The sequence below is a fragment of the Bacteroides sp. genome (genome assembly GCF_052357945.1).
Taxonomy (GTDB): Bacteria; Bacteroidota; Bacteroidia; order Bacteroidales; family Bacteroidaceae; genus Bacteroides.
The window spans coordinates 1-45,824 of the sequence record NZ_DAWCXD010000028.1 but is presented as its reverse complement, the minus strand read 5'-3'; the positions used below and the strand labels follow the sequence as shown (position 1 = coordinate 45,824).

The 45,824-nt window shown below is 40.8% G+C and carries 41 protein-coding genes and 1 pseudogene; 22 read left to right on the top strand and 20 right to left on the bottom strand.

From position 1 onward, the window contains the following. Positions 1-87 precede the first annotated feature (87 nt). The 13 genes and pseudogenes from ACT8YW_RS08170 to ACT8YW_RS08110 all read right to left on the bottom strand — a co-directional run bounded on the left by ACT8YW_RS08170 (position 88) and on the right by ACT8YW_RS08110 (position 13,219). Positions 88-360 carry a hypothetical protein gene (locus ACT8YW_RS08170; protein WP_444104607.1) on the bottom strand — a complete coding sequence of 91 codons (273 nt, stop codon included), beginning with the start codon at positions 358-360 and terminating at the stop codon, positions 88-90. Beyond that, positions 348-824 carry a hypothetical protein gene (locus ACT8YW_RS08165; protein WP_444104606.1) on the bottom strand — a complete coding sequence of 159 codons (477 nt, stop codon included), beginning with the start codon at positions 822-824 and terminating at the stop codon, positions 348-350. Before ACT8YW_RS08165 ends, ACT8YW_RS08170 begins: the two co-directional genes overlap by 13 nt. A 132-nt stretch (positions 825-956) precedes the next feature. Then, positions 957-1,076 (bottom strand): annotated as a pseudogene (locus tag ACT8YW_RS08160) (glycosyltransferase family 32 protein); the annotation flags it as partial. A gap of 107 nt (positions 1,077-1,183) precedes the next feature. After that, entirely contained in the window at positions 1,184-2,026 is an 843-nt protein-coding gene (locus tag ACT8YW_RS08155) for a glycosyltransferase family 92 protein (protein WP_217290670.1), read from the bottom strand. A 217-nt stretch (positions 2,027-2,243) separates the two neighbouring features. Next, positions 2,244-3,332: a polysaccharide pyruvyl transferase family protein gene (locus ACT8YW_RS08150; protein ID WP_217290669.1), complete on the bottom strand. Its 1,089-nt coding sequence runs from the start codon at positions 3,330-3,332 to the stop codon at positions 2,244-2,246. A 2-nt stretch (positions 3,333-3,334) separates the two neighbouring features. Then, the gene (locus ACT8YW_RS08145) at positions 3,335-4,513 is read right to left on the bottom strand and encodes a Coenzyme F420 hydrogenase/dehydrogenase, beta subunit C-terminal domain (protein ID WP_444104605.1); all 1,179 of its coding nucleotides are present in this window, start codon (positions 4,511-4,513) and stop codon (positions 3,335-3,337) included. Positions 4,514-4,515: 2 nt separating this feature from the next. Next, complete coding sequence (locus ACT8YW_RS08140; protein WP_217742829.1) at positions 4,516-5,586, bottom strand: glycosyltransferase family 2 protein; 1,071 nt, start codon at positions 5,584-5,586, stop codon at positions 4,516-4,518. Continuing rightward, positions 5,567-6,562, bottom strand: coding sequence for an acyltransferase family protein (locus ACT8YW_RS08135; RefSeq protein ID WP_217290666.1), 996 nt, complete (start codon positions 6,560-6,562; stop codon positions 5,567-5,569). The genes ACT8YW_RS08140 and ACT8YW_RS08135 overlap by 20 nt, the downstream gene beginning before the upstream one ends. Further along, complete coding sequence (locus ACT8YW_RS08130) at positions 6,559-8,085, bottom strand: oligosaccharide flippase family protein (protein ID WP_217290665.1); 1,527 nt, start codon at positions 8,083-8,085, stop codon at positions 6,559-6,561. The genes ACT8YW_RS08135 and ACT8YW_RS08130 overlap by 4 nt, the downstream gene beginning before the upstream one ends. Positions 8,086-8,209: 124 nt before the next feature. Continuing rightward, on the bottom strand, positions 8,210-10,633 hold the full coding sequence (locus ACT8YW_RS08125) for a GumC family protein (protein ID WP_217290664.1): 2,424 nt from the start codon (positions 10,631-10,633) through the stop codon (positions 8,210-8,212). A 9-nt stretch (positions 10,634-10,642) separates the two neighbouring features. Further along, a complete protein-coding gene (locus ACT8YW_RS08120) occupies positions 10,643-11,455 on the bottom strand; it encodes a polysaccharide biosynthesis/export family protein (protein ID WP_444104604.1) in 813 nt (270 codons plus the stop codon). 57 nt (positions 11,456-11,512) lie between these two features. Beyond that, complete coding sequence (locus tag ACT8YW_RS08115; RefSeq protein WP_444104603.1) at positions 11,513-12,919, bottom strand: undecaprenyl-phosphate glucose phosphotransferase; 1,407 nt, start codon at positions 12,917-12,919, stop codon at positions 11,513-11,515. 150 nt (positions 12,920-13,069) lie between these two features. Beyond that, positions 13,070-13,219, bottom strand: a complete 150-nt coding sequence (locus ACT8YW_RS08110) for a hypothetical protein (RefSeq protein WP_008021935.1) — start codon at positions 13,217-13,219, stop codon at positions 13,070-13,072. A gap of 153 nt (positions 13,220-13,372) precedes the next feature. Between ACT8YW_RS08110 and ACT8YW_RS08105 the strand changes: the two genes are divergently transcribed. Beyond that, on the top strand, positions 13,373-14,005 hold the full coding sequence (locus tag ACT8YW_RS08105) for a BT4734/BF3469 family protein (protein WP_444104602.1): 633 nt from the start codon (positions 13,373-13,375) through the stop codon (positions 14,003-14,005). Positions 14,006-14,034: 29 nt separating this feature from the next. Continuing rightward, a complete protein-coding gene (locus ACT8YW_RS08100) occupies positions 14,035-15,867 on the top strand; it encodes a DUF3987 domain-containing protein (protein ID WP_444104601.1) in 1,833 nt (610 codons plus the stop codon). A gap of 181 nt (positions 15,868-16,048) precedes the next feature. On the opposite strand, the gene ACT8YW_RS08095 is transcribed toward ACT8YW_RS08100, so the two are convergent. Next, on the bottom strand, positions 16,049-16,267 hold the full coding sequence (locus tag ACT8YW_RS08095) for a DUF4248 domain-containing protein (RefSeq protein ID WP_004313208.1): 219 nt from the start codon (positions 16,265-16,267) through the stop codon (positions 16,049-16,051). Between the two features lie 219 nt (positions 16,268-16,486). On the opposite strand from ACT8YW_RS08095, the gene ACT8YW_RS08090 reads away from it, so the two are divergent. From ACT8YW_RS08090 to ACT8YW_RS08080, 3 genes are all read left to right on the top strand, one after another. Beyond that, entirely contained in the window at positions 16,487-16,975 is a 489-nt protein-coding gene (locus ACT8YW_RS08090) for an HU family DNA-binding protein (RefSeq protein ID WP_444104600.1), read from the top strand. A gap of 122 nt (positions 16,976-17,097) precedes the next feature. Further along, the gene (locus tag ACT8YW_RS08085; protein ID WP_004297473.1) at positions 17,098-17,205 is read left to right on the top strand and encodes a smalltalk protein; all 108 of its coding nucleotides are present in this window, start codon (positions 17,098-17,100) and stop codon (positions 17,203-17,205) included. A gap of 4 nt (positions 17,206-17,209) precedes the next feature. Next, positions 17,210-17,623: an N-acetylmuramoyl-L-alanine amidase gene (locus ACT8YW_RS08080; RefSeq protein ID WP_004313206.1), complete on the top strand. Its 414-nt coding sequence runs from the start codon at positions 17,210-17,212 to the stop codon at positions 17,621-17,623. Positions 17,624-17,626: 3 nt separating this feature from the next. On the opposite strand, the gene ACT8YW_RS08075 is transcribed toward ACT8YW_RS08080, so the two are convergent. The 4 genes from ACT8YW_RS08075 to ACT8YW_RS08060 form a co-directional block, all read right to left on the bottom strand. Further along, entirely contained in the window at positions 17,627-18,376 is a 750-nt protein-coding gene (locus ACT8YW_RS08075) for a polysaccharide biosynthesis/export family protein (protein WP_444104599.1), read from the bottom strand. 28 nt (positions 18,377-18,404) lie between these two features. Then, entirely contained in the window at positions 18,405-18,983 is a 579-nt protein-coding gene (locus ACT8YW_RS08070) for a UpxY family transcription antiterminator (RefSeq protein ID WP_008018120.1), read from the bottom strand. Between the two features lie 334 nt (positions 18,984-19,317). Beyond that, a complete protein-coding gene (locus tag ACT8YW_RS08065; RefSeq protein WP_444104598.1) occupies positions 19,318-20,283 on the bottom strand; it encodes a tyrosine-type DNA invertase cluster 3b in 966 nt (321 codons plus the stop codon). Between the two features lie 208 nt (positions 20,284-20,491). Next, the gene (locus ACT8YW_RS08060; protein ID WP_004313588.1) at positions 20,492-21,463 is read right to left on the bottom strand and encodes a type I phosphomannose isomerase catalytic subunit; all 972 of its coding nucleotides are present in this window, start codon (positions 21,461-21,463) and stop codon (positions 20,492-20,494) included. 259 nt (positions 21,464-21,722) lie between these two features. Between ACT8YW_RS08060 and ACT8YW_RS08055 the strand changes: the two genes are divergently transcribed. From ACT8YW_RS08055 to ACT8YW_RS08035, 5 genes are all read left to right on the top strand, one after another. Continuing rightward, positions 21,723-22,820: an aldose epimerase family protein gene (locus tag ACT8YW_RS08055; protein WP_270552405.1), complete on the top strand. Its 1,098-nt coding sequence runs from the start codon at positions 21,723-21,725 to the stop codon at positions 22,818-22,820. A 51-nt stretch (positions 22,821-22,871) separates the two neighbouring features. Continuing rightward, complete coding sequence (locus ACT8YW_RS08050; RefSeq protein WP_004309167.1) at positions 22,872-24,212, top strand: MFS transporter; 1,341 nt, start codon at positions 22,872-22,874, stop codon at positions 24,210-24,212. Positions 24,213-24,259: 47 nt separating this feature from the next. Beyond that, on the top strand, positions 24,260-25,414 hold the full coding sequence (gene galK / locus ACT8YW_RS08045; protein WP_004297463.1) for a galactokinase: 1,155 nt from the start codon (positions 24,260-24,262) through the stop codon (positions 25,412-25,414). Positions 25,415-25,612: 198 nt separating this feature from the next. Continuing rightward, positions 25,613-26,824 carry an AAA family ATPase gene (locus tag ACT8YW_RS08040; protein ID WP_444104597.1) on the top strand — a complete coding sequence of 404 codons (1,212 nt, stop codon included), beginning with the start codon at positions 25,613-25,615 and terminating at the stop codon, positions 26,822-26,824. 6 nt (positions 26,825-26,830) lie between these two features. Further along, on the top strand, positions 26,831-27,511 hold the full coding sequence (locus ACT8YW_RS08035) for an RloB family protein (protein ID WP_118418621.1): 681 nt from the start codon (positions 26,831-26,833) through the stop codon (positions 27,509-27,511). A 115-nt stretch (positions 27,512-27,626) separates the two neighbouring features. Here ACT8YW_RS08035 and ACT8YW_RS08030 read toward each other — a convergent pair whose 3' ends face one another. After that, on the bottom strand, positions 27,627-29,609 hold the full coding sequence (locus ACT8YW_RS08030) for an alpha-L-arabinofuranosidase C-terminal domain-containing protein (protein ID WP_444104596.1): 1,983 nt from the start codon (positions 29,607-29,609) through the stop codon (positions 27,627-27,629). A gap of 378 nt (positions 29,610-29,987) precedes the next feature. On the opposite strand from ACT8YW_RS08030, the gene ACT8YW_RS08025 reads away from it, so the two are divergent. The 10 genes from ACT8YW_RS08025 (at position 29,988) to rpiB (ending at position 44,257) form a co-directional block, all read left to right on the top strand. Continuing rightward, positions 29,988-31,127, top strand: a complete 1,140-nt coding sequence (locus ACT8YW_RS08025) for an aldose epimerase family protein (protein ID WP_175353553.1) — start codon at positions 29,988-29,990, stop codon at positions 31,125-31,127. Positions 31,128-31,158: 31 nt separating this feature from the next. Further along, positions 31,159-32,904 (top strand): sodium:solute symporter, encoded by a 1,746-nt coding sequence (locus ACT8YW_RS08020; RefSeq protein WP_008999165.1) that lies wholly within the window; start codon positions 31,159-31,161, stop codon positions 32,902-32,904. A gap of 9 nt (positions 32,905-32,913) precedes the next feature. Then, on the top strand, positions 32,914-33,591 hold the full coding sequence (locus ACT8YW_RS08015; RefSeq protein WP_175353555.1) for an NUDIX hydrolase: 678 nt from the start codon (positions 32,914-32,916) through the stop codon (positions 33,589-33,591). Positions 33,592-33,596: 5 nt separating this feature from the next. Next, a complete protein-coding gene (locus ACT8YW_RS08010; RefSeq protein ID WP_004297457.1) occupies positions 33,597-34,280 on the top strand; it encodes an L-ribulose-5-phosphate 4-epimerase in 684 nt (227 codons plus the stop codon). Between the two features lie 41 nt (positions 34,281-34,321). After that, complete coding sequence (gene araA, locus ACT8YW_RS08005; protein WP_004297456.1) at positions 34,322-35,848, top strand: L-arabinose isomerase; 1,527 nt, start codon at positions 34,322-34,324, stop codon at positions 35,846-35,848. 101 nt (positions 35,849-35,949) lie between these two features. Continuing rightward, positions 35,950-37,545: a xylulokinase gene (locus ACT8YW_RS08000; RefSeq protein WP_444104595.1), complete on the top strand. Its 1,596-nt coding sequence runs from the start codon at positions 35,950-35,952 to the stop codon at positions 37,543-37,545. 113 nt (positions 37,546-37,658) lie between these two features. Next, a complete protein-coding gene (locus tag ACT8YW_RS07995; protein ID WP_444104594.1) occupies positions 37,659-40,061 on the top strand; it encodes a beta-L-arabinofuranosidase in 2,403 nt (800 codons plus the stop codon). Positions 40,062-40,126: 65 nt separating this feature from the next. Next, the gene (locus ACT8YW_RS07990) at positions 40,127-41,671 is read left to right on the top strand and encodes an alpha-N-arabinofuranosidase (protein WP_444104593.1); all 1,545 of its coding nucleotides are present in this window, start codon (positions 40,127-40,129) and stop codon (positions 41,669-41,671) included. A 142-nt stretch (positions 41,672-41,813) separates the two neighbouring features. Further along, the gene (locus tag ACT8YW_RS07985; RefSeq protein WP_444104592.1) at positions 41,814-43,823 is read left to right on the top strand and encodes a transketolase family protein; all 2,010 of its coding nucleotides are present in this window, start codon (positions 41,814-41,816) and stop codon (positions 43,821-43,823) included. Then, positions 43,823-44,257: a ribose 5-phosphate isomerase B gene (gene rpiB, locus ACT8YW_RS07980; RefSeq protein ID WP_004309178.1), complete on the top strand. Its 435-nt coding sequence runs from the start codon at positions 43,823-43,825 to the stop codon at positions 44,255-44,257. The genes ACT8YW_RS07985 and rpiB overlap by 1 nt, the downstream gene beginning before the upstream one ends. A gap of 109 nt (positions 44,258-44,366) precedes the next feature. Here rpiB and ACT8YW_RS07975 read toward each other — a convergent pair whose 3' ends face one another. Then, positions 44,367-44,849, bottom strand: coding sequence for a DUF456 domain-containing protein (locus ACT8YW_RS07975; protein WP_444104591.1), 483 nt, complete (start codon positions 44,847-44,849; stop codon positions 44,367-44,369). A gap of 369 nt (positions 44,850-45,218) precedes the next feature. Between ACT8YW_RS07975 and ACT8YW_RS07970 the strand changes: the two genes are divergently transcribed. Then, the gene (locus tag ACT8YW_RS07970) at positions 45,219-45,500 is read left to right on the top strand and encodes a tetratricopeptide repeat protein (RefSeq protein WP_444104590.1); all 282 of its coding nucleotides are present in this window, start codon (positions 45,219-45,221) and stop codon (positions 45,498-45,500) included. 53 nt (positions 45,501-45,553) lie between these two features. Next, positions 45,554-45,781, top strand: coding sequence for a 4Fe-4S dicluster domain-containing protein (locus ACT8YW_RS07965; protein ID WP_004297419.1), 228 nt, complete (start codon positions 45,554-45,556; stop codon positions 45,779-45,781). Positions 45,782-45,824: the final 43 nt, after the last annotated feature.

Below are 45,824 nucleotides of genomic sequence, written 5' to 3'. Positions count from 1 at the left end.
CAAACCAGCAAGCAGGTAGATAAAAAGTCTTTTTCTATATGCATATATTGAACGTTTATTTATTACAGGACAGCATACAATCATCACCTAAATTAGCATTACAATTCTTTGTCCCGGTTTAAAAACAGCCTCTGTTTCACTTAAATTCACCAATGTACTAATAATGGCAATAAGAATAAAAAGAGCAGCAAATATATTATAAGTATATCCCTTAATTCTAAAAACTTTCGACAACGAATACAACACCAATAAAGCATAACAGATCGGGCCTCCTAAATAAGATGCAACTGAACACATACAAAGAAGTAGGAAAAATCCATTTTTAAAAGTAAACACCTCTTTTGCCACTACTTCAGCCATATATTTTTCTTTATAAGAGCAATCATATTACGAGTACATTTACTATTCTCAAGCCAGTCAAATATTCTCTTCAGAAATTTTATTTGAGCCAATGATTGATATATCTTCTGTGATAGCGTAGGATTATACCAACTATGAGCAACCAGATGCAATGCATAGGTACGATGATTCATAAATTCTGGCTCACAAAAAACCTCATCTTTAAAAATTACCATATTATTATCCAGATACTGATCTTCATTTTTATATCTAAAGCCATATTTTTCAGCATTCACGGCATAAATGTTGGGAGCAACAATAGCCATGTTATCATAACCCTTATTCATTGAAAAATGAAGATTTCTATAATAAGCCAGGCAATCACTCATATATTCGTTTCCTTTTTCTGCACCCATAATGGCCGCTTGAATTCCTATTCCCTGTACATAGTCTACATTAGGCAAACGATTTAAATTTGTATCCAAGCATTTATTCACTACATCAAAACATTTCACATTATCAGGAATATATTCCACTGAAGAGAAAAAATGAAAATGAAGCAAATCATTAAACGATTTAAGCACCTGTACATCAGAGTCTAAATAGATGCCACCCTCTGTAAATAAAGCATAAGCACGTATATAGTCTGCACAAAAAGCCCACTTCTTTTGTTCGAAAGCTTCCCTTACATACTCTATGGAATTGATATCAAAATTTTGAGTAGTCCAGCATTTTATCTCATAATCAGGAAGACATATTTTCCAAGAATCAATACAGTTTTTAATTTAGTCAGGCACAGGCGCTCCACTTAGCCAGCACCAATCAATAATATTGGGTATCATACTTATCTTATATTAGGATATTTCACAATTCTATTCCGCAGTTCACTTATAAACGGCTTCATTGAGTAATCCTCTATATCATATTTATTATATTTCTTAAAATGATCATCGTCATAAATACCTATACGGTCGCCTAACCCTCTCGCTCGTTTAGCGATATATTCTTCTTCTGATTTTGTATAATAATGGTTAATACGCAAATTTCTGAAAACAATATCACTAGCTCCCCAGCCAAAAATACGATTACCCCATGCTTCTCGAATAGAATATCCACCTTTTACATAAAGAGGATAGTGAGGTGAGATGTAATCTATCACCAATCGAGGATTACAAATTGTTTTAATATGGATATTTAAATAATAGTTATTTTCAGCTCTTTTCGTATAATTTTCCGTTATAAGTCCTTCCGGTTTATGTTTTAAGCCACAGGTTCCGAATATAGCCCAATTCACTCCTACACCACAAGCCCCCAATTTAGCTTTATAAACAAGTTCATTCATTACTTCACCCAAACCTTTAGAACTATCCACAGGCATCAAATACTCATCCATATCAAGAAAAGCCATCCACCTGCATTCCCTTTTATGTTTTTTGATAGCATCATTATAAGCTACTAGCTGCTGTGCTTTACCTCTTTGTAAGGTATAATCCACAATACCTGCTTCTATATAAGGTTTTAGTAAATCTAAAGTATCATCATTACTTTCATTATCATAAAAATAAAATTTTGTAACCCCTACCATTCTGTGAAATTCAATCCACTCTATCAGATAAGGACCTTCATTTTTACTGATGGACACAATTGCGACTTCATGTTTGAATATTTCACTTCTTTCTTTTTCCATAATTTTCTCAACTTTCCTAAATCCCCAAGCTTTCTCATAAAACATAGAAAACCAATAGTTCAAAAGAATATAGGGAAAACAAACCAACAATACCGAATTTGAAAATAAATGACTCTTAATATTACGTTTAACATGTAAGATAAAACTATTGTTATACAAATACAGATGTATCCAATAGCGAAATGTTTTTGTTTTTAAGCTCATCTCTAATAATGAATTATGAAAACCACGATTGCAACATCTTTCTTCCCTCGTTTCTATCGCGATTCAGAGTTTGGGAAATTTTACTATAGTCAAATTCGCAAAAATCAAGTTCTTCCAATCGACGCACTCGTGGTACTGCATATTGTGATATCAAGGTTTCCATTCTGGAATTCATACCTCTAAAAATACCCTTTAATTCAAAAAACATAAATGGTTTCTCAAAATAAATACCAAACATACAACAGTGATATGAATTAGTCAATATATATTTAGCTTTTGATATCAATCCAAGCCATTCTGTTGGTGAGGGGAATATTTTTTCATATTTGTCATTACGAGCCTGACTAGCTATATATTTTATTTTCAAGTGTTTTATTTTAGCATAACTATAAATATCATCTATGTTAACATCTGTATAATTACCTAATAGATAAAGTAATATATAATCTTTTTCCTCTGGTATATCTGCAATATTAAGATAATCCTCTTTTGTGAGTAACCCAGTTGGATCAATAACACGACGAGCATCAATACCCATTTCCTTACAATAAATTAGACCTTTTTCCTCCCTTACTGTAACTGCAGAGAATGAAAAGAGCATTTCTGCCATCTTTTTACGTCCATCTATAGTAAAAGGATTACTACCAAAACTTGCAGCATATGAATATTTGGGTTTATCATGAACAAAGGTCAAAAAATAGACTTTAGACAATGCCCCCCACACCTGATCGCTACCCGTAATATAAGCATCACATAGAGGAGGATTATCTTCCAGCATAGCAATATCATAAATCTTATCTGTTGATACAATAAACTTCGTTCGGAAATAATCAAATCCTCTATCCAAATGACCATATCGTCTCGAAAACTGCTTCAATTTAAATCTAAATATCAATAACGACCAAAAACGATAAGAGAAGATCTTTCCCGGCAACTGAAGAAATCGTGTATTCAAAGACTTCTTCTCTACTGCATCACTGATACTTTTTATCAAAAAAGCATTATGACCTTGTTCCCGAAGATAATGCTGAAGCGCATAACACTGTAATACTTGACCATAATTATCTTTACTATTCCACATCGTAATTATACCAATATTCATCTTTATCGTTTTTTAAGCAGCTTATTTAACTTATAATTCAGGTTAAGCTTAATAAGTATCATTCTAATAATAAATTTAAGTTTATCAAGCAATGATGGTTTTGCAAATTCCTCCAGCAATTTTACAACAGACTCGGATTTCCATCTAGAAAAAAAGGCTATTCGTTTAGGATGAAGAGGTGAGCTATGCATATAGGAGATATTAGTAAAGACTATATCATCAGGTGTTACCGATTTTTTTTCACAGACTAACTTCTCCATTATGCTATCACCTTTTTCAGTATGAACAAAAACTAAGCTTACCCCATTTGGATCATAGAACCTTTTATCAATCTCCTTAATACCCCAAAAATCAGCCATTGAAATATCACTTTGAGAACGCCCCCCCTTCGCAGGACATAACGAACACGATGGACGAATTGTTATATTAGAAAGAAAACCTTTCATAAAAGGATTATGACTATGCATTTCAGAGAACAATATCTGATTTTGATCCATTTTAGAAACCGACATTCCACGAATGATAAAACCAAATTTTTCCCATCCGAATCCTGCTTTCTCTCTGAAATTAATACCTGTAATCTCAAGTCTTTCCTTTAGAGAAGAAGATAAGAATGTATCTTTTTCATTTGCTATGCTTTGCAAGGACAATTTGTTTTTTTGTTCGCTAAGATACTTTTGCCAGACTCCCGGACTAGGTACACCATGACAAATAAAGTCTATAGTTATAAGATTAGTATAGTCTCTGCCTAGAAAGTTCTTTAAAGCTGCAATCTGACAGGGAGTACCTGTATAAAGTACTAGCTTGCCATTCTTTAGAAATTCCCTAGCTTTAGCAAAAGTCTCTTCATTTCTGCACTGCACATATTTGGAACCTCTAAACTTCGATAAATAGTTCCGCTCCTCAACATAATCCATCCGTACTCCCCAGTCTTTATCAAAACGAGCGCCAAAAACTACACCTTTATTCTGTAGTACATATTCGCTTACAAGAGAAAAAAAACCGCCAGATGAACTTTGTCGTTGAATAAATTTAGACGGATTTTTTATCGCATAAGCCTCTCGTACAAGCAAAGCTTCTCTCTTATTAATTACCGGACAAACTTTTTCACATAAACCACAGTCGACACATATAGCATAATCAATTACGGGATAAAAGAATCCTTCATCATCGACTCTCATCTCTATGCATGCCTTAGGGCACGCTTGACTACATGCTTCGCAGCCACAACACATCTTATTGTCTTTAATGTCAAGCATTTTCTTATTATGTAATAATTGAATAAAACGAAAGCATTTATCGGTTTGTCAAATGACAGCCAATAAAATCTAATTAAACGATCTTGAACATATTCAATTCTTAAGTCTTTAATAAAACTTCTAAAATCGCCAGTCAGAGCAGGCTTATAAAAAAATCCCCCCCCTATTTTTCTTTTATTTTGAACCAGAATGCGTTCAAAAACCCGTGTATAATAATAATCAGAAGAATAGTGTAACAACGATTCCCTGCCAGTCTGCTCATATATACTGTAAATAGCCGTCGTATTTTGCTTTATTTGATGCAATGCATCCTTCACCGGCCTTTTCTTACGTCCTAAAGAATTCTGATTTTCATCAATCTGGTCATAGTGATAAGTTGCAATGGAAGTACTTGACAACGTTTTGACATAAAGAAGATAACTAAGAATAAAAATATTATCTTCACCTAGACTAACACTAACGTCAAATCGTAATCCGTATTTATTTATTATTGAGGATTTAAAAGCCTTTATCCACAAGAATTGAGAATGTGCTTTCAATGGTCCCAAAAACAGATCTAAGCTTTCATTCTTATTCTTTGACACAGAATCTAAATAATTGAATGTTCTTACTCCATAATATAAATCTATAATAAAACTATTGATACACAAATCTACATTTTTTTCTACTTGTTTATTAAATGTAGCCAGATGAAACGGCTCTACCCAATCGTCCGAATCCATAAAGGTAATCCATTCACCACACGCAATGTCTAATCCTTTATTACGAGCTGCACTAACTCCCTTATTTTCTTGATATAAATACTTAACTCTAGTATCTAAAGCAGCAAACCTTTGACATATCTCACCTGATCCATCTTTGCTTCCATCATCTATTAATATCAACTCCCAATTTGTTTCTGTCTGCAAAAAGACACTGTTTATACAGCGTTCAATGTACCGCTGCGCATTATAAACTGGAACGATTATTGAATATTTAATTTTTTCTTTTTCCATATTTTAGACGTAAAGAGCTTAATATCTCACACAGCATTATGCTCAAAAGTACAGCCAACAACGGGATAATAAAATAATTTATAAGTGAATAACAAGGCAAAATTAACCCGACTATCTTAAAAGCTACAATTAACGTAAGCGGATAATGACTATAATATATCACTGTTGAATACTTGCCCAAAGAGGCTATTTTTTCGACTTTTCTTATTTTCGAACATAGAAAAAATATAAAGAATGGCATAGTAAAAATATATAATTTTAGGATTATTTCTTGTCCTGTCATTATATAAACAATCAGTCCGATAATGATAATGGGACACATATAATACCACTTATCATAAACCAGATTACGATTATGTATAGCCAGAAAAGCGCCTAAACTAAAAAATAGAATGCCGAGCAAGTTAAAGTACAAAAGATGTAAACCTAAAAAATATGATACAGTTAAAGCCACAATTGTAAACCAGCCAAACTTATCACAGATTTTATATATTATCGGAGAAAACAAACACAACACTATCAAATCACGTATATACCATAGAGGAAGATTTATCGGGTAATAAATACCACTTGAGATATCGGAAACGTTGCCCCAAAAACAATGGACTATAATTTCACCTATCGAAGCATTTCCATAATCAATCCAGGAAGGTCTTCCTGTATAGAACTTTAGCAAATCAATCACTAGAGTTACGGCATTCCAAACGAAATATGGTATAAGTAAAGTAGAGATTCTCGAATTTAACTTCTTAATATAGATCTTTTTCGTAAACCCATTCTCCATCCGCTGAAAAAACAAGAACCCAGATATGATGAAAAAAGCAGGTACAACAAAACTACAAAATGTATGAGAAAAGAAATCACGAAAAGGATAATAAGCAATATTATCTGTTGGTCCTACACTATGTATAAATACTACAAGAACAGCCAATGGAAAACGCACAATACGGATTGCAGTGGAAGTGTATGGCGTCATAACAATTTAGTTCTAATTAGTAACAATATTTTTTCCCGTTCACCCAAAGACAATCCAATAAAGAAAAGGAAAAAGATTTCTATCATGAACACAACTACCATACATAAAAAAGTATCTACAGATAGAGAGTCATATGACGGCAAGAAAAATACCAGAAGAAACAATGATACAGTTAATAATAAAGGACGCATTAAAGCTTTTTTAAAATATTCTTCAAAGGATATTTTTATCAATGGTAATACAATATAAAACCTAATACACTGAACAAGTGCCTCTATAATTCCATATATTATCATTACAGAATCTGGAGATATGTCAAACATTTTAAGACCTATATAGGAAAAGGGCAAGACCAATAACATTGTAGTACCCTCATAAACTTGGAATCTTTTTATGTTACCTGTAGCATGTACTGCATTTATCATAGCCTGTCTTAATGGCGCCAACAAACAAATAAGTAATGTTATTCGGACAAAGCTAATTGTATATTCAGGTACAGTGCCTAGCCATAATTGGAGAACAACAGAGGCAAAAACAAATAAAGGAAAAACAACTAAAACCATAACTAAATAACCATATTTAGAAGACGCTATCACCAATTTATGCATATTCTGCAAATCGTTAGTTGCATACGCTTTAATAATAGGAGGTGACAATGCCATTTGATAGTTTTGCACAAACACTAAAACAGCGGCCTGTACTTGGGTTGTTAAACCGCGAGCTGCATTCACTACAGGTCCAAAAAACATATTTAAAAGAATATTTATACCTTGATTATTTGCCAATAAAGCAAGACTACCATTTGATGCCCAACCAGCATATACAATCAGTTCCTTTGACAATTTTGAATTCCATTGCGGTTTCTCTCTACTCTCTACAAAATTCTTTGAGCAATATATGGTGTATATTGCTCTTAACATTAATTGAACCAACAAGAACAAAATAGAATAACTTATTAATTTATCATACGGAATTATCAATAATAAAAATACAATAGAAAGTTTTAATGTCGACTCCACTATTGATATATAAGCAAAAACATTCATCTTTTCATGAGCTATTACTAAAGCATTAAATGGTACACTAACCACTGAAACGAGCATGGCAATAATAGAACATTGATATACCCATAAAGCTGCATCATATCGTTCTTCTGGTATAATAAGTTTATTTAATACAAACCAAAGACCTACAGTTTCACACAAGACAAATAAAACTAATGCAAGTATTAGATGAACACCTAACACGCTTCTGAAAACTTTTTTCACTTCATCAACATTCCCCTTTCCGATTGAAAATGTCAAATAACGAGAACTTGCTGATTGAAGTGAACCATTAAAGAAAGAAAGCATGACCGTTACGCCACCTACCACATTATATACTCCAAAATCTACGACACCTAATGTGTTTAAGATCACTCTTGATGTATAGAATGATACACCCATCGTGAACAACATTCTTAAATATAAGAATAGTGAATTTTTCGCAATTCTTTGTGTATCAGTCGCTATAATTTCCTTCATTGGGTTATTCCGAATTTTATATTTCACGCAGATTAAAGTTATACTCAGACAAGAGTACTCCTCACTGTTTTAGATACTTTTTAGTATCCAAACAATGAAACGATTTAATGACCTTATTAGCTATTCATTCTTCCTTCACTTTATGTTCTCCATACCCATAACCGTATCCATAACGTTTGCCATAGCCATAATACTTGCCATATTTGCCATAGCCATAATAATAACCATACTTCTTCTTTTGAAGATCAAGACCATTAATTATGGAACAAAGATTAGGCAATTTATTACTATCAGCCAATTCATTAATCAAAGTAAATTCAGCTTTTCGAGTATAATCAGCACGACATACATACACCGACAAGTCAGCTACACGACCTATCAATAAAGTATCCGTCACCATACCAACTGGAGCTGTATCTAGAATCACATAATCAAAGTTCTTTCTCAATGTTTCAACCGCCTTATCCAAACCATCTCGAGCTAATAATTCTGTAGGATTAGGCGGCACAGTTCCACCTGGAAGAATATACAGACTCTTACTTATATCCGAAGGCTGAACAAAATCCATCAGATTCTTTTCTGGATTTGCTAAGTATTGAGTAATACCCAATTCTTTACGAGGAATATTAAACACTTTATTCAAACCAGGCTTACGAATATCAAGACCAACAATCACAACCTTTTTTCCCAATAAAGAAAGGCTAATCGCAAGGTTTGAAGAAATAAAAGATTTACCTTCACCACTGACAGTAGAAGTGACTAGTATCACTTTTTGATCACTTTTAAGCATAAACTGAAGATTAGTACGGACATTACGAAAAGTCTCACTCATTAAAGTATTCTGATTCTCAAATACAGCAATAGTTCCATTTTTTTCAGTAGTTAATGGTACATCACCCACAATAGGTCGACTCGTTAAATTCTCAACATCACCACGCCCCTCTATTTTGAATTTAGTCAAACCAATCAGGAAAATGATACCAATAGGTAATCCTACACCTACCACCAAAGCAATCATGTAAATCATCTTTGGTTTCGGAGATACCGGAGCACCTTCAGCTGCTGGCTCATCTATAATCTTAGCATTGTTGGCTGTAGCGGCCAAAGTGATGGCGTTCTCTTCACGCTTCTGCAAAAGCATCAAATAAAGTCCTGCCTTGATTTCTTGCTGCCGTGCAATACTTACATATTGACGTTCTTGCCCCGGAGCATCACTGATACGACGAGAAAAACGGCTCGCTTCACGATCTAAATCAGCCTTCACAATAAGTAAACCCTGCAAAGTACCATTAATAGCAGCCTGAACATTCGATTTCATAGCACGAATACTCGTATCCAGATTCACTATCATCGGATTGCTCTCCGTAGAAGTACGAAGCAAACGTTTACGTTCAATAATTAATTCATTATAACGTTCTATCTGAGTAGTCAATCCATCATCAGATAAACCGATATTACCTGGTAAAACTTCATACTCATTTGACGGATTATTGATATATTTAACAAGGTCGCGAACCAAATTAATCTGGGTTCCATTCTCTACACGCTTCTTTTCATATTCAGCATTCCCCGATACAGCCAATTGAGCATCACTGCTAATATCTGTCAAACCCGCATTTCTTTTAAAGGCTTCCAATTTATTCTCCGTACTTCCTAATTCTTCATCAATAATCTTAATACGTTCATTGATAAATTCCCTTGTCTTTTCAGCAATCTCATTCTTGTCATTATTTGTATTCCGATTATACATTTCCATCAACTTATTGATAAAATCCTGTCCTCGCTGTATATTCGTATTCATCAATGAAACAACTGCTACAGAAGTCGTTTTGGAAGTGGGTGCTATTTCCAATGCCCACTGATATCCTTTTGCTACTCTAAACGGCTGACTGACCACAGCACTGATATTTCGCACCACATTCTGTCCTTCTATATTCCCATTCGCCAAGGAATCTTTCAATGCAAACCCAAATGTACCCGCATCTGTAGGTAACACTGCTGGAAGTTGATCAAAATGTTTAGCATATTCATTCAACCCTATTTTCAAATTTACATCCAGACCACCCTCTGGAGTAAGCTTCATATTAATCAAAGCTACATCCAACAATTCGTCTGCTTCCTGAGGTGTCAGGTTTACGACTACCGGAGAAGTCTTATATAATTCTTTTTTAGGGAATTCATCCTCATCATAATAAGTTATATAAAGTTCCAGATTATTGATAACTTCTTTTAAAATCGTTTTTGAGCGTAAAACTTCAATCTCATTATCAATACTTTGTGCAGAAGTAATCACTCCACCCAATCCCAAGCTTTCCAAATCAGCAACATTTCCACCACCGTTTTTTTTATCATCTTTTATCATGATGGAAGCAGAAACCTGATACACGGGAGTTTGAAAATGCAAATACACCCAAGCACCAATTAGGCAAGCTAAAACGGAAGCTACAAACCAAGGCCAATGAATTACATATTTAAAAAAAAGTTCCTGATAATCTACTTTCTCTTCGTCCAATTCATTCATATTATTGTCATACGAATTTTCTTTCATTGTTGATTGTTATTTTAATAAAATTACCAATATGTTTGCAAGTGAAACCAGAATAGAAGTACTAGACAGCCATAATCCCGTATTGGTTCCTATATCCGAATTCTTCGCCTTAGTCTTATTAGGTGTCACATAAATTATATCATTCTGCTGTAACTGATAATAAGGAGACAGTACCGTTTCAGCCTTATTCAAGTCCATAGTAATAATTTCCTGCTTGTTATCTTGCCCTGTCCGGATTAATTTCACATTATCGCGCATACCATAAATAGTCAAATCACCTGCCATAGCGAGCGCTTCCAACAAATTAATCTTCTCGTTAGAGACTACAAAGCTGCCTGGCTTAGTAACCTCTCCCAATACCGAAATCCGGTAATTAACAATACGCACAGTTACAAGCGGTGCTTCTTTTAAATAAACCTTCAACTTATCTATAATCAGATTTTCTATTTCAAGTTTAGTCAATCCACCTACATGAATCTCGCCTAACACAGGAAAGTTGATATTCCCCTGATTATCCACCAGATATTGCTGCAGAGCAGATGATGCGTTTCCTTGTCCTACCGTCTTTCCCTCCGTTCCACTAGCAGTACCCGAATTTACCAGATTGAAAGGTGCAGCCAGTTCCGGAGTAGAACAAGATACGGCAATCGTCAACAAATCCTTGGGCATAACCTTCACACCTGTCTGACGAACACTCTGTTCTGTATCATTCACAAAAGCCGTATCCTGCAAATAAGGCACTTTCTTATATGATTGGCAGGATACCAGCAAAAAAGCAAGTAACGCACCCAAAGTCAATCGTTTCAATTTTCTCATAACCACCTACTCATGTAAATTACAACTATTGATTTAATTTTTATTCAAATTCCAACTCTTCGCCTAATAAGCCTCTTTATCCCCGCGGATTACGTTATACACAGTCTTATACATGATATATAAATCCAAAAGAAACGTCCAATGCTCAATATACCAGATGTCACGTTGCACACGTCCTTCCATCTGCCAAAGCTCCTTCGTTTCTCCACGGAAACCTGTCACTTGTGCCCAACCTGTAATACCAGGCTTTACAAAATGACGGACCATATATTTATTTATTAAATGAGAATATTCTTCTGTGTGCTTCAACATGTGCGGACGGGGACCCACTAAAGACATATCCCCTTTCAGGACATTAATAAATTGAGGAAGTTCATCCACATTCGTCTTACGAATCAGATCACCGATTCGGGTTTTACGAGGATCATGTTCTGTAGCTTGTAATGTATCACATTGAGCATTTACCCGCATTGAACGAAACTTATAGCACCAGAATTCACGACCATCCTCCCCACTTCGTTTCTGCTTGAAAAAAACAGGTCCAGGTGAACTTATCTTTATAGCCAGTCCCACAATGATGTATATAATCGGGAAAAAGGTACAAAGGAATAGTAGCGAGCAAATAATATCAAAGCCACGTTTCATAATACGGTTCTCCAATAACTCAAGTGGCTCACGACGGATAGAAAGTACCGGGACATTACCTAACATTTCAAAATACATTCTCCGTTTCAAATAGTTCCGGACATTGGGAACGCTAAAGAAACGAATCAGATGATTCTCACAATAGTTGATAATCGGCACAATTTCAGCACTACGGGCGGAAGGAAGGCTACAATAAAGCTGATCCACCTTTCCCGCATTACGAGTCAAATAATCAACAGCTTCACACGGCTGTCCCAAATAAGCTATATTCATAGGATAGCGGTCTGACGGAAAATCTTCAAAATATCCCAATACACGATACCCGGATGTCGGATCATCCGTCATGGAATGATAAAGTTCCTGCATATTTTCATGGCTACCCACCAACACTACCTTTCGGACATTTTTCCCACTTTTGCGATAAAGCTCCAGAATAGATCGGAACGTCAGACGATAGGAAATGATAACGATAATGAGAACTATATAAAATACCCCTAACTGACGCAGATTGACACATTCAAAATGGAATATGTATGAAAGCCCAAAGACTATCAACACAAAAGGAATCATATTCCGGGCCACCCGAAGCATAATTTGTTCCGGGCGAACCACCGGACGATGAAGGATCACTCCTGAACGGATGTTGCAAACCAGATAACATAAAGTCATCAGAGCCATGTTCTGGAGAAGAGGCATTGAATACTCAAATGGAGACCGGTTTTCCCAGATCGAAGTAAACATCCATAACAGCAAGTTCAATAAGATGATGTCCCCTAGAAGGACAAAAGATTTTAGGACTTTATTGAAACGTTGGACTTCCTGCATTATTTTATTATCAATTGATTAAATTTCTTTCCCATCACCCGTGTTTCTCACGATAATCAATATAACGGTCGACCCATTCAATTGCTTTGGCTCGAAATTCCTCTTTGGTATGACAGTCATAGAAGTAAGCCAAAAGACGGGTGAAATGGCTTAAACGAACGTCTCCCCTTTTATAACCTTTGCATAGTAGACAGCTTTGCCCAAGCCTATTTCAGCGCACATGGGAGCTATCTTCACACCTGCTTTCTTAAACTGCTCGGCGATGAAAAGGCCGAGTGCTACATGAGAGTACTTTTTCATTTTTGTAATTCTGTTAATTGTTAAAGTTATTAAATAATACATGATTCTACCTATAACTGTTCTGATATGTCAGAACAGTTGATTTAAAAGCTATTCCTACCTTCGCCCCACGTTTTGAAAATTCAAGGCGATAATCAAATAATTAGATACGTTATGACAAACGATTTTAGAATGTCTTATTTCATGCCTCCCATTGCGCCCATTAAAGACGAACACGGACAATTAGTTACTCCTCCTACGCTTATTCCCTGCTGCGAAGTCTCCGTAGAGCAAGTCTTTCAAATGATTACCTGCAACGAGAATCTCAAAGTTCTGACCGAACAAGTACGCAACTCCGAAGATATACGGACGGCAAAAGCATCACTATTACCATACGTGACTCCCTGTGGTACATTCTCGCGTCGCAGCAGCAAATGCCTCATAGTTCCTTCCCTCCTAACAGTAGTAGATATAGACTATCTCACCTCCTATCAGGAAGCAGTGGAGATGCGTAAGACGTTGTTCAATGATCCTCTTCTCCACCCTGTGCTCACGTTTATCAGTCCTAGCGGACGGGGCGTAAAAGCCTTCATACCCTATAATCATTTACCCATGGCCGATGACGCAAACTGTATTACGGAAAAAATGAAGTTAGCAATGTTATACACTGTGATGATCTATGGTACAGGAACACCTCCTCCTTTCGGAGAAAAGAAAAAAGGTGTGGACTTTTCCGGTAAAGACATTGTGAGATCCTGCTTCCTTTGCCATGACCCGGGAGCATTATTTAGAGCCACCAACGAATAATCATAAATTATAAATCATAAATCAAAATAATGACTGATATTGAATCTTTACGCCGCCTCACTGAAGCGGTTGAAACTGCAGGAGCGGATATTGCTCCTACCTATGCTGAATATGTACAACTGGCGTTTGCCATCGCAACGGATTGCGGAGAAGCGGGACGCGAGTTTTTCCACCGTTTGTGCCGGATGTCCGCCAAGTACCAACGTGAACATGCCGAACGGATATTCTCCAATGCTCTCACTACCCGACATGGGGAAGTGCACCTGGGTACGGCTTTCCATCTTGCCGAAATGGCCAATGTGCAACTCTGTAATACGGAAGTTATGAACAACCGTAGAAATACAGAAAATACGGAAAATACACCATCCAAAATTCTCACACACGCACACGTATATAATAAGGTGGAGAATGACGAACCGGACGAATCCGAAGAGCTGCTGAACGGTAGTGACCCGAACCAGCCATTGCCCACTTTCCCCGAAGCGGACTGGCCGAAAATCCTCTTGCTCATCATGAGCTATGCCACCAGCCCTACGCAGCGTGACGTCATGCTGCTCGGAGCATTGACTGCCATAGGTGCCAGCATGGAACGATATGTGAGATGTCCATACGCCGGCAAACTCCAGTCTCCTTGTCTGCAAAGTTTTATCGTGGCTCCTTCTGCCTCGGGTAAGGGAATTCTTTCGCTTATCCGTCTGCTCGTCGAACCTATCCATGACGAGATCCGCCAGCAAGTAGCGGCAGAGGTCAAGGCTTACAAAAAAGAGAAAGCCGCCTACGACGTCATGGGAAAAGAGCGTAGCAAAGTGGAAGCTCCCCAAATGCCCAAAAACAGAATGTTTCTCATCTCGGGCAATAACACCGGAACAGGTATTCTGCAAAATATCATGGATGCCAACGGCACAGGACTTATCTGCGAAACGGAAGCAGATACTATTTCTGCTGCCATCGGCTCGGAATACGGACACTGGAGCGACACGCTCCGCAAAGCGTTCGACCATGACCGTTTGTCGTACAACCGGCGTACCGACCAGGAATACCGGGAAGTAAAGAAAAGCTATCTGTCCGTCCTGCTTTCCGGTACGCCCGCACAAGTGAAACCACTTATTCCCTCGACAGAGAACGGTTTGTTCTCGCGCCAACTGTTTTATTATATGCATGGTATATGGGCATGGATCAATCAGTTTGAAAGTGGTGAAGCCGATCTGGAAGCTATCTTCACAGACATAGGCCTGGAATGGAAAAAGCAACTCGACCTGATGAAAACACATGGAGTCCATACGCTCCGGCTCACCGACGAGCAAAAGCAAGAGTTCAACGCTCTCTTTTCCGATTTGTTCTTCCGTTCGGGACTTGCCAACGACAACGAAATGAGCAGTTCCATCGCCCGACTGGCTGTCAACACGTGCCGTATCATGGCAGAAGTAGCTATGATACGTGCATTGGAATGTAATCAACCTTACCAATTCAAGAATTCTTCTATCCATCTGCTTACTCCTGATAAGGAGATTGCCACTGATAATATCAAAGACGGCATTATCACCCGTTGGGATGTAACGATCACCGCTGAAGATTTTAAAGCGGTTCTGGAGCTTGTAACTCCGCTTTATCGTCATGCCACGCATATCTTGTCTTTTCTTCCCTCCACAGAAGTCAAGCATAGAGCCAATGCCGACCGGGATGCACTTTTCGAAGCAATGGGCAACCAATTCACCCGTGCACAGCTGTCGGAGCAGGCTACAACCATGAAAATCAAACCTAACACCGCTTTCGGCTGGTTGAACCGTCTGATTAAAAAAGGATTGTTTACCAACGCAGACGATAAAGGCATCTATACACGCACGCACGTGTGCGTGTGTTAGGGAGACGGGGGTAAAAGTGTATTTCTTGTATTTTAATAAAGCATCGCTTTAGCGTTCGTAAAGCATAGGTTTAGCAACCATAAAGCACCGCTTTATCCCACACAAACCGCCTCTATTCCTCTCTCCATCTCCCACTTTCATTTTTCAACTCTCAACTCTCAATTCTCAACTCTCAACTTCTTCAAGGTTCTCCCAAAGCGTCCACAATCACTCTCACCTCCAACGGTGTGAATGAGCGACGCTTTGATTCGTACCCCAAGTCGTACAGACGTTGCAGAAGTCCGGGACATAAAGAGATCCATTTCTTCATTTTTCGATAAGCAGCAATGTCGGTAAGTGTCGGAGAATAAAGTTGCGCCAGTTCCATGCGCCCGTAGGCACGTATTTTGAATTCGGTCATAATGGATAAAATTTTGATTTACAGTTACAAAAATAACAAAATAGAACCACATAACCAACGCTTTTCCATTGAATAAACGACCATTACGACATATAATTGACAACAATCGTGTGCAATCGCAAACAATTGATTTATCGATGTTTCAGGGTAGTATCTTTGTATTGTCAGAAGGGAAAAGAATCCCCGGACAATATGTTTAACCCTTTAATTTATTGTTTTATGATTCGTTACAAAATTTATCAAAACCAACAGCAGAAAGGCCTGAATGCAGGCAAGTGGTTCGCCCGTGCGGTAAGCGACGAGACGTTTGATTTAGCCAAGCTTGCCGAACACATGTCGAAACACAACTCACCGTATTCCGGTGGTGTCATCAAAGGTGTACTTTCTGACATGGTAGACTGCATCAAAGAATTGCTGCTCGACGGCAAATGCGTGAAAATCGACGACCTTGCCATCTTTGGGGTAGGCATCCGAAGTAAGGCGGCTGAAACACTGGAAGATTTTTCGTTAGAGAAAAACATCACTGGTATGCGCCTGAAAGCTCGTGCCACCGGTAATTTGTCGACTACCAACCTGAAACTCGACAGTCAACTGAAGCAGCAAACGGAGTATCAGAAACCAACTACCCCTGGTGGAGATTCCGATTCAGGCAATACGCCGAATCCAAATCCGGGCGGAAGCGGTGAAGCACCTGACCCGGCTGCCTAAAGTAGATTCACCACAGAGGACGCAGAGGACACAGAGAAAAGGAATAATCTATGGTGAAAAAATTCTGTGTACTCTGTGGTGAATAAGAAAACTATTATTAATTTATTTAAAACCTCTTATTTATGAGTAATTCATCTTCTCCCCGCTCCGTATGGAGCTTCATTATCAAAGTGATTATCACCGTTGCCACCGCTATCGGAGGCCTGATTGGAGTACAAAGTTGTATGTAGCCCCATGCGCACCATTACGCTGATTATCATTCATTGCAGTGCCACGCCGGAAGGAAAATTCCTTTCGGCGGAGGCTTGCCGACAAGATCATATCCAACACCGTGGGTTCCGTGACATTGGTTACCATTTCTACATCACCCGCGATGGAGAAATTTGCCAGGGCCGTCCTCTGGAAAAGGTCGGGGCACACTGCCGTGACCATAACACCCATTCGATAGGTATTTGTTACGAAGGAGGGCTGGATATTGCCGGACGTCCCCAAGACACACGTACATTGGCGCAACGAGGTTCCTTGCTCGCTTTGCTCCGCGAATTGAGGAAAAGATTCCCCAAAGCATTGATTGTAGGCCATCATGATTTAAATCCGATGAAGGAATGTCCGTGTTTTAACTGTATCAAAGAATATGGAGAGTTGTAAGGATCATCTAAGTATATTGACCAGCAGACTGGCAATAGACACTAAGATGGAAAATCCCGAAATCCACATCGTGGTACTTGTTCCGATGTCCGCGCTCTGTGCTTTGGTTTTATTGGGAGTGACATACAGGATGTCATTCTGTTGCAACTGATAGTAAGGAGATAATAACAAATCCGCGTCGTTCAGATTGAGTGTAACAAACTGTTTATGCCCGTTCTTGTCTTCGCGGATTAGTTTCACATTATCACGAACACCATAAATGGTCAAATCTCCTGCCATGGCAAGGGCTTCAAGTACATTGATCTGCTCATTCACCACCGGATAAACACCCGGAGACGCCACTTCTCCCAAAACCGAAACTTTAAAACCGGACATACGGACTACTACCGTAGGTCTTTCTTTCACGTAAGATTTCAGTCGCTCCGTTATCAGGTTTTCAGCTTCGCGACTCGTTAATCCGTTTAAAGGGAGTTTACCTAAAACCGGATAATTGATATTTCCCTGGTCATCCAACAAAAAGGTACTGCCTTGTGCATTGAATGGCTGCGAAACAACCGGATCGGAAGTAGAAACAAGAATGGAAACCTCATCTCCCGGTATCAACCTGGCGTCCTGAATAGGGGAAACTTGCGTATTCACCTGTTTCAAAACCTCCGCATCCTGCAAATAAGGTACTTTCTTATAGGATTGACAAGCTGAAAAGAAGAAGAAAGAGAATATCAGTGCAAAAGCACAAGAAAACTTTATATTCATGTAATTTGTGGATAAATGATGACGAGTACTAGTTTTTCTCGCAGATAGCTTCGACATAACCAATAGGCATATTCACGCAAGCGCATCCCAGCATATTCAGCCGGACGGCAATCTTGCTTTTGCCATCTACATTAACCAGTTCACCAACCAGCCCGGTCAGAGGTCCTTTCACAACACGAACCTTCTCACCACGTGCCAAAGGAGAGCTGTTCATACAAATAGCTTCCTCTGAATAGTCGAGCATGAAACGAAAACGAGCCATCTGCTCATCTGGAATCACCGCTGGAGAGCTCTCACCACGCATCACCATATAACGACTCACTGTAGAAAAACTTAGAACTTCTTTGCGTTCTTTCGGATTAACGTGTACAAACACCATCATTGGAAGAAGGACAGACTCAACCATCTTGCGCCGGTCACTCCACTGATGAATTTCCTGCTGAACAGGAACAAAATTCTCAATCCCTATTTTATCTAAACGTTCGGCTACTTTCTTCTCATGATGCATACGAACCAGAGCAACATACCAGCGTTTAGAGTGTGCTACGCCTTCCCCTGTCCCATCGCTAGGCCCAGCACTAATTGATTTCGGCTTTGTTAAAATCATGTTTTTTACCTCATCTTCTTCCGTTACTTCTTAGGTAACGGACAATACATACACAGGACACACATCTCAACAAAAAATGGAAATCACATATAGAAATAGGGCATAAAAAGGAAACTGCCTAATACTCAACGGGAAAAATCCAGAGATTAGGCAATAAAAAGTATAGAGCATGAAAATAAAGTTATTTCATGTTCGGATAGTTTTTTTCCTATATTTTAGATAAAACGAAAAAAAATGGAAGAATATTTGCTTACTATCTATGTTTTTGTCTATCTTTGCGTCAAATTTAAGTTCCGTTACCTAAGAAGTAACACACATATATTAGTCCTGATTATTAGAACTTTACACTTTTATTTCTGCCTACACAACAGTTTCTTACGTAAGATAAATTCCCTTTATTTACCTCTGTACGTTCTTTAAGCTCAAAGCCTTTTAAATAGATTTGTGTCGTTTTTATAGATTTATGGCCCAATGATTCACTAATCATTTCAATGGAGACTCCCCGATACTTCGCAGTCGTTGCCCAGGAATGACGAAGCGTATAGGAAGTGACAGGAGATTGCAAATGCAAGGTTCTTGCCAGGTCCTTCAGGCTATTATTAAATCGACGAAGAGCGGACTGATATTCCCGGTAACCTCTTTCATCTTTCCGTTTTTTATCCCCACGAAGAATATCAAACAGATAATCCGGACAATCGGGGTGAGAACTTTCCTTACTACGGAGCTGGTTAATCATTTCCTTTGCTGTATTCAGCACTTCCACGCTCATCGGAGTTTTGGTTTTGATACGGTTGTATCGCAACACATTCTGATTCAAAGCCGACTTCTCCAAATGGGCTAAATCGGCAAATGACATTCCACAAAACTGAAACATCAGAGCAGCGATAGCTTGCGTACGACGTAAACGCTCCGATTTGGGATCTTCATACAGAAGCTTATGCAATTCCGTAGCAGGCAGAGCCTTTTTCTGGCGGACATCCACACCTGTATAGACATCATGAAACAGTCGCGGGATATAAGGCGCACTGCCCGCTTCCACTCCACGGTTATAGATACTACGAAGCATACGCATATACGTAGAAATCGTATTGGGCTTCAAGCCACACTCATAAAGATACTGACCGTAACGCCGTAAACGCTCACGGGTGACCAGTCTGAACGACACGTTAGACGTGCCGCAAAATTTGCTGAAAGAAAAGAGGGCATTCTTGTAGACATGCGCCGTAGAATGCCGTCCCTCCTTTCGCAAACGACCGATGTAGAATTCCGCACACCGGCTAAATCCATTCTTGTTCATCATTTGCATCACTAGTTATTTTATATATTATGCCACTTGGCAAGTGGCAAAAGAACGAATCTTTTTGTGTCTTCAACGCAAAGTTTTTGATAAATATAGTTAAAGACTTCTCTGCCTTTTTTACTCTATTGGTAATAAAAAAAGTCATCCGGCTTTGTCCATCACTAGAATGGAGCAAAGTCGGATGACTTTAATTCTGTATAATAATCTCTTATACGTATGTTTCCAACAATTTCACATTTCCTCCTTCAGGAGTGATTGTGATGTCTTGTGTAGTTGCAGGCAACAAAATAGATTCTCCGGCACTAACAGTCAGTTCATTGCCTTCATTGTCTCTCATCTTGCAGGATCCTTCCATACAGATAAAGATCACGAATGAATCAAGTTCGGAATAGTCGCAACTGATTTCTTCAGTCATGTCATACAGAGAAGTCGTGAAGTAGGTGCAGGCAACCAGTTCTACCGGCTCGTCCTTCAGCGGTTCGTATTTAGTGCGATAGTCATCCAACACTTCGTAGTTGATGGCTTCACGGGCTAAATCGGTGTGAAGTTCGCGGGTTTTACCATTCGCATCTTTACGGTTGAAGTCGTAGATACGGTAAGTTATATCAGAGGTTTGCTGAATCTCGGCGATGAAAGAGCCTGCCCCGATGCTGTGTACACGTCCGGCAGGAAGGAAAAACACATCACCCGGATGGATTTCATATTCCTGCAATACGTCGGTAATCGTATTGTTCAACACGCGTTCCTTATATTCTTTCGGGGTAATCTGTTCAGAGAATCCTGAACGCAATTTAGCTCCTTTGTCGGCATCTACCACATACCACATCTCGGTTTTTCCCATCGAATTATGGCGTTTCTTCGCCAACTCATCTGTTGGGTGTACCTGGATTGACAAATCCTGTTTGGCGTCGATGAACTTAATGAGCAACGGAAATTTGTTGCCAAAACGGGCATAATTCGCTTCACCAACCAGCTCCTCACGATACTTTCTTACCATATCGGCCAAGGTTAAACCTTTATCCGGGCCATTAGCCACAACGGATTCATTGTCCTCAACGCCGGAAATCTCCCAGCTTTCTCCTACTCCTTTCAAGTCTGAATTCAAATGCTTGAACGGAATAATTTTGTCGCCCCCCCAAAGCGTCTGCTTCAGAATAGGTTCGAATTTTAATGGATACATTTTTGTTTTTCTTGTTATAAACTTAGATTAAATTCGCTCGGATTGTTACAATCCGGGAACAAACATACAAAAAATAGTTCAGTTTTTAAGAAAAGGAGGATGAAAATTCATTTAAGAAATCATCTTTTGTCCTTGCATCCAAAGAAGATGAAGTAATAAAGCTAAACTTTCCTAAAGCACCTGTCATATTTAGTCGGAATAATTTGTGAGTAAGAAAGAATTTCCCTTTATTTGCAGGAAATTTTTAATAATACCAGACATGAATAACACATTCCCAACAGAAGGGAATCTATCAGGGCTCAGCCGGAAAGATTTCCAAAAGGATATAAATGATAAAAAAACTGATTTATTTATCCTCAAAAACACAAAGGGAATGGAAGTAGCTGTAACCAATTACGGATGCGCCATTCTTTCTATCATGGTACCGGACAAAAACGGTAAGTATGCTAATGTAATCCTCGGACACGACAGCATCGACCACGTCATCAACAGCCCGGAACCTTTCTTAAGCACTACTATCGGACGCTACGGCAACCGTATCGCGAAAGGAAAATTCACTTTGTTCGGTGAAGAACATGAACTCACAATTAACAACGGACCTAACTCTCTGCATGGTGGACCTACCGGTTTCCATGCCCGTGTTTGGGATGCTGTCCAGATTGATGAGAGCACAGTGCAATTCAACTATGTTTCTGCTGACGGCGAAGAGGGATTCCCCGGCAATCTGGAAGTGGAAATGACTTACCGCCTGGAAAATGAAGTAAATGCACTGACTATTGAATACCGCGCTACCACCGACAAAGCTACAGTCGTTAACTTGACTAACCACGGTTTCTTCAACCTCGCCGGTATTTCCAACCCTACTCCTACCGTTAACAACCACATCGTTACGATCAACGCTGATTTCTATACGCCTATTGACGAAGTTTCTATCCCTACCGGTGAAATTGCCAAAGTAGAAGGTACTCCGATGGATTTCCGCACTCCGCATACCGTAGGCGAACGTATCGACGATAAATTCCAGCAACTGATTTTCGGTGCAGGATATGACCACTGTTATGTACTGAACAAGATGGAAAGCGGGTCGCTCGACCTGGCTGCTACTTGCAAGGACCCGGAAAGCGGACGTATCATGGAAGTATATACCACCGAAGCGGGTGTACAACTCTATACGGGCAACTGGCTCAACGGATTTGAAGGTGCACACGGAGCTACATTCCCAGCCAGAAGCGCTATCTGCTTTGAAGCACAGTGTTTCCCGGATACTCCGAACAAACCGCATTTCCCATCGGCTACTTTGCTGCCGGGTGATGAATACCAACAGATCACTGTCTACAAATTTACGGTAGAAGAATAAGACTTGAAAAATAACTAACCTAATTTTATAAACTAACATTTTTTTTGAACCATGACACAAGAAAAAAAGAACGGTAATCTCGTCGCAATTATCACGATGTTCTTCATCTTTGCGATGATCTCTTTCGTAACAAACCTCGCTGCTCCATTCGGAACAATCTGGAGAAATGAATATGCGGGTTCGAACACTTTAGGTATGATGGGAAATATGATGAACTTCCTGGCTTACCTGTTTATGGGAATTCCTGCCGGTAACATGCTCGTTAAGATCGGTTACAAGAAGACTGCTTTGATTGCAATGGCAGTAGGTTTCCTCGGTTTGTTCACACAGTATCTTTCCAGCTTATTCGGAGCAGGTGCTGAAGTATTCGCATTCGGTGAGTATGTTATCAAATTAAACTTTGTAATCTATCTGCTTGGTGCATTTATCTGCGGTTTCTGCGTTTGTATGCTTAACACAGTGGTAAACCCGATGTTGAACCTTCTCGGTGGCGGTGGTAACAAAGGTAACCAGTTGATTCAGACTGGTGGAGCTCTTAATTCTTTGTCTGGTACATTGACTCCGCTTTTCGTAGGTGCTTTGATCGGTACTGTCACTTCAAGTACTGCTATGTCTGACGTTGCTCCTCTGCTCTTCGTTGCTATGGGTGTATTCGTTGCTGCATTTATCGTTATCTCATTTGTTGCTATTCCTGAACCACACCTTCAGAAAGGTGGAGTGAAGAAAGAAAAATTCTCTCACAGTCCATGGAGCTTCCGTCACACTTTACTGGGTGTAATCGGTATCTTTATTTATGTAGGTATTGAAATTGGTATCCCGGGTACACTGAACTTCTATCTTGCCGATTCAAGCGATAAAGGTGCCGGTATCATGATGAACGGTGCTGCTATCGGTGGTGCTATCGCTGCTATCTATTGGTTGCTGATGCTTGTGGGACGTACTGCAAGTAGTGCTATCAGTGGTAAGGTTTCCAGCCGTGCACAGTTGATCGCTGTTTCTGCTACTGCTATCATTTTCGTATTGATCGCTATCTTCACTCCGAAAGATGTAACGGTTTCAATGCCGGGTTACACTGTAGGCGAAGGCTTTATGATGGCACAGGTTCCTGTAAGTGCTTTGTTCCTTGTACTTTGCGGTCTTTGTACTTCTGTAATGTGGGGTGGTATCTTCAACCTTGCAGTAGAAGGCTTAGGAAAATATACAGCACAGGCTTCCGGAATCTTTATGATGATGGTTGTTGGTGGTGGTGTATTGCCGTTGATCCAACAAAGCATCTCTGACTCTGTAGGTTATATGGCTAGCTACTGGTTGATTATCGCTGCTCTGGCTTACCTGTTGTTCTACGGTTTGGTAGGTTGCAAGAATGTAAATAAGGATATTCCTGTGGAATAATCACATAGAATAGAATTCAATTTATTCACCTTTAAAATATAAATATCATGGATACAGAATACGTAAGAAGTCGATTCATTAAACACTTTGACGGAACTACTGGATTTTTATATGCTTCTCCGGGCCGTATCAACCTGATCGGTGAACACACTGACTACAACGGTGGATTCGTTTTTCCGGGAGCGGTAGACAAAGGGATGATTGCTGAAATCAAACCTAACGGTACTGACAAAGTAAAGGCTTACTCTATCGACTTGAAGGATTATGTAGAATTTGGTTTGAATGAAGAAGATGCTCCACGCGCCAGCTGGGCAAGATATATTTTCGGTGTATGCCGTGAAATGATTAAACGTGGCGTTGATGTGAAGGGATTTAATACTGCTTTCGCAGGTGATGTGCCTCTGGGTGCAGGTATGTCTTCTTCTGCTGCTTTGGAAAGTACGTATGCTTTCGCACTGAACGAACTGTTTGGTGAAAACAAGATAGATAAGTTCGAATTGGCTAAAGTTGGCCAGGCTACAGAACATAACTATTGTGGTGTGAACTGCGGTATTATGGACCAGTTTGCTTCCGTATTCGGTAAAGCAGGTAGTTTGATCCGTCTGGATTGCCGTTCACTGGAGTATCAGTATTTCCCATTCCATCCGGAAGGTTATCGTCTGGTTCTGATGGATTCAGTGGTTAAGCACGAATTGGCTTCTTCTGCTTATAACAAGCGTCGCCAAAGCTGTGAAGCTGCTGTTGCCGCTATCCAGAAAAAACATCCGCACGTAGAATTCCTGCGCGACTGTACAATGGCTATGCTAGAAGAAGCGAAAGCTGATATCAGCGCTGAAGACTATATGCGTGCAGAATATGTAATCGAAGAAATCCAACGTGTACTCGATGTTTGCGAGGCATTGGAAAAGGATGATTACGAAACTGTAGGTAAGAAGATGTACGAAACTCATCACGGCATGAGCAAGTTGTACGAAGTAAGCTGCGAAGAACTCGACTTTCTGAATGACTGCGCTAAAGAATACGGTGTAACCGGTTCACGCGTAATGGGTGGTGGCTTCGGAGGTTGTACTATCAACCTTGTTAAGGATGAATTGTACGATAACTTCGTTGAAAAAACAAAAGCTGCTTTCAAAGCTAAATTCGGCAGAAGCCCGAAAGTGTATGACGTAGTAATCGGTGACGGTTCTCGTAGACTGGAATAAGAATTTATTCGTTATTAAATAAGCAAGAAGGGCGGCTTCCGTGATGGGAGCCGCCCTTACTTTTTACACGGCATAATAACACACAACCTCAACCCCATTCTCTTAAAATGAGAAAATTTCTCATTTTAAGAGAATTATCTAAAACTATTCGTATCTTTGCCATGTTCTATAGAATAGACAACTTAATATAAAAACAATATGATAATCAATTTTACAGTAGGCAACTATCGTTCGTTCAAAGACAAAAAGGTTTTGAGCATGGAAGCTACCGCTATTAAGGAATTGCATGAATCTGTTATAGAAAAAGAAGGATATAGACTACTTCCATCAGCTGTTATTTATGGAGCTAACTCAAGTGGAAAAAGTAATTTATTGAAGGCAATTGGTAAGTTTAGAGACATCGTAAATTCTTCTTCTAAATTGAATTCGACAGATAAATTAGGTATTACTCCTTTCTTATTAAACCAAGAAACAGCCAAAGAACCATCATTTTTTGAAATGGAATTACTGATAGATAACCAAACATATACGTATGGTTTTACTGCAGACAATCTGAAGGTTTATGAAGAATGGTTATATACAAAAGAGGGAAAAGCGAAAAAGGAAAAATGCTTATTTGTTCGTACGGAAGAAGGAATCGGAATAGCTGACGATTATAATGAAGGTAAAGGTTTAGAAGAAAAGGTACGTGACAATGGACTATTTTTATCGACAATTGATTCTTTTAATGGTGAAGTTGCAAAAAAAATTATTCACAAAATTGATAGTTTTTTAGTAATATCAGGCATTAACCATGAATCTTGGTCTGGATTTACAAATGATATGTGTAACAATAAAAATCCAAATCTTAGCTTCAAACAAAAAATTCAAGACTTCTTAAACTCTATGAATGCAGGATTTAACAGATTTGAACTTCCCGAAGATGAAAAATTGGCAAAAGAAATCAAAGCATACACCATACATAATTTATATAATGAACAGGGAGAAATCATTGGAGAAACCCGTTTTTCTATGAAAGAGCATGAATCATCAGGAACCAACAAACTATTTGATTTAGCAGCCTTAGTTATTAGTCAGTTAGCGTTCGGAGATTCACTAGTTGTAGACGAACTCGATTCGAAGCTTCACCCACTGCTAACTCAACATATTATTAAACTTTTTAATAACCCCGAAACGAATCCCAAGGGTGCCCAATTAATATTCGCCACCCACGACACTAATTTACTGAATGTTAAAACATTCCGTAGGGATCAAATTTGGTTTACGGAAAAAGATCATTCGGAAGCTACCGACCTCTACTCATTAGCTGAATTCAGAGAACCGGAAGGAAACAAGATTCGGAAAGATCGTAGCTTTGAAAAGGATTATATCAACGGACGTTACGGTGCAATTCCATATATTAAAGATTAATACACTATGAGTAGACTGCTGCCGAAACATCGGTTTGAGGAAATAAAAAAAGAACAAAGACAGGCTAAACTGGATAAAAAAAGAAAAGTAGCAGTACGCAATGTATCTGTTAGTTTCCTTATCGTATGTGAAGGCGAAAGAACTGAACCTAACTATTTCAGGGCTTTAATCAAAGACCGTTATTCGGATATTCGTGAGGTCACAATTGAAGGTAAGGGTCAGGGGACAGTCAGTCTTATCAAAGAGACCATGGCTATTCGTGATAAATCCAATAAAGAGTTTGACAGGGTATGGGCTGTTTTTGATAAGGATGACTTTAATGATTTCAATGATGCAATACAGCTTGCAAAAAAGAATCATATTCTTTGTGCATGGTCTAATGAGTCATTCGAACTTTGGTATTATCTACATTTTCAATATTTGGATACCGGCATATCCCGTTCTCAATACATTGAGAAAATAGAAAGGGAAATCCAAAATAGAACAAATGATTCAAACTACCGATATAAAAAGAAATCACCGGAAACTTTCGACATATTACAACGTATAGGAGATGAATCATTAGCTATCAAACACGCTCAACGCTTAAGAGAATCATTTTCGGGAACAGATTATGCAGTTCACAAGCCTTGTACTACTGTATATGAGCTAGTAGAAGAGCTAACTCATCCTGAAAAGTTATTATGATCATAACGTAACTATATATTAAGAAGGGCGGCTTCCGTAATGGGAGCCGCCCTTACTTTTTACAATTAACAAAAATCTAAAACCTATTGATCCAATAACATCTAATTAGTTCTACTTATTTCTTCGTGAATTTATATACCGCGAACGTAGTGGGTTCCAGTTCGGTAGTAAACACGTTGCCTTCAATAGATACCGGAGTTTCCTGCGGAACGATGGCAAAAGGTTGTTCAAGTGTATTATCCTTATCCAAATCAAGCGAACGAAGTTTGATACAACGGCCATTAGACAGTACATCTTGTTTTTTCAATCCTTCAAAAATCAAGGAAATTGGCTGTGCTGTGGCGGAAGTATTGGCAACCTTTACAATCAGTTCATTCTTATCCTTATCGTAAACAGCACTGGCAAAGAGTCCGTTCTGCCCTTCGGCTCCCGTTACATTTTTCTTATTCATGGTAAGGGGAAGCACATTTGTTCCTTTATTCTGCGCATACAGTTGTTGTACATAATAGCTAGTGGTACGCACAGAGTTCAGGTTATCGAACCAAATCATATCAGGACGCCATTGCCATCCTTCCACATGAGCGAAAAGCGGAGCATAGGTAGCCATGTGAACGATGTCAGCATTACGTTCCAATCCGGTCATAAAAGCAGCCTCTAGCAAAGCAGCATGGTAATGATTCCATTTCTTTCCTTTTCCATGGCAGGCATATTCACCGGCAAATACTTTCGGACCTTTACGGTCGTAGTTGTCATAGCGGGCGCCTTGAGCCAGAAACCAGCTTTCAGGACGATAGAAATGTTCGTCCACCAAATCAACTTTCAGACGTTTCATTTCAGGCCACAGATAATCAAAATCTTTTCCTTCGGAATTCGGACCGGAGCTACCTACTATTTTGATTTCCGGGTGAGCTTTACGAATGGCTTTGATAAACGGTTCGAGACGTTCGGGATATTCTTTCCCCCATTGTTCGTTACCGATACCGATAAACTTCAGGTTAAACGGAGCAGGATGTCCCATATCGGCACGTACTTTTCCCCACGTAGTATTCACGTCTCCATTAGCAAACTCAATCAGGTCGAGTGCATCCTGAATATAGTTATCCAAATCACAAACTGCTACGTGAGCTTTCGGATCATTATTCTGATATTGGCAGGAAAGTCCGCAATTCAGAATCGGCAGAGGTGCCGCACCCATTTCTTCAGACAGCAGGAAATATTCGTAGAATCCCAATCCATAGCTTTGGTAATAATCAGGGAAAAATCGGTGAGTAAAAGTATATTGCCAACGATTTTCATTTAAGGGACGGTTTTCTACCGGACCAACTGATTTTTTCCAGTCGTAACGAGTTTCCAAGTCGGTACCTTCTACGATGCAACCACCGGGAAAGCGGAAGACTCCGGGATGAATATCCGCCAATGCTTGTGCCAAATCTTTACGAAGCCCATTTTCATGTCCTTTCCAGGTATCAACCGGAAAAAGGGAGACGTGCTCCAAATCTACTGTTCCTTTGGAGGTAAGGAAAATACGGAGTACGGATTTCGGATGAGTACTGCCGGGCTTCAAGATTATCTGGTATTTTTTCCAGTCCTTAGAATCAATCGTAAGATTCCCTGCAACAAGTGCCTGACGTTCGCCCATTGATTGGGTATCTACAAGTTCGATTCTCAATGTTTCTTTTGTACTTCCTTGCGGCAAACGCGCCCAAACAGAGAAACGATACTCCTCTCCCTTCTTGACACCGATGCCGAAGAAACCTTCGTTATCCAATCCGGTATGCTTATGTGCGTGTCCGGGGTCGGAAAGGCGCACATAATGCGGATTACGCTCAAAAGGACCATCGTTCATTAATGACACTTTTCCATACGTTTTCCATCCCATCAGGTGTTGTGGAAACTCAAAGGAACGATTCTTCACCAGTTCGGCATAAAGTCCGCCGTCGGCAGCGTAGTTGATGTCCTCAAAAAAGAGTCCATACATAGTAGGTTGGATTTCTGCACCCAGCTTCTTCGTCTGTATCACCAACTCATTGGTTTGCGCATGAAGGGCAAGGTTAGTAGACAAGGCTAATACTGCCAATAAATTTGCGTATCTTCTCATGGTTCTCAATAAAAAATTATATATAGTTAAAATGCAAAGATAATCAGATTCTCTATTTTCTCCGTACCCAAATTTATCATTAATAGGTGTTTATCGGTCAAAAAGGATCAAATTCCATTCATTTGCACAATTTTCCATCCGCATCTGATATTTATAATACGAAACCAGATTAAAAAGCACCTATTTGCACGCTCTATTATATGAAAAACAAACGGATGGAAAGCGTACATTTATATATATAATTAAGGTGTATGGAAAATCATAAAATACACCATTTATGCTGCACAACATATAAGAGTGTATTTGATACACCAAACGAAAGTGTTACTTTTACACCCAAAATAAGATAAGCATCTCATTTACATTAAAAATAAAACCATGAAAAAACATTTTCTACTTGCAGGATTTGCCGCGCTGATGCTGGCTGCGTGCAATAACAAGCCGGCTTCCGAGCTGACCTTGTCCGGTCTCGACCCGGTAAAATTTCAAACAGAAGTGAACAATGCCCAAACAGCTCTTTATACCTTAAAGAACAAGGCAGGTATGGAAGTATGCATCACTAACTTCGGAGGACGTATCGTGTCTGTCATGGTACCCGATAAGAACGGTAAGATGCAGGATGTAGTTTTAGGTTTTGACAGCATTGCTGACTATATTAATGTACCCAGCGACTTTGGTGCTTCTATCGGACGCTATGCAAACCGTATCAATCAGGGTCGTTTCGCATTGGACGGTGATACCATCCAACTGCCGCAAAACAATTTCGGCCACTGCCTGCATGGAGGTCCGAAAGGTTGGCAATACAAAGTTTATGAAGCTAATCTGATTGATCCGACAACGTTGGAACTGACACTTGTCTCACCGGACGGAGACGAAAACTTCCCGGGAAATGTAACAGCTAAAGTGACCTATAAACTAACTGAAGACAACGCTATCGACATTAAATATAGCGCAACTACCGATAAAAAGACGATCATCAATATGACCAACCATTCTTACTTCAACCTGGCTGGTGATCCGTCAAAAGCTTCAACTGACAACATACTGTATGTGAACGCAGACTATTATACTCCGGTAGACAGTACTTTTATGACTACAGGCGAAATCGCTCCGGTAAAAGACACTCCGATGGACTTCACCACTCCGAAAGCGGTAGGTAAAGAGATCAACAATTATGATTTCGTTCAACTGAAGAACGGAAAAGGGTATGACCACAACTGGGTGCTCAACACTAAGGGAGATCTTTCTCAAGTAGCAGCCAAACTAACTTCACCTGAAAGCGGCATCACTCTGGAAGTATATACCAACGAACCGGGTGTACAGGTTTACACAGGAAACTTCCTTGATGGAACCGTAACCGGAAAGAAAGGTATCGTTTACAACCAACGTGCTTCTGTCTGCCTGGAAACACAACACTATCCAGATAGCCCCAACAAGGCAGACTGGCCTTCTGTTGTACTGGAACCGGGACAAACTTATAATAGCGAATGTATTTTCAAATTCGGTATAGAGAAATAATTTAATATCAAAAGAACAAAAGCAGAATAAGATGAACTGGAATTCACACGAGTTTATATGGATCGACTGGGTAATCATCGTAGTCGGTATTTTAGCAGTCACATGGGCGGTATGGCGTTCGATACAGAAAGACAAGCGTTTGCAACAAGGCGCTAACAGTGAAGATTATTTGTTTGGTAAAGGGGAACCCTGGTATATCATTGGGGCAGCTATCTTCGCTGCCAATATCGGTTCGGAACACCTTGTAGGACTTGCCGGCACAGGAGCTAAATCCGGAGTAGGTATGGCACACTGGGAAATGCAGGGATGGATGATCCTTATTTTAGGTTGGCTTTTCGTACCGTTCTATCAGCTGATGAACGTGAAGTTAGGAAAAATCATCACGATGCCCGACTTCCTGAAATATAGATATACTCCTGCTACAGGTTCATGGTTGTCTATCATTACCCTCATAGCATACGTATTAACCAAAGTTAGCGTAACAGCATTTACCGGAGGTATCTTCATGGAAAGTCTTCTCGGATTGCCATTCTGGTTTGGTGCTATCGGCCTGATCGTTCTTACGGGAATCTTCACGGTTCTGGGTGGTATGAAAGGAGTAATGACATTGTCTGCTATCCAGACTCCGATACTTATTATAGGTTCGTTCCTTGTACTTTTCTTAGGATTGTCGGCACTTGGAGCCGGTAGTATCAGCGACGGTTGGACTCACATGATAGAGTATGCCAAGACACTTAATATAGGAACAGACGGAGTTGCTCACGGCACAAACCACATGTTCCACTTTGAGACAGGCGACCCGATGTATGATGACTATCCAGGTTTCTGGGTATTTATCGGAGCATCCATCATCGGATTCTGGTACTGGTGTACTGACCAGCATATCGTTCAACGTGTGCTTGGACAACGTAAAGGTGAATCCAGCGAAGAGGTAATGAGACGTGCACGTAGAGGTACTATCGCTGCCGGTTATTTCAAGATTTTGCCTGTGTTCATGTTCTTGATACCGGGTATGATAGCTGCTGCATTGTCGGCACGTCCGGAAAGCGGTTTCGTACTGGATAATCCTGATACAGCTTTTGGTTCAATGGTTAAGTTCGTATTGCCTGCCGGTGTAAAAGGTATTGTTACTATTGGCTTTATTTCGGCATTGGTGGCTTCATTGGCAGCATTCTTCAACTCTTGCGCTACCTTGTTTACTGAAGACTTCTACAAGCCGATGTTCAAGGACAAAAGCGAAGCAACTTATGTGTTGGTAGGTCGTATCGCTACTATTGTTGTAGTAATTTTGGGTATTGTATGGATACCTATCATGCAGAGCCTGGGTAGTCTTTATGATTATCTGCAAGGCATCCAGTCATTGCTTGCTCCTGCGATGGTGGCTGTATTTGCCCTCGGTATATTCTCTAAAAAGATTACGCCTAAGGCAGGTGAAACAGCCATGATAGTAGGTTTTATCATCGGTATGGTACGTTTGCTGACCAATATCCTCACGAATACAGGTAAAGATGTGATGTCCGGATGGTACTGGGAATGTACTGCCTGGTTCTGGCAGACAAACTGGCTGATCTTCGAAATATGGCTGCTCGTATTCCTGATCGTACTGATGGTTGTTGTTTCATTCTTCACTCCTGCACCTACTGCCAAGCAGATAGAGGCTATCACCTTTACTGATGACTATAAGACACTCATCAAGCAAAGCTGGAACAAGTGGGATGTTATCACCTCTATCGGTGTAGTAGTTCTTTGCGCATTATTTTATATATACTTCTGGTAATACCCTGATATGAATAAGTATTATAGTACCAATCCTACTTTCTATGTCGGCATCGACTGTATTATTTTTGGTTTCTCCGAAGGAGAAATCAGCCTGCTCCTGTTGAAGAGAAACTTTGAGCCGGCAATGGGTGAATGGTCACTGATGGGAGGATTCGTGCAGAAAGATGAAAGTGTAGACGATGCCGCCAAACGTGTATTGCATGAGCTTACCGGACTGGAAAACGTTTATATGGAGCAGGTAGGAGCTTTTGGAGCTGTCGAACGTGATCCGGGTGAACGGGTAATCTCCGTAGCTTACTATGCATTAATCAATATTAATGAATACGACCGGAAACTAGTTCAGAAGCACAACGCTTACTGGGTGAATATGAACGAACTTCCTCCACTCATTTTCGACCATCCTGAAATGGTGGAAAAAGCACGGGAACTGATGAAGCAAAAAGCATCCGTGGAACCTATCGGATTCAATCTGCTTCCGAAACTCTTTACGTTGTCTCAACTGCAAAGTCTATATGAAGCTATTTACGACGAACCGATGGATAAACGGAATTTCCGTAAAAGAGTAGCTGAAATGGATTATATAGAAAAGACTGATAAAATTGATAAACTGGGTTCCAAACGAGGGGCTGCCTTGTATAAGTTCAACGGCAAGGCTTACCGCAAAGACCCGAAATTTAAAATCTAATCATTATGCTGGAAGAACTAAAAGAAAAAGTATTTCATGCCAATCTCGAATTGGTAAAGCATGGATTAGTCATCTTTACCTGGGGCAATGTTTCTGCTATCGACCGTGAAAGCGGGCTGGTAGTAATCAAGCCCAGTGGTGTAAGTTATGATGACATGAAAGCCGAAGATATGGTAGTAGTGGATTTGGATGGCAAGGTCGTTGAAGGACGACTGAAGCCATCCTCGGATACTCCTACTCACGTAGTACTTTACAAAGCATTTCCGGAGATTGGCGGAGTGGTTCATACTCACTCTACTTATGCTACTGCCTGGGCACAGGCGGGATGCGACATTCCGAACATCGGAACGACTCATGCGGATTATTTCCATGATGCCATTCCCTGCACAGCGGATATGACAGAAGCGGAAGTGAAAGGTGCTTACGAGCTGGAAACCGGTAATGTGATAGTGAAACGTTTTGAAGGATTGAATCCTGTACATACACCGGGAGTATTGGTAAAAAATCACGGTCCTTTCTCTTGGGGAAAAGACGCGCATGATGCCGTACACAATGCTGTGGTTATGGAACAGGTGGCTAAAATGGCAAGTATCGCTTATGCGGTAAATCCCAATTTAACAATGAATCCGTTGCTGATAGAGAAACATTTCAGCCGCAAGCATGGTCCGAATGCTTATTATGGACAATAATCAATTAAAAAGTAACAATTAAAAATTAAAGCAATAACATTATGAACGCATTTGATCAATATGAAGTATGGTTCGTAACAGGAGCACAGCTTTTGTACGGAGGTGACGCAGTAATCGCAGTAGACGCACACTCTAATGAAATGGTTAACGGATTGAACGAATCCGGTAAACTCCCTGTAAAGGTGGTATACAAAGGAACAGCTAATTCTTCTAAAGAAGTGGAAGCTGTTTTCAAAGCAGCCAATAATGACGAAAAGTGTGTCGGTGTTATCACTTGGATGCATACGTTCTCTCCTGCTAAAATGTGGATTCACGGCTTGCAACAGTTGAAGAAGCCTTTGTTGCACCTGCATACTCAATTCAACAAGGAAATTCCTTGGGATACAATGGACATGGATTTCATGAACCTGAACCAGTCTGCTCACGGTGACCGCGAATTCGGACATATCTGTACCCGTATGCGTATCCGTCGTAAAGTAGTGGTAGGTTACTGGAAAGAGGAAGAGACTTTGCATAAGATTGCCGTTTGGATGCGTGTTTGTGCCGGTTGGGCAGATTCACAGGATATGCTGATTATCCGTTTCGGCGACCAGATGAACAACGTAGCTGTAACCGATGGTGATAAAGTGGAAGCTGAACAACGTATGGGTTACCACGTAGATTACTGTCCGGTAAGCGAATTGATGGAATATCACAAGGATATCAAAAATGAAGAGGTAGATGCATTGGTAGCTACTTACTTTAAGGAATACGATCACGATGCTTCTCTGGAAGATAAATCAACTGAAGCTTACCAGAAAGTATGGAATGCCGCTAAGGCTGAACTGGCTATACGTGCTATCCTGAAAGCCAAAGGTGCCAAAGGATTTACTACCAACTTCGACGATTTGGGCGACATTGAATACAATGGTTTCGATCAAATCCCGGGTCTTGCTTCACAACGTCTGATGGCGGAAGGTTACGGGTTCGGTGCTGAAGGTGACTGGAAATCGGCTGCTCTTTACCGCACTGTATGGGTAATGAATCAGGGTCTTCCTAAAGGCTGTTCATTCCTGGAAGATTACACACTGAATTTCGACGGTGCTAACAGCTCTATCCTTCAGTCACACATGTTGGAAGTCTGCCCGCTTATCGCCGCCAACAAACCTCGCCTGGAAGTACACTTCCTCGGTATAGGGATCCGCAAGAGTCAGACTGCACGTTTGGTCTTCACTTCAAAAGTAGGTACAGGCTGCACTGCTACTATTGTAGATATGGGTAACCGTTTCCGTCTGATCGTGAACGACGTAGAATGTATCGAGCCGAAACCGCTGCCTAAGTTGCCGGTTGCTTCTGCTCTCTGGATTCCGATGCCAAACCTTGAAGTAGGTGCAGGTGCATGGATTCTGGCTGGTGGAACTCACCACTCTTGCTTCTCTTACGACCTGACAGCAGAATATTGGGAAGATTATGCTGAAATCGCAGGTATCGAAATGGTGCATATTAACAAGGATACTACGATCAGCTGCTTCAAGAAAGAACTGCGCATGAACGAAGTGTATTACATGTTGAATAAAGCACTTTGCTAAAAACAATTATTCAAGTTTCGCATGGCTTAATTATTTCGTTAGGTTTTTGCGAAACTTGTTTTTTTAGAATGATCGTTATACCTTAAAATATTGATTTCAACATGAAATTAGATGCAAAATCAACCATCGAGGCAGGTAAAGCTATTCTTGGTATAGAACTCGGTTCTACACGAATAAAAGCTGTCTTGATCGACCAGGAAAACAAGCCTATTGCTCAAGGTAGCCACACTTGGGAAAACCAGTTAGTCGACGGACTTTGGACGTATAGCATTGAAGCTATCTGGTCAGGGCTGCAAGATTGCTATGCCGATCTTCGTACTGACGTAAAGAATGCATACGGCATAGAGATCGAGACTCTGGCTGCCATCGGTGTCAGCGCTATGATGCATGGTTATATGCCATTCAACAAAAAAGAAGAAATCCTCGTGCCTTTCCGCACTTGGAGAAACACTAATACAGGTCGCGCAGCGGCTGCTTTATCCGAACTATTTGTCTATAATATCCCTCTGCGTTGGAGCATTTCCCACTTGTATCAGGCTATTTTAGACAATGAATCACACGTTAATGAAATCGACTTCCTGACCACTCTGGCAGGTTATGTGCATTGGCAGATCACAGGCGAAAAGGTGTTGGGAATAGGCGATGCATCAGGTATGCTTCCTATAGATCCAACTACTAACAACTATTCTGCTGAAATGGTGGCTAAGTTCGACAAGCTGATTGCTTCGAAAGAATATAGCTGGAAGCTACAGGATATTCTGCCTAAAGTATTATCGGCAGGTGAAAATGCAGGTGTCCTCACACCGGAAGGTAGCAAGAAGCTCGACGCATCGGGTCATTTGAAAGCAGGAATACCCGTTTGTCCTCCGGAAGGAGACGCCGGCACCGGTATGGTTGCAACCAATGCTGTGAAACAGCGCACCGGAAATGTATCGGCAGGTACTTCTTCATTCTCTATGATTGTATTAGAGAAAGACTTGTCCAAGCCATACGAAATGATCGACATGGTTACAACCCCTGACGGAAGCCTCGTAGCCATGGTACATTGCAATAACTGTACTTCCGATCTCAATGCATGGGTCAACCTGTTTAAAGAATATCAGGAACTTCTGGGTATACCTGTAAATATGGATGAAATCTACAGCAAACTCTACAATATCGCACTTACCGGTGACACAGATTGCGGAGGACTCCTTTCATACAACTATATTTCAGGCGAACCTGTAACAGGACTTGCCGACGGAAGACCTTTATTTATACGCTCTGCTAATGACAAGTTCAACCTGGCCAACTTTATGCGGACTCACTTATACGCTTCAGTAGGCGTTCTCAAGATTGGTAATGATATCCTATTCAACGAAGAAAAAATCAAAGTAGATAGAATTACAGGTCACGGAGGATTATTCAGAACAAAGGGAGTAGGTCAAAGAATCCTTGCAGCAGCCATCAACTCTCCTATTTCTGTGATGGAAACAGCCGGTGAAGGTGGTGCCTGGGGTATTGCCTTGTTAGGTTCTTACCTCGTGAACAACGAAAAGAAACAATCTCTTGCCGACTTCCTGGATGAAAGTGTATTTGTCGGAGATGCCGGTGTCGAGGTATCACCCACGCCCGAAGATGTAGCTGGTTTTAATACATACATCGAAAACTATAAGGCAGGATTGCCTATTGAGGAAGCAGCGGTCAAATTTAAATAAGCCTCATCACGAGTGCTTTCTCTGCTTTTTCTTCTCATAATCATTTAAGTATTAACATAAAACATCCTCATCCCCTCTCCTCTTTTGGAGAGGGATAAGGGGAGACTATTATCATGAAAACCACCTCGTTCATACTTGCACTTGTCCTGTCCACCTCACTGGCTAAAGCACAAAACGCTCCACAGGTGTCTTACTTCCCTTTACAGAACGTGAAACTATTGGATAGCCCGTTCCTGCAAGCCCAACAGACTGATTTACACTATATACTAGCCTTAAACCCCGACCGTCTGCTCGCTCCTTTTCTACGCGAAGCAGGGTTACAACCTAAAGCTCCCAGCTACACCAACTGGGAAAATACCGGATTGGACGGACATATCGGCGGACATTATCTATCCGCCCTCTCCATGATGTATGCCGCTACCGGAGATACTGCCGTCTACAACCGTTTAAACTACATGCTGAATGAGTTGCACCGTGCACAGCAAGCTGTAGGTACAGGATTCATCGGAGGAACTCCGGGAAGCCTCCAACTTTGGAAAGATATAAAAGCAGGAAAAATCCGTGCCGGAGGTTTCGACCTTAACGGCAAATGGGTACCTCTATACAACATACATAAAACGTATGCCGGATTGCGGGATGCTTACTTGTATGCAGGAAGCGATCTGGCACGTAAAATGCTGATTGACCTTACAGACTGGATGATTGACATCACTTCCGGTTTGAGCGACGAACAAATGCAGGATATGCTTCGCAGCGAACATGGCGGATTAAATGAGACTTTCGCTGATGTGGCTGAAATCACAGGCGACAAGAAATATCTGGAACTGGCCCGCCGTTTCTCCCACAAACTTATCCTCGACCCGCTTATCAAAGATGAAGACAAGCTGACAGGTATGCACGCCAACACACAGATTCCCAAAGTGATCGGTTACAAACGAATTGCCGAACTTTCGCAAGATGACAAAAGTTGGAGTCATGCTGCTGAATGGGATCATGCCGCCCGTTTCTTTTGGAATACGGTAGTCAATCACCGTTCCGTCTGCATCGGAGGAAATAGCGTCCGTGAACATTTCCACCCATCTGACAATTTTACGTCCATGCTGAACGACGTTCAAGGACCGGAGACTTGTAATACTTACAACATGCTCCGCCTTACTAAAATGCTTTACCAGAATTCTCACAATCCCAACAATACACAGGAGCCTGATCCCAACTACGTAAACTATTACGAACGTGCGCTTTACAATCACATTCTTGCATCGCAGGAACCGGACAAAGGTGGTTTTGTATACTTCACTCCCATGCGTCCAGGACATTACCGTGTTTACTCGCAACCGGAAACATCTATGTGGTGTTGTGTCGGTTCAGGCTTGGAGAATCATACCAAATACGGTGAATTTATCTATGCACATCAGAAAGATACGCTCTATATCAACCTCTTCATTCCCTCGCAACTAACCTGGAAAGAGCAAGGCGTAACTTTGACACAGGAAACCCGGTTTCCTGACGACGGTAAGGTAACTTTGCGAATAGATGAAGCGCCTAAGAAAAAACGTACTTTAATGATACGCATCCCGGAATGGGCTAACCAATCCAAAGGTTATAGCATTAGTATCAATGGGAAAAGAAAAATATTCATTATGGCAAAAGGTAATCAGTATCTTCCTCTCTCCCGCAAATGGAAAAAAGGAGATGTCATTACTTTCAACTTGCCTATGAGAGTCAGCATGGAACAAATTCCTGACAAGAAAGACTATTATGCTTTCTTATATGGCCCTATCGTTCTTGCAGCTTCCACAGGCACTGAACACCTCGATGGTTTATATGCCGATGACAGTCGCGGCGGACATATCGCCCATGGCAAACAGATTCCTTTGCAGGAAGTTCCGATGTTGATAGGAAATCCCGATTCCATCCGTAAGTCTCTTCACCAAAAACAAGGCAGCCGGATCGCTTTCAGCTACAACGGAGATGTTTACCCTGCACAAGGCAAAGCATTGGAGTTTGTTCCCTTCTTCCGCCTGCATAATTCCCGCTATGCCGTTTATTTCCGGCAGACAAGCGAAGAGCAGTTCAAAGCCATTCAGGAAGAAATGGCAACGGCTGAACGAAAAGCAACCGAATTAGCTAATCAAACCATTGATCTTATCTTCCCCGGCGAACAGCAGCCGGAATCCGACCATGGCATCCAATATGAGCAGGCAGAGACCGGAACGAATAAAGACCGCCACTTCCGTCGTGCCAAAGGTTGGTTCGGCTATCAACTGAAAGTAAAAGAAGAAGCAAGCCACATACTGATTACAATACGGAAAGATGACCGTAACAAAGTGGCTATTCTACTGAATAACGAAAAGTTGGCTGTTAATCCGACGATCAGTGAAGCAGATAAAGATGGCTTTATCACCCTTTCTTATATCCTGCCTCAAAAACTGAATACAGGTAGCTGTCCAATACGTTTCATCCCTGACGGAACGGAATGGACACCTGCAATTTACGAAGTGCGTTTACTAAAATAAACGTTAAAAAAAAATAACCATCATCAAAATCAAACATCTATATAATCATTAAACAAATACCATTTATGAGAGCAAAACTATTAGTCAGCACGGCCTTTCTGGCAGCATCAGTATCTCTTTCCGCGCAAAAGAGTGCTACCATAACCGTATATGCCGACCAAGGCAAAGAAATTATCCCGAAAGAAATCTACGGTCAGTTTGCCGAACACCTGGGTTCATGTATCTACGGTGGTCTTTGGGTAGGCGAAAAGTCAGATATACCCAATATCAAGGGATACCGTACAGATGTATTCAATGCATTAAAAGACTTGGCTGTTCCCGTTCTACGCTGGCCGGGTGGCTGCTTTGCCGATGAGTATCATTGGATGGACGGCATCGGTCCGAAAGAAAACCGTCCGAAGATGGTGAATAACAACTGGGGCGGAACAATTGAAGATAACAGTTTCGGTACACATGAGTTCCTGAATCTTTGCGAAATGCTGGATTGTGAACCTTATGTAAGTGGAAATGTAGGTAGCGGTACCGTAGAAGAACTCGCCAAATGGGTGGAATACATGACCTCCGACGGGGACTCTCCCATGGCCAATCTTCGTCGTAAGAATGGTCGTGACAAAGCATGGAAACTCAAATATCTGGGAGTAGGAAATGAAAGCTGGGGCTGTGGTGGCAGTATGCGTCCGGAATATTATGCAGACTTATACCGTCGTTATTCTACTTATTGCCGTAACTATGACGGCAACCGTCTGTTCAAAATTGCCAGTGGCGCAAGTGACTATGACTACAACTGGACAGACGTATTGATGAATCGTGTAGGACATCGCATGCAGGGACTTTCTCTCCACTATTACACCGTAACCGGATGGAGCGGCAGCAAAGGAGCAGCCACTCAATTCAACAAGGATGACTATTATTGGACAATGGGTAAATGCCTGGAAGTGGAAGATGTGCTCAAGAAGCATTGCGCCATCATGGATAAATATGACAAGGACAAAAAGATCGCTCTTTTACTCGACGAATGGGGAACCTGGTGGGATGAAGAACCGGGAACCATCAAAGGACACCTATATCAGCAGAATACATTGCGCGATGCTTTCGTTGCTTCTTTAAGCCTTGACGTATTCCACAAATATACAGACCGCCTGAAGATGGCAAACATCGCACAGATTGTCAATGTACTTCAATCCATGATTCTAACGAAAGACAAAGAAATGGTGCTCACTCCTACTTATTATGTCTTCAAGATGTATAAAGTACATCAGGATGCCACTTATCTTCCCATCGACCTGACTTGCGAAAAAATGAGTGTACGTGATAACCGCACCGTTCCGATGGTAAGCGCCACAGCTTCCAAAAACAAGGATGGAGTGATCCACATTTCTCTATCCAATGTAGATGCTGACGAAGCACAGGAAATCACCATCAATCTGGGTGATACGAAAGCAAAAAAAGCAGTTGGAGAGATTCTGACCTCTGCAAAACTGACCGATTACAATTCTTTTGAAAACCCCAATATTGTAAAACCGGCACCTTTCAAAGAGGTAAAAATCAATAAAGGTACAATGAAGGTAAAACTTCCTGCTAAGTCCATTGTTACTTTAGAGTTACAGTAATTTTAGGGCAATTACTTATTGTATCACAAACAAGAAGACCGTAAAATTGTCGATAAAAAAGATAGCTCTTTTGGATTGTTAAATCCACATAAAGAGTTATCTTTGCGAACAATCTGACAGAAATCAATTAAATTTTAATGATATGAACGATAACAAACTTATGAATCGTGCAGCGGATAACATCCGTATTCTTGCTGCTTCAATGGTTGAGAAAGCCAATTCCGGTCACCCGGGTGGCGCCATGGGTGGTGCTGATTTTGTAAATGTACTCTTCTCTGAGTTTCTAGTATACGATCCTGAAAATCCCCGTTGGGAAGGACGTGACCGCTTCTTCCTGGACCCGGGGCATATGTCTCCGATGCTTTATTCTACACTAGCATTGACAGGTAAATTCACTTTGGACGAACTGAAAGAATTCCGTCAATGGGGAAGTCCTACTCCGGGACATCCTGAAGTGGACATCATGCGTGGCATTGAAAACACTTCCGGTCCGTTGGGACAAGGACACAGTTTCGCTGTGGGTGCTGCCATCGCTGCCAAATTCCTGAAAGCCCGTTTCAACGAGGTGATGAATCAAACAATCTATGCTTACATCTCTGACGGTGGTATCCAGGAAGAAATCTCTCAAGGTTCCGGACGTATTGCCGGTGCACTGGGATTGGACAACCTGATTATGTTCTATGACTCCAACGATATCCAGCTTTCTACCGAAACGAAAGATGTAACCGTTGAAGATACTGCCATGAAATATGAAGCATGGGGATGGAACGTACTTAGCATCAACGGTAATGATCCTGACGAAATCCGCGCAGCAATCAAAGAAGCACAGGCTGAAAAAGAACGCCCGACACTGATTATCGGTAAAACGGTTATGGGTAAAGGTGCACGCAAGGCAGACGGCAGCAGCTATGAAGCCAACTGCGCTACACACGGTGCTCCTCTCGGTGGCGACGCTTATGTAAATACAATCAAGAATTTGGGTGGTGATCCAACTAACCCGTTCGTTATATTCCCGGAAGTAGCCGAACTGTATGCAAAACGTGCAGAAGAGCTGAAGAAAATTGTAGCTGAAAAATATGCTGCAAAAGCTGCATGGGCGAAAGCAAACCCGGAACAAGCTGCCAAACTGGAACTTTTCTTCTCGGGCAAAGCTCCGAAAGTGGACTGGGCTGCTATCGAACAGAAAGCTGGTAGCGCTACCCGTGCTGCATCTGCCACTGTACTGGGCGCACTTGCCACACAAGTAGAAAACATGATCGTTGCTTCTGCCGACCTTTCTAACTCTGACAAGACTGACGGTTTCCTGAAAAAGACTCATTCTTTCAAGAAAGGTGATTTCAGCGGAGCATTCTTCCAGGCAGGTGTATCTGAATTGTCAATGGCTTGTATCTGTATCGGTATGTCTTTACACGGTGGTGTAATCGCTGCTTGCGGTACATTCTTCGTATTCTCCGATTACATGAAACCTGCCGTACGTATGGCTGCTTTGATGGAACAACCGGTGAAATTCATCTGGACACACGACGCATTCCGCGTAGGTGAAGACGGTCCTACTCACGAACCGGTAGAACAGGAAGCACAAATCCGCCTGATGGAAAAACTGAAGAACCACAAGGGACACAACTCTATGTTGGTACTTCGTCCGGCCGATGCAGAAGAAACAACTATTGCATGGAAACTTGCCATGGAAAATATGTCTACTCCGACAGGATTAATCTTCTCTCGCCAGAATATTGCCAACTTACCGGCAGGAACTGATTACGAACAGGCAGCTAAGGGTGCTTATATCGTAGCAGGCTCTGACGAAAATCCGGATGTAACCCTGGTGGCTTCAGGTTCTGAAGTTGCTACATTGGTAGCCGGTACAGAATTGCTTCGCAAAGATGGCGTAAAAGTACGCATTGTATCTGCTCCGTCTGAAGGTCTGTTCCGTAACCAACCGAAAGAATATCAGGAAGCTATCCTTCCGGCAGATGCGAAGATCTTCGGTATGACTGCCGGTCTGCCTGTCACTCTTCAAGGTCTGGTAGGTTACCACGGTAAAGTTTGGGGACTGGAATCTTTCGGTTTCTCTGCTCCTTACACTGTGTTGGATGAGAAACTTGGATTTACTGCCGAGAACGTATATAACCAAGTAAAAGCAATGCTCTAATGAAAACAATCGGATTAGCATGCGACCATGCCGGTTTTGAACTGAAAGAATATGTTCGCGGCTGGCTGGAAGTAAAAGGCTGGGCTTACAAGGATTTCGGAACTAACTCTACCGCTAGCGTAGACTATCCGGATTATGCTCATCCGCTGGCCCTTGCAGTGGAATCGGGAGAATGTTATCCCGGTATCGCTATCTGTGGCAGTGGAAACGGAATCAATATGACGCTGAACAAGCACCAGGGAATTCGTGCTGCTCTCTGCTGGAATGCAGAAATTGCGCACTTGGCTCGTCAGCACAACGACGCTAATGTTCTGGTCATGCCGGGACGCTTCATCAGCACTGAAGAAGCGGATATGATTTTGACAGAGTTCTTCTCTACAAAATTTGACGGTGGTCGCCATCAGAACCGTATTGATAAGATTCCGGTAAAATAAAGCTTGAAGATAAATCAAATAGGTGTAAAGCTGTTCTTCTTTTTGAAGGGCAGCTTTATTTTTATGTAAATATCACATAAACCAATGAAATAAGCTCCATCCTTGCATATCATCTAAAAAACAAACCGGCAATAAACTGATAACAGAAATAACCGCAAACAACAAACTTCAGCAAAGTTCCCAATATGAATCCGATTAATGAGCCGAATCCGGATTTAAGTGCCTGAGAAAATTCCTTATTTCCCAATAGCTCACCAATCACAGCTCCGAGGAAAGGCCCGAGAATAATGCCCCAAGGTAAAAAAAGAAGTCCGACTAGCGTTCCGATGATACATCCCCAGTTTCCCCATTTACTACCGCCACTATACTTACTCCCGAGCATTGGCGAAAAATAATCTAACACCTGCAAAACAGCTACAATCAATAACCAAACGATCAATTGTGTCGTAGTATATTCCACCTTATCCGTGAAATGGAGAATGACTAATCCCAAATAAGCAATGGGAGGACCGGGAAGAAACGGAAGGATACAACCAGCTAACCCAGCTATCATACAAAGGGCACTGATCACAATCAAAATAATGTCCGGCATAGTCTATACATTTTAATATCTGCACAAAAATACAGTAACTTTCAGTAAATACAAGTTAACATCAATAATTATTTTCCCTCCCTTCACCATTATTTCACAATGAATCTGTCAGGAAGCATTTCCCTATATTTTTCAAGTGGTATGTTCGGTTGCCATTCGGCTGTTCTGTTTATCACATCCGTGAGATACTCAAATAGATTCACTTTATGCAACAAAAAACGCAAAATTCAAATAAGTTCTCTTTCCCCTGACTATATATTCATAGAATATGCAATAAACTCAAAACGTTGCAAATTTCCGTCCTCATTTGCCCTGTTTACATAAATAAAAACTATCTTTGCGTTTCAGAATCCCGAAAGACGAAAAGAAATGGAGCAAATAGACAACCTAAAAGAGCTTATCAATCAGGGGGATGTGGACACAGCGATTAAGCAATTGGACCAGCTTCTCCAGGACAATTCTGTCGAAAAAGAGAAAGATACTCTTTACTATTTACGGGGAAATGCCTACCGAAAGAAAGGAGATTGGAAGCAGGCACTGGACAACTACCAGTGTGCCATTGAGGTCAATCCGGACAGTCCTGCCGTTCAGGCCAGAAAGATGGCAATAGATATCCTCAACTTCTACCACAAGGATATGTTCAATCAATAAAAGAGATGTATAATCAATAACCGTACTCAAAGATAACGTAATAAATAAAGATTATGGCAAAAATCAAAGGAGCAATCGTAGTCGACACGGAGCGTTGCAAAGGATGCAACCTGTGTGTAGTGGCGTGTCCGCTCGATGTAATCGCCCTCAATAAAGAGGTAAACATGAAAGGCTATAACTATGCCTGGCAAGTGAAGGAAGATACCTGTAACGGATGCAGCTCGTGTGCAACGGTTTGTCCGGACGGATGTATTTCAGTGTATAAAGTAAAAGTAGAATAAAAGAAAAGAATATGGCAGAAGAAGTTGTATTAATGAAAGGAAA

Bases quoted from the DNA above. Each gene is read 5' to 3' on its own strand.
- ACT8YW_RS08170 (WP_444104607.1), bottom strand. From the start codon at position 360: ATGGCTGAAGTAGTGGCAAAAGAGGTGTTTACTTTTAAAAATGGATTT.
- ACT8YW_RS08155 (WP_217290670.1), bottom strand. From the start codon at position 2,026: ATGGAAAAAGAAAGAAGTGAAATATTCAAACATGAAGTCGCAATTGTG.
- ACT8YW_RS08150 (WP_217290669.1), bottom strand. From the start codon at position 3,332: ATGAATATTGGTATAATTACGATGTGGAATAGTAAAGATAATTATGGT.
- ACT8YW_RS08145 (WP_444104605.1), bottom strand. From the start codon at position 4,513: ATGAGAGTCGATGATGAAGGATTCTTTTATCCCGTAATTGATTATGCT.
- ACT8YW_RS08140 (WP_217742829.1), bottom strand. From the start codon at position 5,586: ATGGAAAAAGAAAAAATTAAATATTCAATAATCGTTCCAGTTTATAAT.
- ACT8YW_RS08135 (WP_217290666.1), bottom strand. From the start codon at position 6,562: ATGACGCCATACACTTCCACTGCAATCCGTATTGTGCGTTTTCCATTG.
- ACT8YW_RS08130 (WP_217290665.1), bottom strand. From the start codon at position 8,085: ATGAAGGAAATTATAGCGACTGATACACAAAGAATTGCGAAAAATTCA.
- ACT8YW_RS08125 (WP_217290664.1), bottom strand. From the start codon at position 10,633: ATGAAAGAAAATTCGTATGACAATAATATGAATGAATTGGACGAAGAG.
- ACT8YW_RS08115 (WP_444104603.1), bottom strand. From the start codon at position 12,919: ATGCAGGAAGTCCAACGTTTCAATAAAGTCCTAAAATCTTTTGTCCTT.
- ACT8YW_RS08110 (WP_008021935.1), bottom strand. From the start codon at position 13,219: ATGAAAAAGTACTCTCATGTAGCACTCGGCCTTTTCATCGCCGAGCAG.
- ACT8YW_RS08105 (WP_444104602.1), top strand. From the start codon at position 13,373: ATGACAAACGATTTTAGAATGTCTTATTTCATGCCTCCCATTGCGCCC.
- ACT8YW_RS08100 (WP_444104601.1), top strand. From the start codon at position 14,035: ATGACTGATATTGAATCTTTACGCCGCCTCACTGAAGCGGTTGAAACT.
- ACT8YW_RS08095 (WP_004313208.1), bottom strand. From the start codon at position 16,267: ATGACCGAATTCAAAATACGTGCCTACGGGCGCATGGAACTGGCGCAA.
- ACT8YW_RS08090 (WP_444104600.1), top strand. From the start codon at position 16,487: ATGATTCGTTACAAAATTTATCAAAACCAACAGCAGAAAGGCCTGAAT.
- ACT8YW_RS08085 (WP_004297473.1), top strand. From the start codon at position 17,098: ATGAGTAATTCATCTTCTCCCCGCTCCGTATGGAGCTTCATTATCAAA.
- ACT8YW_RS08080 (WP_004313206.1), top strand. From the start codon at position 17,210: ATGCGCACCATTACGCTGATTATCATTCATTGCAGTGCCACGCCGGAA.
- ACT8YW_RS08075 (WP_444104599.1), bottom strand. From the start codon at position 18,376: ATGAATATAAAGTTTTCTTGTGCTTTTGCACTGATATTCTCTTTCTTC.
- ACT8YW_RS08070 (WP_008018120.1), bottom strand. From the start codon at position 18,983: ATGATTTTAACAAAGCCGAAATCAATTAGTGCTGGGCCTAGCGATGGG.
- ACT8YW_RS08065 (WP_444104598.1), bottom strand. From the start codon at position 20,283: ATGATGAACAAGAATGGATTTAGCCGGTGTGCGGAATTCTACATCGGT.
- ACT8YW_RS08060 (WP_004313588.1), bottom strand. From the start codon at position 21,463: ATGTATCCATTAAAATTCGAACCTATTCTGAAGCAGACGCTTTGGGGG.
- ACT8YW_RS08055 (WP_270552405.1), top strand. From the start codon at position 21,723: ATGAATAACACATTCCCAACAGAAGGGAATCTATCAGGGCTCAGCCGG.
- ACT8YW_RS08050 (WP_004309167.1), top strand. From the start codon at position 22,872: ATGACACAAGAAAAAAAGAACGGTAATCTCGTCGCAATTATCACGATG.
- galK (WP_004297463.1), top strand. From the start codon at position 24,260: ATGGATACAGAATACGTAAGAAGTCGATTCATTAAACACTTTGACGGA.
- ACT8YW_RS08040 (WP_444104597.1), top strand. From the start codon at position 25,613: ATGATAATCAATTTTACAGTAGGCAACTATCGTTCGTTCAAAGACAAA.
- ACT8YW_RS08035 (WP_118418621.1), top strand. From the start codon at position 26,831: ATGAGTAGACTGCTGCCGAAACATCGGTTTGAGGAAATAAAAAAAGAA.
- ACT8YW_RS08030 (WP_444104596.1), bottom strand. From the start codon at position 29,609: ATGAGAAGATACGCAAATTTATTGGCAGTATTAGCCTTGTCTACTAAC.
- ACT8YW_RS08025 (WP_175353553.1), top strand. From the start codon at position 29,988: ATGAAAAAACATTTTCTACTTGCAGGATTTGCCGCGCTGATGCTGGCT.
- ACT8YW_RS08020 (WP_008999165.1), top strand. From the start codon at position 31,159: ATGAACTGGAATTCACACGAGTTTATATGGATCGACTGGGTAATCATC.
- ACT8YW_RS08015 (WP_175353555.1), top strand. From the start codon at position 32,914: ATGAATAAGTATTATAGTACCAATCCTACTTTCTATGTCGGCATCGAC.
- ACT8YW_RS08010 (WP_004297457.1), top strand. From the start codon at position 33,597: ATGCTGGAAGAACTAAAAGAAAAAGTATTTCATGCCAATCTCGAATTG.
- araA (WP_004297456.1), top strand. From the start codon at position 34,322: ATGAACGCATTTGATCAATATGAAGTATGGTTCGTAACAGGAGCACAG.
- ACT8YW_RS08000 (WP_444104595.1), top strand. From the start codon at position 35,950: ATGAAATTAGATGCAAAATCAACCATCGAGGCAGGTAAAGCTATTCTT.
- ACT8YW_RS07995 (WP_444104594.1), top strand. From the start codon at position 37,659: ATGAAAACCACCTCGTTCATACTTGCACTTGTCCTGTCCACCTCACTG.
- ACT8YW_RS07990 (WP_444104593.1), top strand. From the start codon at position 40,127: ATGAGAGCAAAACTATTAGTCAGCACGGCCTTTCTGGCAGCATCAGTA.
- ACT8YW_RS07985 (WP_444104592.1), top strand. From the start codon at position 41,814: ATGAACGATAACAAACTTATGAATCGTGCAGCGGATAACATCCGTATT.
- rpiB (WP_004309178.1), top strand. From the start codon at position 43,823: ATGAAAACAATCGGATTAGCATGCGACCATGCCGGTTTTGAACTGAAA.
- ACT8YW_RS07975 (WP_444104591.1), bottom strand. From the start codon at position 44,849: ATGCCGGACATTATTTTGATTGTGATCAGTGCCCTTTGTATGATAGCT.
- ACT8YW_RS07970 (WP_444104590.1), top strand. From the start codon at position 45,219: ATGGAGCAAATAGACAACCTAAAAGAGCTTATCAATCAGGGGGATGTG.
- ACT8YW_RS07965 (WP_004297419.1), top strand. From the start codon at position 45,554: ATGGCAAAAATCAAAGGAGCAATCGTAGTCGACACGGAGCGTTGCAAA.